Here is a 57,671-nt window from a genome sequence, read left to right as displayed (position 1 = left end):
AAAGGCGGCTATGCGATTATTACCGCAGACCACGGCAACTCGGACGAAGTGGTTACGCCAGACGGTAAACCAATGACCGCACATACAACCAACCCGGTTCCTGTCATTATTACGAAAAAAGGCATTGAAGTGCGCGATGGCGGTATTCTTGCAGATTTGGCACCTACAATGCTTGACCTGCTGAACATTCCGCAGCCGAAAGAAATGACAGGTACTAGCTTGATTAAAAAATGAGAGTCCTAAATTTACGCATTAAAGGAGAGATTTGAATATGTCTTTGATTACTGATATTTACGCACGCGAAGTATTGGATTCCCGCGGTAATCCGACAGTTGAAGTAGAAGTTTACACAGAAGAAGGCGGTTTTGGCCGCGCATTGGTGCCAAGCGGCGCATCTACCGGCGAATACGAAGCAGTGGAACTTCGTGATAATGACAAAAACCGCTTCCTGGGCAAGGGCGTAGAAACGGCGGTTAAAAATGTAAATGAAACCATTGCAGAAGAAATCGTCGGCTATGATGTATTTAACCAAGTTGGCATTGATAAAGCGATGATCGAACTTGACGGCACACCAAACAAAGGCAAACTCGGCGCAAACGCGATCCTCGGCGTTTCCCTTGCAGTTGCCCGTGCTGCAGCTGATGAGCTTGGCGTTCCTTTGTATCAATATCTTGGCGGATTCAACGCAAAACAACTGCCGGTTCCAATGATGAACATCTTAAACGGCGGTGCGCATGCCGACAACAACGTTGATATCCAAGAATTCATGATCATGCCTGCAGGGGCTCCGAACTTTAAAGAAGCGCTCCGCATGGGTGCTGAAATTTTCCACAACTTGAAATCTGTATTAAAATCAAAAGGCTACAACACGGCTGTTGGTGACGAAGGCGGCTTTGCCCCGAACTTGAAATCGAACGAAGAAGCCCTTTCCACCATCATCGAAGCAATCGAAAAAGCAGGCTACAAACCGGGTGAACAAGTACTGCTTGCCATGGACGTTGCATCTTCCGAACTTTACAGCGATGAAGATGGCAAATACCATTTGGAAGGCGAAGGCAAAGTTTTGACTTCTGAAGAAATGGTAAACTGGTATGAAGAATTAATTTCTAAATACCCAATCATCTCGATCGAAGACGGTTTGGATGAAAACGACTGGGAAGGCCACAAAATGTTGACGGAACGCCTTGGCAAAAAAGTTCAGCTTGTTGGGGACGACTTGTTCGTAACAAACACTGAAAAACTTGCCCGCGGTATTCAAGAAGGCGTTGGTAACGCGATCCTGATCAAAGTTAACCAAATTGGTACTTTGACTGAAACCTTCAATGCGATTGAAATGGCAAAACGCGCAGGCTACACTGCGATCGTTTCCCACCGCTCAGGTGAAACGGAAGACAGCACAATCGCTGACATCGCTGTAGCGACAAACGCAGGCCAAATTAAAACAGGTGCTCCTTCACGTACTGACCGCGTAGCAAAATACAACCAATTGCTCCGCATTGAAGACGAATTAGGCGACACTGCCGAATTCCTGGGCAAAAATACTTTCTACAACTTGAAAAAATAATGTCATTACCGTTATGCGGGCTGCCCGGTTTTGAACCGGGCAGTTTTTCTTTTTTAGATTGAATATTTTTGCCGGCGCTCGAAAAGGTTAAAGGCTTGCACAGCACAGCCAAACTGTCTAATTAGAGCAGCCAACAAGACAAAAAAAGAGATCCGCGCATGCGAACTGTCTAATTAGAGCAGCCAACAAGACAAAAGGAGAGTGTCGCACGTCCGAATTGTCTAATTGGAACAGCCAAAAAGACAAAAGAAGAGCTCCGCGCGACCAAACTGTCTAATTAGAACAGCCAACAAGACAAAAGGAGAGAGCTGCACGTCCGAACTGTCTAATTAGCAGCCAAAAAGACACAAAAGGCGAACATCAGCCGCTCGAAATGCTCATACCGTTTACTGCTTTTCCTATCTCATCGTTGCATGCCAAACCTCTGATCGTTTTAACCCCTTTATTGATCCAAACTATGCTTTATGATAAACTATGAAATAAGGTATTGTCCGTTTCGGGAGGTGTGTGTCCATGCATACATTATTGCTTACGCTATTGGTTATAGATGCTGTCCTTTTAATTGCTGTGATCCTGTTGCAGCCGGGGAAAAGTACGGGATTATCCGGGGCGATTTCCGGCGGGGCCGAGCAGCTTTTCGGAAAACAAAAAGTGCGCGGGATTGATTTGATTTTGCACCGGATTACGATTGTGCTGGCGGTGTTGTTTTTCTTGCTGGCGATCGGACTTGCATATTTGGATTTATAAAATGTGCTGATCCTGGCCCGGACATGACGGACCAGGTTTTTTTGTGCGGAATGCTGGAATTTCCTGCTATGGTTTGTTACAAATAAAATTGAACAAAGGGCGACAGTGAATTTTCAGCAGGAAAAGAGGAGTTTTTTACGGATGATGAGAATTGTGATGCCTAAACCTTTTTTATTTGAAGGCGGCAAAAGGGCCGTCCTTCTTTTGCACGGATTTACGGGAAATTCAGCCGATGTTAGGATGCTCGGCCGGTTCCTTGAAAAGAAAGGGTACACCTGCCATGCACCGCAATACAAAGGGCATGGGGTGCCGCCGGAAAACCTGGTGCATACCGGGCCTGAAGATTGGTGGCAGGATGTCATGGCAGGATACCATTTATTAAAACAAAAAGGGTACGACGAAATTGCGGTGGCCGGATTGTCTTTGGGCGGGGTATTTTCTTTAAAATTGGGTTACACTGTACCTGTAAAGGGAATTATCACCATGTGCGCGCCGATGTACATAAAAAGCGAACAGACGATGTACGAAGGCGTCGTCCAGTACGCCCGTAAATACAAACAATTTGAAGGGAAAAGCGAAGAGCAGATTGAAAAGGAAATCCGGGAATTTAAAAAGACACCGATGAACACATTGAAATTGCTGCAAAGCTTAATCCAAGATGTACGCAATCATGTGGACCATATTTATGCGCCTGTTTTTGTCGTGCAGGCGCGCCATGATGAAATGATTAAGCCGGAAAGCGCGAATATTATTTATTCCGAAGTGGAATCGGACCATAAACAAATCAAATGGTATGAACAATCCGGCCATGTCATTACGCTCGATAAGGAAAAAGAACAGCTCCATGAAGATGTTTACCAATTCCTTGAATCGCTTGACTGGCAGGAATAAACTTTCCCGCAAAGGAGGGAAAAAGATGGATCAACTCCGGCAAGATGTTGACAGAATTTTATCGTATATGAAAGAAGAAACGTACAAGCCGCTTACGGTCCAGGAACTGGAAAAAGCGTTCGGCATCCAGGATTCTTCCGAGTTTAAAGAATTTGTCAAAGTGCTTGTCTATATGGAAGAAAAAGGGCTTGTCATCCGCACGCGCAGCAACCGTTACGGCCTGCCGGAAAAAATGAATCTTGTGCGCGGAAAGCTGATCGGCCACCCGAAAGGCTTTGCTTTTGTGGCGCCGGATGAACCGGGGATTGATGATATTTTTATCCCGCCGCATGAAACAAACCATGCTTTAAACGGCGACACGGTCATCGTGCGCGTGTCAAGCAAAAGCTCCGGGCAGCGGCAGGAAGGAACCGTTGTGCGGATTTTGGAGCGCGGCCAGAAAGAAATCGTCGGCACGTATGTGGAAAGCCAGCACTTCGGCTTTGTTGTGCCGGATGATAAACGGTTCGGGAGCGATATCTTTATTCCGAAAACGGCAAACGGTGGCGCTGTCGAAGGCCATAAAGTGATCGTGCGCATTACTTCATATCCGGAAGGCACAAAAAATGCGGAAGGAGAAGTCATTCAAATTCTTGGCCATAAAAATGACCCGGGCGTTGATATTTTGTCGATAATCCATAAGTACGGGCTGCCGCAGGCTTTTCCGGACGAAGTGCTCGAACAGGCAAACGGGGTGCCGGATGAAATTGATGAACATGATATCGGCAACCGCCGCGATTTGCGGGATGAAGTAATTGTCACCATTGACGGGGCCGATGCGAAAGATTTGGATGATGCCGTCACCGTGCAAAAACTGCCGAACGGCCATTACAAGCTCGGTGTCCATATTGCCGATGTCAGCCATTATGTGCGCGAGGGCACGCCGATTGACCGCGAAGCCTTTGAACGTGGGACAAGCGTTTACCTCGTCGACCGCGTGATTCCAATGATCCCGCATCGGCTGTCAAACGGCATATGTTCACTCAATCCAAGGGTGAATCGTTTCACGCTGTCGTGCGAAATGGAAATTGATGAAAACGGCACGGTTGTGGATCATGAAATTTTCGAAAGTATCATCAAAACGACAGAGCGGATGACATACGGGGATGTCAATAAAATCCTTGTCGACCATGACGAAGCGTTGCGGAAACGGTACGAACCGCTTGTTCCGATGTTTGAAACGATGGCCGAGCTGGCGGACATTTTACGAAAAAAAAGGATGCAGCGCGGCGCTATCGACTTTGATTTTAAAGAAGCAAAAGTGCTTGTGGATGAAAACGGCAAGCCGCGTGACGTCGTGCTGCGTGAACGGTCGGTTGCGGAAAAACTGATCGAAGAATTTATGCTTGCGGCGAATGAAACAGTTGCCGAGCATTTTTACTGGCTGGACGTGCCGTTTATTTACCGGATCCACGAAGAGCCGAAAGCGGATAAACTGCAGCGTTTTTTTGAATTTATTACGAATTTCGGCCTGATTGTGCGGGGCACCGCGAATTCGGTCCATCCACGGGCGCTTCAGGAAATTCTCGATACGGTAGAAGGCCGGCCGGAAGAAATGGTTGTTTCGACAGTCATGCTGCGCTCGATGCAGCAGGCAAAATACGACCCGGAATGCATCGGGCACTTCGGTTTGTCCACGAAATTTTACACGCATTTCACTTCGCCGATCCGCCGTTATCCGGACTTGATCGTACACCGGCTGATCCGGACTTATTTAATTGACGGGAGAATGGACGAAGAAACGAAGGAAAAATGGAAAGAGATATTACTTGAAATTGCCGACCATTCTTCGAAAATGGAACGCCGGGCTGTTGATGCCGAACGCGATACCGATGAACTGAAGAAAGCCGAATTTATGGAAGATAAAATTGGCGAGGAGTTCGACGGGATCATCAGTTCGGTCACGAATTTCGGGATGTTTGTCGAATTGCCGAATACGATTGAAGGGCTTGTCCATGTCAGCTATATGACCGATGACTATTACCATTACAATGAACGGCAATATGCGATGATCGGCGAGCGGACCGGGAATGTGTTCCGGATCGGGGACGAAATCCGCGTCCGGGTGCTGAATGTTAACAAAGAAGAACGCAACATCGATTTTGAAATTGTCGGCATGAAAAACAACCGGCGGGCAAGAATAGAAGAACGGCCGAAAAAAATCGTGAAAGTCCGTGCTGCCAATTCTTCCCGGCCGCACAAGCACAATGCCGCCCATGAAGAGTGGTCCACGAGGCCGCCGAAAAAGAAAAAGAAAAAAGCAAAACGGAGGTAACCGGGCTCGCCCGGCTGCCTTCTTCGGAGGGGAAACAAGATGCCAAAAGGTGAAGGGAAAGTGCTGGCGCAAAACAAGAAAGCAAGCCATGACTATTTTATCGAAGAAACATATGAAGCCGGTCTTGTCCTGCAGGGGACGGAAATCAAATCGATCCGCGCAGGGCGTGTGAATTTGCGCGATTCGTTTGCACGGGTGGAAAAAGGGGAAGTATATGTATACGGCATGCACATCAGTCCGTATGAACAGGGAAACCGATACAACCACGACCCGCTCCGTCCGAGGAAAATTTTGCTCCACCGCAGGGAAATCGACAAACTGGCCGGCGTTGTAAAAGAGCAGGGTTATTCTTTAATCCCGCTGAAAATTTACATTAAAAACGGTTATGCAAAAGTTTTGATCGGCCTGGCGCGCGGGAAAAAGAATTACGATAAGCGCGAAGCTTTGAAAAAGAAAGAAGCGGCCCGCGAGATCGAACGCGCCTTTAAAGCAAGACAGCATTAGGCAAAAACTAACAATTGCATCATAAGGAATTCATGTTATAATATTATCTGTAAGCCAGTTAGATGTGACAGCTCAAATCATCCAAGACTCCCTTTTTATACCGGGGACGTTACGGATTCGACAGGGATAGATCGAGCTTGAGCTGCGAGCCGGGGGGACGTCCCCGTAAAAACGCAAGCCTAAATATAACTGGCAAATCTAATCAAAACCTCGCTTTAGCTGCCTAATAAGCGCTAAGCGGATCCTCCCTCCATCGCCCATGTGGTAGGGTAAGGGTCTCAACTTGAGTGGGATACGCCGGCTGTCCTCCGCCTGGGGACGAAGGAAGAGACCAATCAGGCTAGCGCGCTGGATGCCCGCCGATAGGCAAAAGGCCGCGCGAAACGCGAATATATCGGCTACGCTCGTAGATGCTTGAGTGGCGATATTTCTGGACGTGGGTTCGACTCCCACCGTCTCCATAAAACGAAATCAATGGATTTCAAACTGATCCAAAGCCCTTGTATATCAAGGGTTTTTTTATTTTTACCATTTCATTTGATTTTATTGAATATCAAACATCCGTAGTCAAAAACGTATTCAAGAAATCATTAGATGTTAGATTAAATTAGATTGATGGGCAGCAAAATTGGTGTGGTAAAATTGAGAAAGACAATGATATTTTACTCTAATATTTTGGGGCCTTGGAGGTATTGAGAAATATGGAAGAAACAGTTAGCTATCAAGTGAAAAGCCATTCATTCGATGATATTATCTCCAATTTAGAACGGGAAGACATGGCACAACGTGATCGTGGAACCCTTTTTGAGCTATTGGTTACAGCATATCTGAAGAAAGAACCAATGTATGCACGGTTATTTGATGAAGTATGGATGTTATCGGATGTTCCTGAAGAATATGGAATTCCGAAGAAAGATACAGGTGTAGACTTAGTTGCCCGAAAAAGGGAAACAGGTGAGTTGGTTGCTGTTCAGTGTAAATATTATTCGAAAAATATGACAATCCAAAAGTCGCATATTGATTCTTTCTTAAATGAAGTGGGGAAGAGCTATTATGCAGAAGGGATTATTGTAACTTCAACGGACAAGTGGAGCAGTAATGCGAACAACGCTTTATTAGACCGTGACAAAAACATTGCTCGTATTGGTTTGTCGCAATTGCGTGAGAGTGAGATTGATTGGTCACAGTTCTCCTTTGATAATCCGCAGAAAATTGCGTTGAAGTCACCTAAGAAACCACGTTCTCACCAGATTCCTGCTATTGAGGCAGTAGTAAATGGTTTTGAAACGGCTGACCGTGGAAAGTTGATTATGGCTCCCGGTACAGGAAAAACATATACTTCTATGGTAATTGCCGAAAGGATGGCAGAGAAGAAAAATGGTACATTCAGGGTATTATATCTTGTACCTAGTATTCAGTTGCTTTCCCAATCTTTAAGAGGCTGGACTGCCGATTCTAAGTATCGTGAGGATATGGAAACTTTTGCGGTTTGTTCGGATAGAAAAGTTACAAAAAAGGCAAAAGGTGAAAACGAGATTGAGGATATAGCGGCAGCAGATTTAGGTTATCCGGCTACGACTGATTATCGCAAGTTACTGGAGCATCAGAAGCTTATTGATTCGGCGGATCACCAAAGCAAATTCTTAGTCGTGTTCTCAACATATCAGTCCATTGACGTAATTATTGAGGCTCAGAAAAATGGCTTTTATGAGTTCGATTTGGTTGTCTGTGATGAAGCTCATCGTACAACCGGAGCAACCGAAGTGGGAAAAGAAGCTAGTGCTTTTGTGAAAGTACATAGCAATGACAATATTAAAGCTAAAAAACGTCTGTATCAAACGGCTACTCCTCGTATTTATGGTGATGATGCAAAGAAGAAAGCTGATGAATTGTCTGTTGTTATTGCAGATATGAATGATAAAGAAATTTATGGTGAAGAGTTTTACCGAATTGGATTTGGAGATGCCGTAAATAAAGGGATTTTAACGGACTATAAAGTTATGGTTCTGGCTGTTGATGAAGAAGTAATTGCCCGTCGTTTTCAAAAGATGCTGGCGAATAAGCGTGATACAGAACTTGAATTTGATGATGTAACGAAAATTATCGGCTGTTGGAATGGGTTGATCAAACGTAAGAGTAATTCTAATGTGATTTCTGCTAATCCAATGAAGCGGGCTATTGCTTTTGCTGGAACGATTCGTGAGTCGAAGTTGATTAAGGAAATGTTTACAGAAGTTGTTGATATGTATATCAATGAATCAGGAGGCCAAACAGAGCCGGTTCGAATTGAAATAGACCATGCGGACGGTTCGATGAATGCCCTGCAGAAGAATGAGAAAATTTCTTGGCTGAAGGCAGAAGTTCCACCAAATACTTGTCGTATCCTTACTAATGCACGCTTCCTTACAGAGGGTGTAGACGTTCCGGATTTGGACGCAGTTATGTTTTTAAAACCTCGTAAATCACGTATTGACATTGCACAAGCAGTAGGACGAGTTATGCGTAAAGCAGAAGGAAAAGATTATGGTTATGTCATCCTTCCTATCGGTATTCCTGCAGGTGTTGATGAAAATACGGTCTTAGATAAAAATGAGAAGTATCAAGTAGTTTGGGACGTTCTAAATGCGTTGCGTTCGTTAGACGAACGTTTTGATGCAATGATCAATAAATTGGAATTGAACAAAAAGAAACCTGACCAGTTGCAAGTTATTGGGGTTGGTTCCGCACCTGATGAAAGCGAAGGTGGATTTATTGTTGCTGAACCAGTATCTGAACAGTTGGCTTTTAATCTTGATGAAGATGATTTCTCGGAAATTGAACGTGCGATTTATGGCAAAATTGTAAAGAAGGTTGGGAATGTACGTTATTGGGAAGATTGGTCAAAAGATGTTGCTGAAATTGCACAACAACACATGATGCGTATTCGAGTAATGTTGGAAGATACCAACAGCGAAACGTATATGGCATTTCAAAAGTTTCTTTCTGGGTTACGTCATAACATCAATAATTCTATATCAGAAAAACAAGCGATTGAAATGTTGGCACAACACCTGATTACAAAACCAGTTTTTGAAGCACTGTTTGATTCATATAGCTTTGTGAACAATAACCCCGTTTCACAAGCTATGGATGCTGTGTTGAAGGTTATGGATGAACAAGGGCTTGTAAAAGAACAGGAACGTTTGAAAGACTTCTATGAAAGTGTGCGTGTGCGTGCTGAGGGGATAGATAATCTAAAAGCGAAACAGGACATAATCGTCCAGTTGTACGATAAGTTCTTTAAAGTTGGGTTTAAAGAAACAACCGAACGTTTGGGAATTGTGTTTACCCCTGTTGAAGTGGTGGATTTCATTATTCACTCCGTTAATGATGTATTGAAAAAGTACTTTGGTAAGTCAATTAGCGATGAAGGAGTTCACATCCTTGATCCATTTACGGGTACTGGTACGTTTATCGTGAGGTTGCTGCAAAGTGGATTAATTTCAAAAGAGGATTTGTTGCGCAAGTACACTCAAGAACTTCATGCGAATGAGATTGTACTGTTGAGTTACTATATCGCTGCTATCAATATTGAAGAAACCTTCCATTCCATAATGGAGGGCGATTATAAACCATTTGAGGGCATTGTTTTAACGGATACGTTTGAAAGTACCGAGAAAGAGGATTCATTTGAGGACGAGTTGTTTGGGGAAAATAATGAGCGACTTGAAAAGCAACGAAGGAAGCCTATTTTTGCTATAATTGGGAATCCTCCATATTCAATAGGGCAAACGAATGCGAACGACAACAATCAAAATCAATCATATCCTAAATTAGATGAACGCATAGATTCAACCTATGCCCGCTATTCATCAGCTAGCTTAAAGAAGAGCTTGTATGATTCCTATATTAAAGCGTTTCGCTGGGCAAGCGATCGTATCGGGAGTAAAGGCGTAATTGGTTTTGTTACTAACGGTTCATTTATTGATAGTAATAGCACGGATGGTTTGCGGAAGTGTTGGTACAATGAATTTAACTATGTTTATATTTTTAATTTACGTGGCGATCAAAGAACATTGGGTGAAAAATCTCGCCAAGAAGGCGGAAAGATTTTCGGCTCAGGAAGTAGAACCCCGATTGCGATCACAGTTCTTGTGAAGGACGGGACAGATAACCATAAAATTTATTATCATGATATTGGCGACTATCTTTCTCGTGAACAAAAATTGTCAATCATTTCCGATTTCGCTTCTGTAGATGGCATAAAGTGGACCGAAATCAAACCTGACGCAAATAATGATTGGATAAATCAACGTGATCAAAATTACGATAAATATGACGCAATGGATGGCGGAGTGTTCATAAATAAAGCAATTGGTGTCAGCACAAACCGTGATGCTTGGGTATATGGATTCAGTCGAGATAATGTGATAAACAATACTAAACGAATGGTTGAAAATTTCAATTCAGAAGTTGTTCGTTTGAGTTATATAAAAGATGAAAAAAAGAGAATTAATCAAACCAATAATTCTGGTGACTTTATTAAATGGAGTACAGGACTCAAGCAGAAACTAGCTAAAGGTACAAGAATTCAATTGGATGATAAGTCACTAATAAGAAGCATGTATCGCCCTTTCACAAAGAAATATTTGTTTTATCAAACGGATGTGATTGAACGTCCTAGTAAATACAAGGATGTTTTCGGATCAGAGAACAAAGTTATTTATATTACTGGTGCCGGGTCTAGTAGAGATTTCTCCTGTTTGATTGTAGACAAAATTCCAAACTTGGATTTATTGGAAAAGGGACAAGGATTTTATCGGTATGATAATAGCGTAACACATGATTTATTACTAGATACGAGCAACATAAACGATTCATTCAAGAAAAAATTAAATCTCTCAGATGATGATGTATTTTATTATGTTTATGGTGTTTTACACTCAAAAGAGTATCGTGAAAAGTACGCTAATAATTTGAAGAAAGAATTGCCACGTATCCCTGTTTTAAAAAATAAAGAAAAGTTTGTTGATATAGGTCGAAAATTAGCTGACTTACACCTTAACTACGAAATGGTTGAACCATATTCAGACGTTGTAATTGAAGCTAAAGCAAATCCTTCGTACAAGGTTAAAAAGATGAAACACCCTAAGAAAGATGTATTGGACAAAATTGTGTTCAATACTGACATTACGATTTCGAATATTCCTGAGAAGGCATATGAGTACGTGGTAAATGGTCGTCCTGCAATTGAATGGATTATTGACCAGTATCAAGTGAAGACGGATAAGAATTCTGGTATCGTTGATGATCCTAACTTGTACTCTGATGATGAACGTTATGTTTTTGATTTGCTACTACGCATCATTAATGTATCTGTTCAAACAGTGGATTTGGTAAACAGTTTGCCGCCGCTGGAAATTGTTGATGTAAGAAAATAAAGGCATAAGCATTATTCGTCTGCAAAAGTTTCTTGCAGTCCCACTTGACGTTTAGATAAACGGAATGGATTTATGTGAAAATGTTCAAGATCACTCTTATTGCTTAAGTATCCTACCCGAAGGATGAATTACTCACGGGCAATAAATAGAGGCGGGAGTTTGAAAGCCCAGGGACTGGTGGAATCTTTCATGGTTATAGAAATGGATATAGTTACCAATCTCTTTTCTTGCTTCTCTTGGAGAATTGTAGTCTTTTAAATACACTTCTTCATACTTGATCGTTCGCCAAAACCTCTCGGTGATGATATTATCAAGGGCTCTCTTTTTGCCGTCCATACTGATTTTAATCTTATTTTGAAGCACGAGATCAGTGTATTTTGGACTGGTAAAATGGCTGCCTTGATCACTATTTAAAATCTCTAGCCTGGCGACTGAGAATGCCCGTTTTACTGCTTTCAGCACGAAGTCGATCTTAAGGGTCTGGTCCATTATACTCCACCTGGATAAGGGGCAATCCCAACATCCTATAAAAGCTGAGAATATAAATGATTGCTAATTTCTGAGACTCCTGCGGGAAAAGCGAGCAAGAAGAGACCCAGTGTGTTTGAGGGACGAGCGGTGAGGCTCGCGTCGCGTGTGGAAAGCGAGTAATTTCGCGATCATCAAAAAGGGGTGCCCCATGTGCCCGGTTGAACGGCTTTTGGAATTTCCCCTTATCTAGGGAAGCAAGCAAAGTGCAACAGCCAAAAGCGTACAAAAAGAATGTCTGGAAATCACTGACTTTTAAACAATGTCGAGAAAAACTTGACACATACCAGGCTATATAATCATTTTACTTCTATGTAAATTTATGTTATAAAGAGTGTGTCAGGAAAAATTGTTTCTTATTTGGCTACTTTTTGAGAATGTAAAATGAATATACAACAAAAATACATGCGGGAGTTCATGACAGTGGGAACGACAACAGACAAAAAACCTTATGGCACCGTTTTAATTCGGGCAAAAGACATATTGGATTATTTGGAACACAGGGTTGACCCGGTTAATCTGCAGGAAATTTGCACAGCTTTAAATACAAGCAAATCTACCGTATTGAAGATTTTAAATACGCTCTGCTCCATAGATTTTGTCAAACGCGATGAAGAAACGAAAAAATATACGCTCGGCACCGCACTGATCCGCTACGGGGAAACCGCCCGTAAATCATTCAACATTGTAAATGTTGCGGAGCCTGAATTGGTAGAGCTGAATGAAAAAATTGGGGAAACGATTCATTTGGGCGTATATGACCGCGATCATATTGTGTATGTTAAAAAATTGAATGGAAAAGGGCAAATTATTTTAAGCTCACAAGTAGGGCATACATTGCCGTTGTACTGTTCCGCAATGGGGAAAGCGTATTTGGCTGAACAAAGCGAAGAAGACATACGGGGTTATTTGGCGCGGACAAAATTGGAAAAAAGGACCGAAAATACGATTACAGATCCTGAAGAGCTGTTAAAAAATTTGAAGGAAATAAAGCAACTCGGCTACGCGATTGATAACCAGGAAAATGAAGACGAAATTTTTTGCATCAGCACGGTCATCAAGCGGAATGGCAAAATTGAAGGGATCATGAGTGTCAGTTCCCCGATTTTCCGGATGAGTGAGGAAAAGAAAAACGAAATTATTGACCTGGTGAAACAGGCACGGCGAAAAATTGAAAATAAAATGAATGGTTGATTTACGGAAAAACTTGTTCCTAAAACAGGAGCAAGTTTTTTTATTTTATTTTTCATGAAATGGTTTACACAAAGTTGCCGTTAATGTAAAATAAAATTGTGTTTATTATATATAAATAAAGTTTATTATAAAGAAACAAAAGGAGTGTGGCATCATGAAAAAAATTGAAATATTACAGGCTTTAGAAAAAAACGGTATTGTCGCTGTTTTGCGGGCGGATTCTGTTGAGAAAGCTTTGGACATCACAGATGCCTTAATTGCCGGGGGCATTAAAAGTATTGAACTGACTTTTACAGTTCCAAATGCTGATGTTGCGATCCGAAAAATTACAAAACAATATACAGACCATCAGGATGTTTTGATTGGCGCCGGTACCGTCCTTGACGCCCCAACCGCCCAAATTGCGCTGATGTCAGGTGCCAAGTTCATTGTTGCGCCAACCTTCGATGCTGATACGGCTGCTTTGTGCAATCTTTATCAAGTCCCTTATATTCCGGGTTGCATGACCGTGAATGAAATGAAAACAGCAATGCAGGCAGGAGCGGAAGTGATTAAGCTGTTCCCAAGCAATATCGTTGGCCCTGCATTTGTAAAAGATGTAAAAGCGCCGTTGCCGCAATTGGAAATTATGCCTTCAGGCGGAATCAACCTGGATAATATGTGCGACTGGATAAATGCTGGCTGCAAAATCCTTGGCGTTGGCGGAAGTTTATTAAAGCACGCAGAAACCAATCAATTCGAAAAAGTTACCGAGACTGCCCAAGCATTCATGCAAAAATACAAACAGCTGCGTGAAGCGCAACAATTGAGGGGTCAATATGCCTAAAATTTTAACACTTGGGGAAATTTTGTTGCGACTTTCAACTTGTTCAGGGGATTTATTGTCTTGCAGCCAATCATTAAATGTGAATTACGGCGGGTCGGAAGCCAATGTCGCTTCAACATTGGCCCACTTCGGTCATGATGTTTCTTTTGCCAGCATGGTGCCGAATTCGCCTTTGGGGACGGCAGCCGTAAGAAATCTCCGCGCCAACGGGATTGATACTTCCCATCTCTTGTTTGGAGGAAAGCGTCTGGGCATTTATTTTTTGGAACAAGGGAGCACCCTGCGCAATTCAAAAGTGATTTACGACAGGGAACATTCAAGTTTTTGCCAAATGGATATCCATGAGTGGGATTTTGACCGGCTTTTTGAAAATGTTTCGCTCTTTCACATTTCCGGTATCACATTTGCTTTATCCGAATCTTGGAAAAAGAATGGGCAAATACTGGTAAAAGCGGCATATGACCGCGGCATCCCGGTCAGTTTCGACATCAATTTCCGGCAGGCCATGTGGACGCTTGAAGAAGCGAAAGAGGCCATTATCCCGATTTTGCCGATGGTCAGCTATTGCTGTGCGAACTATATGGATGCCCGTAACTTCTTTGAGATTGACGCATCTGTTGCGGTGCCCGGCAATATGGAGGAATGCTACCGGAAGATCAGCCAAATTTACCCTAACATCCGTGCGCTTTACGCAACGGATCGGTATGTCATCTCCCCGTCCTGTAATGAATTGCAGGGAATGTTATGGATTAAAGGGGAGTTTAAAAAATCTGAGCGGTATCACCTTTTTCCGATCGTAGACCGGATCGGCGGCGGCGATGCATATGTTGCAGGAATCCTCCACGGGATATTAACAGGAATGGAAGCGGAACAAACCGTACAATTTGCTACCGCAGCGTCCGTCCTAAAACATTCCATCAATGGGGATATGCTGCCGCTGACAGAAAGGGATGTCAAATCATGGCTCGATACTCCCGGCCGGGAAGTCGTCCGCTGATTATTGTTTGTCTATTTGTTGAATAAGGAAAAAAATAATAAAAAGCTATTGAATAAATTTGTAAGCGCACTATAATAAAAAATGTAAGCATGAATGAGAAACATGGTTTCCAAATAATAAATATAGGAGGGATAAAGGTGATCAAGTTATCCAATTCATATTTTAAAGACTTGCCCCGTTATCCAACAAAAGCCATTCAATTTGGAGATGGAAATTTTCTCCGTGCTTTTGTCGATTGGCAGATACAGCAAATGAATAAAAAAGGTCTTTTTGAAGGTGGTGTAACGATTGTTCAATCATTACCAACCGGCAGAGTCGGGCAATTAGCAGAACAGGATTATTTATTTACTGTATTGCTTGAAGGAAAATCCCATGGAGAAAATATACAAACCCATGAAATTATTTCTTCCGTCAATACCGGAATCAATCCTTATGAAAATTATGATGCCTATTTACGCTTGGCGGAAGATGAAAATGTCCGGTTTATTTTCTCCAATACAACGGAAGCCGGCATTGCCTATCATGAAGGAGATGCATTATCCGACCGGCCGCCGGTAAGCTTTCCGGCAAAACTGACAGCTTTGCTTTATGAGAGGTTTAAAGCTGGCAAAAAGGGATTTTATATTATCCCATGTGAACTGATTGAAGATAACGGAAAACATTTAAAAAATATTGTACTTCGTTACGCAGATGAGTGGAAACTTGGTGAAGCATTTACCGGCTGGCTAGAATCGGAAAATACTTTCTGCTCCAGCTTGGTCGATAGGATCGTCCCCGGTTATCCAAAAGAACGGGCAGAGGCGCTCTGGAAAGAATGGGGCTATGAAGATACAATGATTGCGAAAGCGGAACCATTTTTAATTTGGGTCATTGAAGGGCCGCGGGAATTGGAAGAGGAGCTACCGCTAAAAAAAGCGGGACTGAATGTGGTTGTCACAGACCATTTAAAACCGTACCGCGATCGCAAGGTTTACTTATTAAACGGACCGCATACGACAATGGCTTGTCTGGCACGCTTAGCCGGCATCAAAACCGTCGGGGAATTAATGGATGATCCGGATTTTTACCGGTTTATTGACCGGGAAATGTACGAGGAGATAATACCGTCCCTGGATCTTCCGAAAGAAGAGTTAACAAGTTATGCAGCTGAAATTCAGGAACGTTTCAAAAATCCATTTATGGAGCATGAGTTGGATTCCATTGCTTTGAACAGTGTTTCCAAATTTCAAGCCCGACTTCTTCCAACGTTGAAAAAATATATTGAGCGCTTTCATAAAATTCCAATGAGAATTTCATTAGCTCTATCCGGGTTGCTTGTAATTTATGGAAAACAAGACCATACACTTGCACGAGCAATTGATCTTCCAGATGTATTAACAACTTTTGAGAATGCTTACAAAACTGATCACTATGTGAAAGCAATATTAGCAAATGAATCTTTGTGGGGCGAAGATTTGACAAAAATAGATGGCCTGTTGGAACAAGTACACAAAGGAATAAAATTGATCAAAAACGAAGGCGCTCGTAAAGCAGTCCAAATGGCCAACGAGGAGGAATTGTCTTTTGAAAAATAAAACGATTCAGCTTCATCCGAGAGACAATGTAATTGTTGCCCTGCAAGATTTGCAGCCCGGTGAAACCGTAGTATTGGGGAACAAAACCTTGATGGTGAATGAGGTTGTAAAAAGAGGACATAAAATCGCAACAGAAGATATTTCTGAAAATACAAACATTATTAAATACGGATCGCCGATTGGATATGCGACGCAATCCATTTCAAAGGGCAGCTGGGTCCATACCCATAATGTCAGTACAAATCTATCAGGAAAAATAGAATATGAATACAATCTGGAACTAAACCCAAATATTTATCCGAAAGAAAGCCGCACATTTAAAGGGTATTTGCGAAAAAACGGCAAAGCCGGGATCCGCAATGATTTATATATCATTCCAACCGTGGGCTGTATCAATATGATCGGAGATTTGATCGTTGAACAATTTAAGCAAAATCACCCGGATAACGGTGCATTTGATGAGATTATTCTTTTTAAGCACCCATACGGCTGTTCACAGTTGGGAGATGATTTGGAGAATACCCAAAAAATTTTAATCGATGCAGCTAAACATCCAAATGCCGGCGGGGTTCTCGTGTTTGGACTTGGCTGCGAGAATAACCAGCTGGATGAGATGAAAAAACAAATGGGTGAATTTGATGAAGCGCGTGTAAAATTTATGATTTGCCAAAATGTTGAAGATGAAGTGGAAACAGGCGTCCGCTTATTGGAAGAATTGAATGATGCAGCGAAAAATGACCAAAGAGTCGACCTGCCTTTATCTGAGTTAAAAATCGGCTTAAAATGCGGCGGTTCGGACGGCTTTTCGGGCATTACTGGCAATCCTTTGCTGGGACGGTTTTCCGATTACATCGTCTCTCAAGGCGGATCTACTGTTCTAACAGAAGTGCCGGAAATGTTTGGCGCGGAAAAAGTGTTAATGGCACGCGCGAAAAATAAAGACGTTTTCAATAAAATCGTAACCCTTATCAATAATTTTAAAGATTATTTTGCATCGTACGGCCAGCCTATTTATGAGAATCCTTCTCCTGGAAATAAAGCAGGCGGGATTACAACACTGGAGGACAAATCTCTCGGCTGTACCCAAAAAGCAGGTACGTCGGCTGTGGTGGATGTATTGGAATACGGAGAAAAAATTAAAGAAAAAGGTTTGTCCTTGCTTCAGGCACCTGGAAATGACCTTGTATCTTCCACAGCACTTGCTGCGGCAGACTGCCAAATGGTTTTGTTTACAACAGGGAGAGGTACACCTTTTGGAACTTTTGTACCAACGGTGAAAGTATCTACGAATACCCAGCTCTATGAAACTAAAAAGCAGTGGATAGATTTTAACGCCGGGCAGCTGCTGGATAAAACGATGGATGAGGTGGCTGAGCAATTTATCCAATTTATTATCGAGGTTGCGAGCGGCAAAAAGACAAAAAATGAACTCCGCCATATCCATGATATTGCGATTTTCAAAAACGGTGTTACAGAATGATGAATTCAATAAACATTTTATTAAAGAAGGGATCCAATATGTTTTTAGATAAAGATTTCTTATTAACGACAGATTTTTCTCGGAAGCTATTCCATAACCATGCGGAAAAAATGCCGATTATTGATTACCATTGCCATTTAAATCCTAAAGAAATCTATGAAAATCAAAATTTTCGCGATCTTGCCCAAGTTTGGATTAATGAGGGTAATTACGGAGACCATTATAAATGGAGACTGATGCGTGCAAACGGTGTTCCGGAAAAATATATTACGGGTGATGCAGAACCTTACGAGAAATTTTTGAAATGGGCAGAAACCATTGAAAAATCAGTGGGCAATCCGCTTTATGAATGGACCCATTTGGAATTAAGGCGCTTTTTTGGAATTGAAACGATATTGAATCGTCAAACCGCCCCGGAAATTTGGGAAAAAGCGAATCAGTTGCTGGCAACGGAAGATTTTAAACCTAGAAATCTTATAAAAAATAGCAATGTCAAAGTCGTCTGTACAACAGATGATCCGGTGGATGATCTTCATTATCACAAATTGCTTAAAGAATCAGAAACGGAAAATGGTTTTAAAGTATTACCGGCTTTCCGCCCGGACAAAGTATTAAATATTCAAAAGGAAGAATACGCAGACTATATTCATCGATTGTCAAAAGTATCCGGCGTTTCGATTCAAAACTTTGATGATATAGTTGATGCAATCCAGCACAGAGTTGAATATTTCCATGAATTAGGGAGCCGATTGTCTGACCATGCTTTGGATACTTTTACGTATGCTGAGGCAACACCGGAAGAATTAAACCATATTGTAAGGAAATCTTTGTCAAAAGAAACGTTAACCGAACTTGAAATCAGCCAGTACCGAACTGCTTTATTAAAAGAATTGATGCGTATTTATCATGAAAAGAACTGGGTGATGCAATATCATATCCATGCATACCGGAACTTGAATGAACTGATGTTTAACAAACTTGGTCCGGATACAGGTTATGATGCTTTGATAGATGAGAATATTGCAGAATCAATTGCAAAACTATTTGCAAGCGCGGAAAATGAAAACATTATACCAAAGACGATCCTGTACTCGCTCAATCCAAATGACTGGTTTCCGCTTGTCACCATCATGGGATGCTTCCAAAAAGACACCGTACAAAAATTACAGCTCGGGTGTGCATGGTGGTTTAATGATACGAGAAGCGGAATGCGCAGGCAATTGGAAATCTTTGCTGAAGAGAGCCTGCTGCCTAATTTTGTCGGCATGCTGACGGATTCGCGCAGCTTCCTATCTTATCCGCGCCACGAATATTTCCGCAGGGTGCTATGCGAATTATTCGGCGAATGGGCGGAACGCGGCCAGATTCCGGATGACGAGGAACAAATCGGAAAAATAGTAGAAGATATTGCTTATAATAATGCTTACCGCTATTTCGGATTTTTTGATTAGAGTTAAGAAACTTCTTAAATCATAAAGCTTCTGCTGGTTTAAATATGAAATATATATTTTAAAAAGGTGGTGGCTAACCATGGCTGAAAATGTTGTAAACAGTGCAGCAGAAAAAAATATTGATCCTCAACATGCATCAAATCGAATATCTATAAAAGAAAAAGTGAGTTATGGTTTTGGTGACTTTGGAAACGGATTCATGTTTGACTTAGGGCAAGCATATTTAACCAATTTTTATACAGATATTGCTGGAATCAGTGCAGCAGCTGCTGCTGGCATCTTTTCCATAACCAAAATATTTGATGCATTTATGGATCCTTTAGCAGGGTCAATCATTGATGCGAGAAAACCGGGGAAACGCGGGAAGTTTCGGCCTGTAATGATGATATCTTCCATCTTATTGGCCATTATGACAGTCATTACATTCACGATGCCGTCCGGTTTATCACCGACGGAAAAAATTATTTATGCTTATGCCACTTATATGGCATGGGGTATTTTGTATTCGTTTACAAATGTACCGTATGGCTCTTTGGCCTCTGTTATGACACGAAATGTAGAAGATAGATCATTTATGGCTTCGACTCGGCAGGCTGGATCAATTGGCGCGCAATTGGTAACAGGCGTTGCCTTTGTTCCGATCATGCTGATGTTTCCAAGTACAAAAATCGGTTATGCTATTACTGCGGCTATTATGGCTTTCATTGGAATATGTGGTTTCTTTATCTGTTATATCAATACAAAAGAGCATATCAAAGCTGAAAATTCAAGAAGTAAGGAACGGGAAACGTTAAAAGATTATCTGCGCGTGGTATTTACGAATCGGCCGTTATGGAGCCTGATTTTAATGACTCTATTTACAATTTCTGCAATGAATACAAATAATCAAATGATGATTTATTTTTGCAAATATAATCTCGGCAATATCGGATTACAGCCAATTATTAACTTTGTTATGATGGGTTGTTCTGTTGCAGGGATTACGTTAATTCCTTTTTTGGTGCGCCGCTTTGGAAAGAAAAGAACAGCTATTGGCGGACTTCTTATTGGTGTAGTTGCTGATGGGTTGAACTTTATTATCCCTACCAATATTTATACATTTATCATTTTAGTTACGATCGGTTATGTGGCTCTGGCAATTCCAAATGGCATTACTTGGGCTTTCGTTTCAGATACGATAGACTACGGGCATTGGCACACTGGAGTGCGCAAAGAAGGTATTACCTATGCGGCATTTAATTTTTCACGAAAAATTGCCCAGTCAATTGCAGCATTAGTTTCTGCGGGCATTCTTGCTGCAACAGGTTATGTTGCGAATGCTCACCAAACTTCAACTACTCTACTTGGAATTAAAGGTGCTATGACAATTTATCCTGCAATTGCCTTACTGCTTGCAGCGGTCATTATTACATTTTTATATAATCTACCTGATGACAAATTTAAACGTATTGCAAGTGATTTGGAAAATGGGCGCTGGGAAAATGGAACCTTTATTCAAGGTTAATAGAATAAGTTGAAAAGGCCTAAAACGGGAGATTATGATTAATCTCTCGTTTTTTAAATTGAAATTGCTGATATCAGCTTTTAGTTTCTTTTTTTGAATTACCTTGATGAACGCTTTCCATCTTTTATAATACAACAAATGATAGTTTTAGGAGTGAAGTTTATGGATTTAGACGATTTCACCATGGATTTTTTCAGTTTAAAAGGAAAAGTTGCGGTTGTGACCGGAGCAGCGACAGGGCTTGGTCAGGCGTATGCCGTCGCTTTGGCGAAAGCGGGTGCGGATTTGTATTTGCCGGTCAACCGGTCAAGCGGCGAGGAAACGAAAGCTTTGATCAAAAAACAAGGTAGGAAAGCGGTGCTTGTAAAAGCGGATTTAAGCGGGAAAGAAGCTGCGAAGCAAGTCATTAAAGGTTGCATCGAAACCTTTGGCCGAATTGATATTTTAGTGAACAATGCCGGCATCATCAAGCGGGCGCCGCTTTTGGAGTATAAAGATGAAGACTGGGAAAGCGTCCTGAATGTGAACTTAAATGCTGTTTACTATTTAAGCCAGGCTGCCGCTAAGGAAATGGCCAAACTGAGAAGCGGAAAAATTATTAATGTTGCTTCCATGCTTTCCTTTCAGGGCGGGAAATTTGTCCCTTCCTATACGGCCAGCAAGCATGGTGTTGCAGGGCTGACAAAAGCGTTCGCAAATGAATTAAGCGCGTACAATATCCAAGTCAATGCGATCGCCCCGGGTTATATCAAAACTGCCAATACAGCCCCGATTCGGCAGGATGAAAACCGGAACCGGGAAATTTTAAGCAGAATTCCGGCCGGACGATGGGGTGTCCCTTCTGACTTGATGGGCGCTGTTATCTTTTTATCAAGCGCTGCATCCGACTATGTAACAGGCCATATTCTCGCGGTAGATGGAGGCTGGCTGGTGCGGTAAGCCCCCTGTTTAGAAATATTCAAATGAAGGAGTGGTTAAAATGGCTCAAACAATGGAAACAAGGTATACACACAGCCCAGAGGACATCCGGCATTATTCGACTGAACAATTGCGGAAAGAATTTTTAGTCGAAAAGGTTTTTGTACCGGGAGATATTGTGCTTACGTATACCCATAGTGATCGGCAAATCTTCGGAGGGGTGACCCCGATAAATGAGCCTTTAAGCATTCAGCTTTCGAAAGAGCTAGGTGTTGACTATTTTCTCGAGCGAAGGGAACTGGGCGTCATCAACATCGGAGGGCCGGGGAGCATCGCCATTGAAGGCAAGGAAGAGCCGATGAAAAAACAGGACGGCTATTACATAGGGAAAGGGACAAAAGACGTAGTGTTTAAATCGGATGATCCCGAAAACCCGGCAAAATTTTATTGTGTGTCGGTGCCGGCCCATCATAAATATCCGAACGTCAAAATCAGCATTGATCAGATTTCGCCGAGGGAAACGGGTGAAGATGTGTCGATGAATAAACGGAAAATTTACCAATACATCATCCGAATATTTGTGAAAGCTGTCAGCTGCAAATGGGATATACGGTGCTGGAGCCGGGAAACGCCTGGAACACGATGCCGTGCCACACGCATGAACGGAGAATGGAAACATATTTATACTTTGATATGGAACCGGATACAAGGGTATTCCACTTTATGGGAAAACCGGATGAAACAAAGCATCTTGTTTTATCTTCGGAGCAGGCAGTCATCTCCCCAAGCTGGTCAATCCACTGTGGGGTTGCGACAAGCAATTATACCTTTATCTGGGCGATGTGCGGGGAAAACATCACATATGACGATATGGATTTTGTGCCGATGGAAAATCTAAAATAAGATACTCTCATTCCACATCAGAAAGCCTCATATTCATACAATAAATGATAGGGGCTTTCTTTTTTTACAAAACCGGAACACTGCGGTGTTTCCGCTTTTTGAATCTTGTATTTCTTGACAGTCCAATTGAACAGGTTATAATAAAAATATATACAAATAATAAATAATGTTTCTTTATAAGAAATAAAGACTAAAATCCAGGAGGCGAATCAAATGAGTGAATTAATAACTGCCGGGGAGCCCCTGATACTGTTTATTGCAGATGAAAAAGGGCCTTTAAGTAGTGTCAGGCATTATACCCGCTATATGGCCGGGGCAGAAGTGAATGTATCTGTCGGGGTTTCCCGGTTGGGGCATTCGGTATCTTTTTTAACACAGATTGGGGAAGATCCTTTTGGCGTATATGTGAAAAATTTCTTAAATAAAGAAAACATTGGTACCCAATATGTATTTTCAACCCCGAAATATCCAACGGGTTTTATGTTAAAAGGGTTATCAGACATTGGTGATCCCGAGACGTTTTATTTTAGAAAAGGCAGTGCCGCATCAAAGCTTACGAGAGCGTATGTTGATCAAGTTGATTTTTCAGGAGCAAAGATTCTTCATCTCGGCGGCATTTTGGCGGGTTTGAGCGAAAGTAGTTACGAGGCAACATTGGCGCTGATCGAAAAAGCACGCGAGTACGGTTTAACGATTACATTTGATCCGAATTTACGCCCGGTCATTTGGGATTCTGAAGAGCAAATGATAAAACGGACAAATGAAATCGCTTGCCTTTGCGATGTGGTTATCCCGAATGCAAAAGAAGGAAGAATTTTAACAGGCGAGAATGAGAAAGAAAAAGTAGCAGCTTTCTACTTATCTAAAGGTGTTCATCAGGTCATCATCAATTTAGTAGAGGAAGGATCGTATACAAAGAAAAGAACGGCAGACGGATCATTTTCAGAGACGGCTGCCCCAAAATATGAAGTGAAAAATTTGATTGACCGCGTCGGCGCCGGTGATGGATTTGTATCCGGCATTTTATCCGGTATGCTAGAAAATTTGGATGATCAAGCCACGTTGATGCGAGGCAACGCAATTTGTTCGATCCAAATGCAGAGCCTTGGAGATAACGATGGCCTTCCGACACGTGAAGAACTGGATGCCTTTATGAAATCCGCCGTGTTGGAAGCGGCAAAATAAAGTAGAAAACAGAAAGCTTGGCTCCCTGCCAGGCTTTTTAATTTGGAAAAATCATCCAGAAACTTCTTCTTTCCTCCAAAAATTACAATTTTATTCCGCTTCCCTAGGACTTTTCTATCATTTAGTAGGGATTTTTCTGATGTGTTACCATTTTGAAATCATTTTGCAACTTATAAGGGTTTATAATAGTGTTTGTTTAATAGAACAAAAAGGAGAGGTGCATATTGCGAAGATTTGTTTTTTGGGTGGTTGCGGGTTTCGTATTGTTCTCTCTTGGTCATACGAAGACTGCTTCCGCCGCGTCCGGCACAATGTATACTTGGACACCGTCAAAGCTGTATAAATCCTCAACCGGAACCGCTTATTACAAGAAAATAAACAGCGGGACTGCGGTAGCCGCGTATGGAAAATCGAACAGCCGGTATAAAGTAAAAGTTGGCGGAAAAACAGGGTACATTCAAGCATATAACTTAACCGCCGCGTTGACGAAAAAGACCGTCTATTTATCTTCCAAATTGTATACAACTTCCTCCCACACAAAGTATACAAGTGTCATAGCGGTTAATCAGAAAGTTTATGTAAAAGAAAGCGCAAATGGGATGTACCATGTCCATGTCATCGGGACAAATAAAAACGGCTGGATATATAAGAGCCATTTTACAAAACCGTCCGCTACTTCCAACAGCGGAACAACAAGCCAAATGTATACTTGGACACCGTCAAAGCTGTATAAATCCTCAACCGGAACCGCTTATTACAAGAAAATAAACAGCGGGACTGCGGTAGCCGCGTATGGAAAATCGAACAGCCGGTATAAAGTAAAAGTTGGCGGAAAAACAGGGTACATTCAAGCATATAACTTAACCGCCGCGTTGACGAAAAAGACCGTCTATTTATCTTCCAAATTGTATACAACTTCCTCCCACACAAAGTATACAAGTGTCATAGCGGTTAATCAGAAAGTTTATGTAAAAGAAAGCGCAAATGGGATGTACCATGTCCATGTCATTGGGACAAATAAAAACGGCTGGATATATAAGAGCCATTTTACAAAACCGTCCGCTACTTCCAACAGCGGAACAACAAGCCAAACGCAGCCATTGTCATCGGAAACGACAAGCACGCAGACAACCACAACTGGTGGAACAACCAGTGAAACTCAGACAGTATCCACGTCCAGCACCTCATCAGCAACGTTAAAAGGATTAGACGTCAGCCACTACCAGTCGCTCACACAGTCGAGTTTTAATAAAATGAAGAGTGAGGGTTACAGCTTTGTCATCATCAAAGCAACCGAAGGCACGACATATACGGATCCTGAATTCTATACATACTATAAGTATGCAAGAAACGCAGGATTATCTGTCCATGCCTACCATATGATCGGCAATTCCACGACGACAGCGTCACAGCATATTGCCGAAGCAAAGCATTTTTATAATGTGCTGAGCCAAACAAAAGCAAAAACCGGTTATGTATTTACGGGTTATGCGTTTGAAGATGTAGAAGAAACCACTTCAAACGGTATTACTGCAACCTGGTGGAAAAATAGTGCCCCGGTTTGTATCGGTTATTTTTTAAATGAAATGAAAACGCTGGGGCAGACGAAAGTCGGGTTGTACGCCGATTATTATGACTGGACGACTTATTTGGAAAACAATACCGGATTTTGGCCAAGCGATACAAAAATTTGGCTGGCGCGCTATAATGTAACGCTTGGGACGGAGGCGGATGTTTGGCAATATACCAGTACCGGCACAATCGACGGCATTGACGGATATGTGGATCTGGATATCAGCTATGACAGCGATTTTTAATAAGGGTCCGCAAATTAAATAAAAACCCCCGGCCTGCGGTTTAAGACCGGGGGTTTTATCATGCATCCGCAACTTTCCGGATTTTTTTCGAAGATATTTTGCTTTCTTCTGCAGGCAGGACGCTAAAGCAGTAGACGGCGAGCATGAGGGCGGCGCTGGCAAACAGCAAATCATATACGCGGCGGCTTATGTACGGGCCGATGATTTCCTTTGAGACACTAAACGTTAGGTCAGTTTTCGGGACCGGTTTGCCGTTTTGGTAAAATTGGCCATCTTTATACACATCCATCAGTTCAAAGGAGCCGCCTGCCCCGTTCACATAAATCGACAGCCGGGCGTGCGGGTTTCCGGAAAGCTGCCGGATCTCCATCGTATATTGCCTGTTCCCGCCTGGCAATTCCTTTTTCAGAAGAAACGCATCATGGCCGTTTACCGGTTTTTTATGGTTTGTAAATGTCCGTTCAAAAACAAGTTTTTGTTGGCTGCCGGCTCCTTGTGACAAAGAAATCCGGTATTTTGCCTTGCCATGGAAATGGACCGGCGTGAAAGTAATCCGGTCGAATGGCTTATCTGCAGTAAATGTTTGCGCTGCATTGTGGTGCGCATCCACAAGTGCAAAATGTTTGCCTTTCTGTACCAGTTGGTTCACCACATAATCCTGGTATTTTCCCTTTGTTTCTGTCAAAGTTTTCGCATTGAGGCCGGCACACGCAAGCAGCATCATGAGCAGGCAGAAAGCCACCGCCAGCTGTCCGGCCGTTTGCAGCTTCCATCTGTGCGGTTCAGGCAGCAGTTTTTTCGCTTCCAAAAAATGATGCAGTTCTTGCAGGCCGTAGACAGAACCGAAAATCATATACGGTGTGAACAAGAGCGAATAACGAGGCTCCGCTTCCCATAAAATGGCGAAAAACAGGTAACTTCCAAACAGGCAGATTTGCATCAGCAAATGGATGTCGTACCGTTTTTCCCGGAAGAACCGCAAACCTGAAATGGTCAGCAAAAACAGCGCTGCAGCATGGAAAAACTGGATGATAAAGTACATCATCTGTTTTTGGCTTCCGTAAATATAGCGGTAAGCGGCAGAGTAATGGTCCGGATGGTTGTTATAATTTGCATAAGCCTGGTCGCCTTGCGAAAAGGTGCGGGCGGCTTTGACAGCCCAAAGTTTGATTAATCCGGCTGGCCCCCTGTCTTCGATTCTTTTTTGAATGAGGGCCATATCCGCCTGTTTCTTTGTCTGCTGTGTATGGAGGCTTTCGGACAATTTTGTATCAGGGACATTATATTTGCCTTCATGAGAAAGGCCGAGCACAACCCAGTGGGTCATGGGGGCCTTGATGCTCAAGTCTTCCCGGTAGCCGAGCTGCCCGTAATAAGCCTTTGCTGCGAATGTGGCAGGCAAAAACGTGAGCAGAATGGCGGCGCAGCAAAGGAGCACTTTTTTCGGGCGGAGCACATAAAACATATAAATGAGCAGGGCAGGAATGAATAAAACCATATTTTCCCTTAATTGGCATCCAATTGCAAGCGCCAGACCGAGCAAAAGAAGGTAAACCGGCCGCCATGTCCGGCTGTATCGGTACCACAAATACACCACCATGGACGGAAATGCCAGAGCCAGGCTTTCCGTATAAAAATACGGTATGTAAAGAAATAACGGCAGCCATGTAATCGTCATGACAAGCAGTATATTCCCCATTTTATGGTTGGAGACTTTTACCATTAACAGCCAGAGGAAAAAGATTCCAATATCGAGGAATACTGCTGCTGCCAGTTTATCAACGATCAGGAACCAAGCAGGATTGCCGAACGCCACGTAACGATAGAGCAAATAGCGGGCAACCGTAATCGGCAGGTTGTTTGGATACAACTGCAGATAATACTGGTTCCCGGCCAGTGTACCGTGTTTGAGCATATAAAGGGCTTCAAGATAAATATGGCCGCCGTCCACTTCAGGCGGCTGCATCCCGCGGAACAGGATGATGATGGCTGCTTCCAAGACCAAAATGGCCGCAAATAAAATGGCTGCAATCCGCTTCAGCCATTTTTCAGCCAACCGTGAAAAAATTCTGTACAACCCGAGATAAAACAGAACGGCCACCGCAGCAAAAAGAAGCAGGGCCGATGCCTGCCCGATCGAGATATTCAAATTTCCGTCCGGTAATACGAAATGTTTGTAGTAGTTTTTTGCCCAAAGCGGCGGGATACAAAAGCTCACTGCCGTTATGAACGCACAGAATGCAGTGAATATGATGCTAAAAAGGCCAATGGATATTTTTTTCACACTCATTGAGGAAGACCACCTCATTGCTTGATTTTGTCATGGCTTTCCTGCTTTATTTTAGAAACATCGCAGGAAAATAGGTTCTTTTCTATAATGTACCGTGGCCTGTGTTTCGTTTCCTTAAAGATTTTTCCAATATATTCGCCGATCACACCGATGGCGGTCAGCTGCATGCCGCCCAGCAGCCAAATGGAGAGGATGAGGGATGACCAGCCCGTCACTGCATGCCCCAAAAAGTACTGGACAAGCGTATATATGATCATCACACATGCCATGATTACAAAAGTGGCCCCTAAATAAGTTGCCGCGCGGATCGGTGCGACGCTGAAAGAAGTGATCCCTTCCAGGGCAAATTGGACCATTTTCTTTAACGGGTATTTGGATTCTCCGGCAAAGCGCTCCTTACGGTCATAATATACTTTCGCGCTCTTGAACCCGAGCTGTGGAATAATGCCGCGGATAAAAACATTTTCCTCCTGGTATTTGGCGAATTCATCAAGGGCCTTCCTGCTGAGCAAGCGGAAATCAGCATGGTTCGGCACGAGGCGGACACCAAGTTTTTCCATCATTTTATAAAATGCCAGCGCCGTATTTCGTTTGAAAAAAGTATCCGTATCCCGTTTACCGCGCACTCCGTAAACGATATCATATCCTTCATGGAATTTTACCAAGAATTGCTGGATCGCATGGACATCATCCTGCAGGTCGGCATCAATCGTTATCACACAATCGGACTGTTCCTTTGCCGTTTCCATGCCTGCGATGAGCGCCAGCTGGTGGCCGAAGTTGCGGCTTAATTTCAATCCGGTAACTTGTCCGTTTTCCTCTGAAAAGCGGGTGATCAAATCCCACGTGCGGTCGCGGCTCCCGTCATCGACGTACAGCACGCGGCTGCGGCTTGAGATTAAATTGGCCTCCACTGCCTCGTGCAACACTTCCAATAACTGCCTGTTCGTTTCGGGCAGGACTTCTTCTTCGTTATAACATGGAACAACAATGGTTAAAACAGTTTCCGTCATCACAATACCTCCATGACTTTGCTTTCGCAACAATTCAGTGTACTTTTTCAATTTTAATAAATCATCAATAGACTGTGAGAAATACATTAAAATTCTTTAATGTTTCTTAATCAATTCTCATCGCTGGAGTCCTTGCATGCTTTTATAATAAAATTGAACGAAAAAAATACATCGTATGATAGAAGGTGTGCGAAATTGCCTGAGAGCCAAATCCTGCTTGTTGAAAATGAAGAAAGTGTTGCTTCTTTCATTTACACCGAGCTTTCGTTTGAAGGATATACGGTTGAGGTGGCGTATGACGGGGAAGAAGCGCTCCGAAAATTCAGCGCCGATGAGAACAATTGGGACTTAATTCTTTTGGACTGGATGCTGCCGAAGCTGGACGGCCTGGAAGTTTGCCGAAGGATCCGGAAAAAAAGCCATGTCCCGATAATCATTTTGACGGCGAGGGACCAGATTGGGGATAAGGTTGCAGGCCTTGACGGCGGAGCCGACGATTATATGACGAAACCGTTTGAAATTGAGGAACTGCTTGCCCGGGTACGCGTTGGTTTGCGCCATAAGAAAAATCTTGAAAAACAATCGGACAGGATGGTATTTCACTTTGAGGATTTGACGGTGAACCTTGAAAAACGGAGCGTAGAGCGCGCTGGGAAAATATTTTATCTCACACAAAGGGAATTTGATTTGCTTACCGTTCTTATCAAACACCAGCGGAAAGTGATGACAAGGGAGCAGCTCCTTTCGGAAGTGTGGGGCTATGATTTTATGGGCCAGACGAATATTGTTGATGTGTATATCCGGTATTTGCGCAACAAAATTGACCGCGGCCAAGAACACCCGCTCATTCAGACCGTGCGCGGCGTCGGTTATTCGCTTGACTTGATGAAGGATGAGGACGAATGAAGCATACGGCGGCATCCAAAAACCGGTTTAATACAATGGTGTTCCGGATGAATGTTTCGTACATCCTGATTTTGCTTGCTACCGTTCTGTTTATCGGAATCATCGTCAGTACCATTGTCAGTTATCAGCTTTATAAAAACACAAAAACCGAGGTGCGGCATATTGAGAATTTGCTGGTTTTAACAGCAAAGAAAAAACATCCGGACTGGGACAGTGCGATTAATAATGTGATTTATGAAAACCATCCGAATGTTTACGTGCATATTGAAACACCGGACGGAAAAACCATTTATTCCGATGGCAGCGAGAGTATCCGGGATAAAGAACACAGCATGGCGCAGGCGAAAGGGTTTTTCCCGTTTTTATTGAAGAGCGATACGATGCCGGTTTACTATGATCGTATTTCTTACCGGCATTATACGTTTAAAATTTATGCCAAGATGGCGGCCGTCCATGAGTTTATGGAATCCATGGTCCGGGTGCTTTTTTTCAGCCTGCTTGCCGGTGCTTTGATCGGCTCATTTGTGATCTATAAGCTGTCCCGCCGGCTTAGCAAACCGCTTACCGACCTGACAAGCATGATCAAAAGCCTGACGGCGGAGAACCTCCAGTTCAACGTTGCTGTCCCGAAAGGTCCTGCGGAAGTGAAGGACTTGGCGATCGCGTTTAATCATTTAATGGACCGGCTCAACCAGCAGGTCCAGCGCGAGAAAGACTTTGTTTCGGATGCCTCCCATGAACTGCGGACGCCGCTAGCAGCCATTCATGGGCACGTCAATTTGATCCTGAGACGCGGGAAAGACCATCCGGAAGTGATTGAACGGTCCGCCCGCTTTATTAATGAAGAATCGAAGCGGATGCAGCGGCTGATTGACCAGCTTTTAATGGCGGCAAAACTCGATCAGCCGGCGGCGGCCGGTGAAACGGCAAACCTCTCGATCATTGCGAAAAATATTTCGGAAGATTTCAAGCCGGTCATCCGGCAAAAATTCACTTCCGAAATTGAAGAAGATGTGGTTGCAGCTATTTCAGAAGACCATTTTCATAGCATCATTGTTTCTTTGCTCGACAATGCCGGAAAATATACACCGAAAGACGGGTGGGTCCGCCTCGAGGTGCGCAGGAAGGGGGAGGCGTGCATCGTGTCTGTCCAAAATTCGGGACCGGCCATCCCCGATGAGGAAAAGGAAAAAATCTTTGAACGTTTTTACAGGATCGATAAATCTAGGAACAGCAAAATTGGCGGGACTGGGCTCGGCCTTGCAATCGTGAAACAATTGGTAGAAATCAACGGGGGTGAAATCCGGGTGAGCGACCTTGAACCTTCCGGATGTTCGTTTACGGTGAAACTGAAAGCTGCAGTCCGGCAGGGAAAGGATTAATTCATCCTTTCTTTGTATCTAGTAATCTCTGTTCTTGCCCGGTTTTTCTGACATAGTAGAGGTGCCGGGTTTTTCTTTTGAATATTAAATGCCGGTTACAATAAAGGAGGGCCTATGTCTAAAAATTTTTTTAAAATCATTTCTGTCTTTCTGATTGCCATGATATTCACGCTTGCTTTTGATATGAAAAGTTTTATCCCTGTAGCGAATGCATCAAGCATTACGGTCAAACATGCTTTCAAAGCCATTAACATTCACGCGAAAGCGTCCGGTTCAAGTAAAGTGATCGGCACGCTGCCGAAAAATGCCCCTGTCTTTGTGTCCGGTACTACAGGCAGTTATTACAAGATCGTTTATAAAAACAAGACGGCTTACACGTATAAAAAAATGTAGCAAGCGGAAAGCCGAAAGTATGGTACACCGGTTATGCTGCCGACACGGTCTATTTGCATGACATGAATACAGGGAAAACCATGAAGAACACGCTTTATCTGTCGATCAAAGTGTACGCAAAGCGGCCATTGGCTGACGATCGGCTATGCAAACGGCTATTACGGCTATGCGCAAACGTATGATACCCACGTCGTCCGCTATGCGAAACGGGGGATTGATTTATCATATTTGCAGTCGTCTGGAACAGGCGGCACTGATTTTACAAAAGTGAAAGCGGCCGGTTTCAGTTTTGCGATTATTAAGGCAAGCGAAGGTGTGGACCTGCCGAAATCAGGGACTGCAGATTATTTTAAGCAAGATGCTTATAACACCTATAATGCGGGCTTAAAAGTGCATGCCTACCATATGTTTGATGCAACCTCTACGGCCAAAAAGGAGGCTGACCATTTTGCAGCAAGGGTGGATCCTGTGAAACCCAAGATTTGCTCTGTTTTTGTCGACGTGGAATATGAAAATTTATCAAAAAACAAAGATACGCTGACAAATTTTGTAAAAACGTTTATTACGGAGCTGAATAGAAAAGGCTATAAGAACGTCGGCATCTATACGTATTACAATTTTTACAAAACCCGCCTGAATGGATCGAAACTAACAGGTAATCTGCTGTGGATTGCCCGCTACAATGCGACGCTCGGGATGAAGGCGGATGTGTGGCAGCATAGGGATACAAAACGCACAATTAAAGGCGTCAACGGAAGCTTCAACTTCGATTTAACCTATAACAAAGCGATAGGCGGCTGATGATTTCGGCCGTTGTTTTGTTACTGGATGATTGTATGGTGCAAAAGGCCATACATAAAATTGCAAAACAAATTACATAAGGTATGACCCACGTTTTTACATGGAGAGGTGGGCATGATAGCCTTTGCTGACGGAGCCAGATTCCTTGTGACATCTGGCTTTTAAGGCTCGTAATCATGCCCTTGGAGGCTCCTTGTCAAATCGATTTGATTATGTATTTTTCGTTGCAATTCACTGTATTCAATTTTGCAATTTTATGTACAGCTTTTTCGCAAAATACAATGATGTTGATTTTCGTGAAATCCGTCGAGTTTCTGCGGGAAAAGCCCAGGTGAGGTCAAGTCCATATTATTGTGTAAAAGAGTTGGTCATCATCATATCCTTCGTAAAATTTTTTTGTTAAAAACATTTTAACTCGTATCATGATGATGCCCCCTTTTTACACAATTATTTGGAATCTATTGCCAGATGATTGAAGCGAATTTCACAATATCCATTGCAGAAAAATAAATCGAATGAACTTCTGATGTTTTGCGGCAGTCTATTTAATGTAAAGAAGAATGGGCTTCCGGAAGGAGGAGGGAGACTGCTTGAACAAAATCTTAATTTTGCCTTTGTTGAAAATGCCTTCTGGCCATCACCAAGTCGCAGAGGCTTTAATCAATAAATTGGAAAAGATGGACAGACAGCTTGAAATTAAGAAGATCGACTTGATTTCCTATACGAGCGAAAGACTTGAAAAAATTGTCACAAAGACGTATTTGAAATGGATTTCAAAAGCGCCGCGGACATACCAATGGCTGTACAAACATTTTATCAACGCGGATTCTGACCAGACGGCGCTGTTAAAATTATACCAGCAGCTCTTTATCAAGAAGATGGAAAAACTGGTGGCGGAGGAAAATCCTGATCTTGTCATTTGCACGCACAGTTTTCCGTCGATGCTGCTCAGTAAATTAAAGTCAAAAGGAAAAATCAACATCCCAGTCATCAATGCCTACACCGATTTTTTCGTCAACGGTTTGTGGGGGAAAAAGGAAATTGATGTCCATTTTGTCCCGAACCGGCATGTAAAATCAATGCTGATCCAATGTGGAGTGCCTGCACGGAATATTTACGTGACCGGCATCCCGATCCATGAAGATTTTAAGGAAGAAATGATCCGCCGCCATACTTCAAGAAAAAAAATCTTAATCTCCGGGGGTAGCAGCGGTCTGGGGGATTTAACTCGCCTGTTGAAAGGATTAAAAACATCCGGAGGGGCGGATTATTACGTGCTTTGCGGCAAAAATGAAGCGCTTTTCAACAAATTGCGCGGCTGGGGGCGGAAAAATATCATACCGATTTCGTATATCCAGTCAAGAAAGGAAATGAGCCGGCTGTACGATGAAGCCGACGCGATTATTACGAAGCCTGGAGGTGTCACGATCAGCGAAGTCATCCAAAAAAAGCTCCCGATTTTTATCCATTCCGTGCTTCCCGGCCAGGAAAAAGTGAACCTTGCTTTTTTGAAGGAGCGGGGGCTTGTATTTGAACTTGATTATGAAAAACCGGTCGAGAAGCAAATTATGGAGATTTTGATGGATGAAAAGCAAATGGCCGAATTTTACCGGCAGCTGCGCGCATACGGTAGTGAAATCGAGGTGCGGGACAAGGAATTTATGATGCTGATCAACGGCCTGCTTGGGCGCAAAGCCAACCAAAAACTGAAAACTGCTTTAAAGGACAAACTGTATGTTTCAACATCTTATTGATTTTCTGCAGAGGATAGGCATTTTCGGTGTGTATTTTGTCATGTTTCTCGAAGGGGCTTCCGTTCCGTTTCCGGGCATTTTCATTATCATTTCGTACGGGTATATTTTGAAACTGTCGATGACCGAAACCGCTTTTCAGGCGGGCATCATGGCGGTCATATATACTGCGGCAAGTTTTATCCCGTATTTTCTCGCCCTCAAGCTCCATGGCCGCATACCGCCAAAGCTCCAAAAAGGCATCCATATGGGCCGGCAAATGTTCAACCGGTTCGGCGCCTGGAGCATTGCGATTACAAGGCCGTTTGGCATCGGCAATTATATTTCGTATGTGGCCGGGTTCAGCAATGTGCCGAAATTAAAATACGGCATTCTCACCTTTATCGGTATTTATCCTTGGGCGTTTGCCGTCTTGTTTCTTGGTAAATCATATGAACTGTTTTTGAAAAAGATCGGCAACATGTTTCAAACTGACCCAAAGCTTATGACGGCTACCGGGTTGGGGATTTTACTGCTCATCTGTTTGGCGGTTATCGGCAGGTTTCTGGTCGGAAAAGTTAAAATGGGGCGCAAGGCAAACCATTAAACAAAAAAGGGAGGAATCCGGCAGCATACCCGATGATATAAAGAGAGAAATAAGCCATAATAAATAAGAAATAAACCGGGGATGTGCGCCAGTCTGCAATGTTCTTTCCGCTTTGCACATGCCTGGGATCGCGGCAAAAAACCTCGTTGTTTTTATAGGGAGTTGAACATGGTGGAGCAGGATTTGACAAGGTTAATCCAGCAGGCCAAAAGCGGGGATATAGATGCGTTTGCCGCACTTGTCACCCGGTTTAAAGGGGAAGTATTCCGGCATGCATATGCAATGGTCAACGATAGGATGGAAGCGGAAGATATTGCCCAGGAAGCTTTTGTAAAAGCCTATTACTCTTTAGATAAGCTTGAGCATGCCTATGCATTTGCATCCTGGATGGCGAGGATCGTATCGAATTTGTGTTACGACAGGCTGAAAAAACTGAAGAAAAAGGCGGCGCTCCAAACGGAAATGGACGAAGAAACGCTGTCCAGGCCTGCTTCCAATATCGAACGCGCCAATCTAAGGTTTGATATCCGGGATGCGATGGAAAAATTATCGCCGGAACACCGGACGGCCCTGGTTCTTCGCGATATAGAAGGCTATTCGTATGATGAGATTGCAAAAATCATGAGGATTCCCCTCGGCACGGTAAAATCGCGCATCAACACCGCGAGAAAAGCCTTAAAAAACGAACTTTCAAGAGGGTGATGAAATGGAAGAACATGTCCAGGATCTGCTGTCGGCTTTCATGGATGACGAATTAAATAACGAAGAACGCAAAATGGTGGAATCCCATCTTTCCGTTTGCCCGCTCTGCAGGCAGGAACTCGAAGAACTGCAGGCGGTACAGGCGAAAATCAAGCAGTTTTACGATTCGGTTGAACTGCCTGGCTTTCAATTTGAAAAAGCGGTCATGTCAAAAATTTACGCAGAGGAAAATTTGGTGATGAATTACCGCGTATTTATCTGGTTCTTTGCCGTTTGCATCCTTGTTGCAGGGTTTGCGATGTATCCTGTTTTAAGAAAGCCGTTTTATGTCGGCATGGACATTGCATCCGGGCTGGCTAATATCGTTTCAAGCGGTTTCCATATTGCATTGTCGATTCTTTCCGCCCTTCCAAATCTGTCTGCGGCCATTATGATTGCCACTTCCGTAATTTTGGCCGTTTGTTTATGGCTGGTCATAAGCCTTTTGAAAATGAAGCCGGTGAAGGAGTAGGGGAAGGAGAAGATTATGAAAGCCCAAAAAATACTGATCAGCTTTTTGGCTTTGCTTTTGCTTTTTCTATACATGGGGGCGACGGTCCACCCTGTACTTGCAAAAGAGAAAAGAATTATTATCCATGATCGGCAGACGGTGGTCCCGGAAAACGAGAAAGTGGAAAATGTAATTGTGCTCGGGGATGACGCAACTGTCAGCGGATATGTAAGGACGGCGGTAATTGTCATTAACGGCAATTTGGACATCAAAAAATCGGCCGATATCCACGGCTCTGTGTTTGTACTCGGGGGGAACATCAGGCAGGAACCGGGTGCAAAAGTAACAGAGCACGTTATTTCCGTAAATATGAATAACAAAACACTTGACAGCATGATTTTCGCCGGAATGATCCTTCTTGCCCTGTGGTTTTTCAGGCTTGCCGCCAGCCTGGTTTTCATTATTTTAACGGCACTGTTTGGCGTCTTTACACGAAAGAAAATCTTCAGCGGGATGGACCCGCTTTACATGCGGCCCGGGAGATTGATCATTACCGGATTTTTGATGATGTTGGCGCTCACCGCGCTCAGCCTGCTTTTGACAATTACGGTCATCGGAATCCCGCTTGTCGTGCTGATCTTGCTGGCTATTTTTGTTTCATTTATCGCCGGTATGGCGTTTCTCAGCCGGGAAGTTGGCAGCGAATTTTCCGTTTTAAAAGGGCGGTCGGAATGGCTTGTTCTCTTAACGGGAGCCACGATCCTGATCGCGCTGTGCAGCATTCCATTAATCGGTGAGGTCATTTTTCTACTCCTGTCCTGGTACTCACTTGGATTAACGGTGACATGGCTTTATCAGAAATGGAAAAACAGAAAAAACATACGGGCGTAAATAGGCGGACGCGAAAATTTATCCGTGGGCAAAATATTGTAATGAACTTTTTATTTCAGCAGGAAGTCTATTTTATTGTATCAAAAGTCCGGGCCCCGGGGCTTGCGGATTTTGAAGCCAAACCGCACATTCATAGATGCGCAGCCGGCTTTTTGATTGAATAGACGGAAAAGTAGAGGGGAAAGAGAATGGCCAACAAGAAAAAAGATAAAGTATTAATTTTGACAGGCGCTTTCGGGGAAGGGCATTTGCAGGCAGCCCGTGCAATTGAGCAGGCGATGAAAATCCGTTCCCCGGAAGCCGACCCGGTTGTCATTGATTTTATGGAATGGGTGCATCCCGCTCTGTATCCGGTCAGCCACTATGTATATATGAAAGGCATTAAAAAGTTTCCGAATCTCTATGGCTATATGTACTACAAAACCTATCAATTTAACACATTTTCGAAAACATTAAATGCCTTTTTTTCATTGGGAATGAAAAAAACGTTACGTATGCTGAAAATGGTACGTCCTTCTGTCATTGTCAGCACGTACCCGTTTGCGTCAAGCATGATTTCCAAATTAAAGGAATACGGGCTGACCGACATTCCGCTTGTGACGGTCATTACCGACCACACACACCACAGCTCATGGCTGCATCCGTATACAGACCATTATTTAGTCGGCTCTTACAAGGTACGCCAGCAGTTGATCCGGCTTGGCATTCCGGGACGGAAAATCTCGTATACCGGGATTCCGATCAAACCGAGCTTCTTAAAACCTGTAAATAAAAATGCTTTGTGTGAAAAATACCATCTTGATCCGGATTTGCCGACCGTGCTTGTGATGGGCGGCGGCGAAGGATTATTCGGAAATGGGCTATTCACGGCCGAAAAATTGGACGCCGTGCCTTTCCGCATGCAGCTGCTGATTGTCTGCGGGCATAATGAAAAGCTCCGCGTCCGGCTGATGAACGATTTGGAAGGGACAAGGCATGCTGTGTACGTACACGGCTATATTGATTATGTGCGTGATTTAATGGCCGTTTCGGATGTGATGATTACAAAACCGGGCGGGGTGACAACGGCGGAAGCATTGGCAATGGAACTTCCGATGATTTTGTATAAGGCGCTGCCAGGCCAGGAAGAAGATAATGCAGCGTTTTTAACCCAGGCGGGCGCAGCGGTGGAGGCTGCGGACGGGCACGATTTAATTCGCCGCTTAATCAGCTTGATCCAAAACAAGGAACAGCTTGAAAAAATGAAAAGAAATACGCTGAATATCCAAAACAGGGAAGCGGCTTTCAGGGCGCTTTCCGTCATCTATCAATCTAAAGTTTCACGGCTTTTGAATGCTCCGGACCCGCAAATGCCGTTTGTGGCGGAAGGAAAATATGCGCGTATGCGGAAAAAAGCATTGCTGATGAATCCGCCGCATTAACGTTTCATACGGGGAACAGCTTTTGAAAGGGGTGATTTCATTGTTGGTCCATGTGATGATGTTCTTGTTTGCACTGCTTTTCATTTACGCTATTATTCCATATATTTTATCCACATGGTTCAGCACCGGGGTGTACCGCAAAGGGAAGAAAAACGGGGAGATTGCTTTGACTTTTGATGACGGCCCGGATCCTAACTATACGCCGGAACTGCTTGATCTATTAAGGCGTGAAGGCGTCAAGGCCACTTTCTTTCTTGTCGGGGAAAGGGCGGAACGGTATCCGGAACTGGTTTTGCGCATACATCGTGAAGGGCATTGTATCGGCATCCACAATTATGTGCACCATTGCAACTGGCTGATGGCGCCGTGGAAAAATGCGCGCGCGCTTGAACATTCGGCGCGGATCATTGAAAAGATCACCGGCGAAAAACCGGCTTATTACCGCCCGCCATGGGGGATGATCCAGCTGTTTGATTTTTTCCTGCACAGGCAGTTTAAAATGGTGCTCTGGTCGAGGATGTTCAGGGACTGGCGCAAAAAAGGCGGATCGGAAAAAATTTCGCAGGGGCTCCCCACCCGTGTAAAAAGCGGAGATGTAATTTTGCTGCATGATTGCGGCGTAACCTGGGGCGCGGATGAAGATGCCCCGCATTATACCATTAAAGGGCTGCGGCATGCGATTCCGCAATTGAAAAAACGCGGCTTCCGGTTTGTCCGCATTGACGAGATGTTTAACACCGAACCGTCATCTGCCGAAATGGGCCGTATCAGAAAGGATAGAGAATTGATTCATGAATGAGAATGCCGAATTGTTTTTTATGATCCACAATTTATCCGGGCATGACCGTTTAATAGACCAATTGATGATATTTTTTACACAGGATGCTCTTCCGCTTTTTGCCGCCGTTTTATTGTTGGTATGGCTTTTAGGTAATAACAAGATGAAAAAAATGGTGCTTTATGCGGGGATAACAGGTATCGCCGCTTTGATGATCAATTATTTCATCACGCTCGTTTACTATGAACCTCGGCCATTTGTTACTTATCATATCCGGATCCTGATTCCGCATGCAGCAGACGATTCGTTCCCGAGCGACCATGCATCGGGCACCTTTGCGATCGCTTTTGCTTTATGGATGCGGAACCGGAAACTAGGCTCGGTCATGATTGTCTGTGCCATTTTAACCGGCATTTCCCGGGTATGGGTCGGCCACCATTATCCGCTGGACGTCGCGGCAAGTATTGTTGTTGCATTGGTAGCGGCATATGGCATCCATAAATTGGAGCATTTCTTTAATCCGGCTTTTGAAAAATTGATCCAGTTGTATCATGAAGTGCTCGCGAAATTTACAAAAAAAGTATATAAATGAAAAAGCCCCGCATTGCGGGGCTTTTTCATTACAGACGTACGTGGGCTGTCCGGCTGAACAGGCATGCCCGTTTGTTTGCTAAGTCATTATTTTCCTGCCACAGCGGCTTCGACTTCGCTCATAGCGATGCCGATTGCTTTCGCCACGCCCTCGCCGTATGCAGGATCCGCTTTGTAGCAGTTTGTAATATGGCGGAGTTGGACTTCTTTTGTCGTTCCCTGCATGCTCCGGGCCGTGTTTTCGAACAATCTTTGCTGTTCATCCGGCGTCATGAGCCTGAAAAGTTTTCCCGGCTGTTCATAATAAAGGTCATCATCTTCCCGGAAATTATGGTAGTCAGCCGTACCGAAAATATCCAGTGCCGGTTCCTGATGTTCTTTGCTGTCTTCCCATTCGCCGTAGCTGTTTGGGCTGTAAGAAATAGAGCCTCCTTCAGCCGGGTTGAAAATTCTCATCGCGCCGTCACGGTGGTATGGATGGAAGTTTTTCGCGTTTTTCGGATAGTTGACTGGAATTTGCCAATGGTTCACGCCTAAACGGTAACGCTGCGTATCGCCATAGGAGAAGAGGCGGCCCTGCAGCATTTTATCCGGCGAGAACCCGATTCCCGGAACAATATTGGTCGGGGCAAATGCGGCCTGTTCCACTTCCGCAAAGTAGTTATCAGGATTGCGGTTCAGTTCAACAACACCGACTTCAATCAGCGGAAAATCTTTATGGTACCAGACTTTTGTTAAATCAAACGGATTGTATGGGAGATGCCTCGCTTGCTCTTCCGTCATCACCTGGATGTACATCGTCCATCTTGGATAATCCCCGCGCTCGATGGCTTCAAACAAATCCCTTTGGTGGCTGTCGCGGTCTCGTCCGATCAGTTCCTGCGCTTCCTTGTCTGTTAGGTTTTTAATCCCCTGCTGTGTTTTAAAGTGGAATTTCACCCAGACGCGTTCATTATTTGCGTTGAACATGCTGTACGTGTGGCTGCCGAACATATGCATATGCCGGTAACTGGCCGGTATACCGCGGTCGCTCATCGTAATCGTGACCTGATGGAGCGCTTCAGGAAGCAGCGTCCAAAAATCCCAATTTGCCTGCGCACTGTGCATGTTTGTGCGCGGGTCGCGTTTGACGACATGGTTCAAATCAGGAAAACGCTTCGGATCCCTCAAGAAGAAGACCGGCGTGTTGTTGCCGACAAGGTCCCAGTTGCCTTCTTCCGTGTAAAATTTCATTGCGGTCCCGCGGATATCGCGTTCGGCATCCGCCGCGCCGCGTTCACCGGCAACAGTGGAAAAGCGGATGAACATATCAGTTTTCTTGCCGACTTCAGAAAAAAGCTTTGCTTTCGTATATTTTGTAATATCGTTCGTCACTGTAAATGTTCCGTAAGCGCCGGAACCTTTTGCGTGCATCCGCCGTTCCGGAATGACTTCGCGGTCGAAGTGGGCCAGTTTTTCAACGAACCAGTAGTCCTCCATCAATAACGGGCCTCTTTTGCCTGCCGTTTTGGAATCTGTATCGTTCGGAACCGGTGCACCAAACGCGGTAGTCATTTTCTTATTTCTGTCTTTTTGGTTGCTCATCAATCTTCCACCCTCTTTAGAATAATGATATCTATATAATAACATATTTATTTTAAAAATCAACTCTTATTTAAAATAATTTTAAATAAGGATTTGAAGCCACGATATTATCAATAAAAACGAGAAAAAATGAATATAAATTTTTCATTTAGATGGATACGGCAATTGAGAACAAGCAACCACTGTCTTTAACAAGATATAGTAGAAGAAGGTGAAGATATGGAGAAACGAATGTTTGCCCTGTTAGGCATCGGATATATGCTCATTGCTTTTCTTCCGGGATACGGGACAAAAGAAAAATCGTATCCGGAAGAAAAAACGGAGTACCGGAACGTGGAAAAATTGAAAACCGGTGACTCATCCGGCCCGGGAGAGCAAGAGGAGAAGAAAATCTTGGATGTGCCGCTCATCTGGCAAAATCCCGAGTTGAAATACGGCTGTGAAGTGACGAGCCTGGCGATGGTTCTCCGGTATGCCGGCATAAAGGCCGATAAAACAGCGCTTGCCAAACAAATCAAGAAAGATTCGGATCCGCTCAAAAAGACAAAAAGCGGGGACATTGTCAGCTGGGGTGATCCGGAAGATGGCTTTGTCGGGGATGTTTCCGGGAAAAAACCGGGCTATGCGGTATATGATCGTGAAATTGCGGCGCTACTTGACCGCTATATGCCGCACAGGGCGTATAATTTAACCGGCGCGCCGTTCGAAAAAGTGCTGCAGCAGGTGGAAGACGGGCGCCCTGTTGTCGTTTGGACAACCGGGGATTACCGGCTGCCGGACAGATGGGAAAAGTGGCAGCATAAGGATGAGGTGGTCAAAACGCCGCTTGATTTGCATGCGGTCGTGCTCGTCGGCTATGACGCCGGCCATGTCTATATAATAAATGACCCGCTTTCCGGGAAAAAACCGCATAAAGTGATAAAAAGCAATTTACCGCTTCATGGAATGCATTGGGAAAAAGGGCGGTCACCTATCTGCCGTGAAAAATTTCACATTTTCGATTGATTTAGTGGCAATGTCAAGAATATTTTGATATAACTAAGTTAAAACACCGGATAGAGGATGGATTAATATGCCAAATGAGAAGTTGAAACTGCAGAACGATGCATCATTCCATATTCCGGAAAGCGGATGTTTATATATACAAAAAACTCCTGCTGTGATTGAGTACTTTATGCAAAATTTCCGCATAGAAGAAGTACATTCCGATCATTTGGTTATCCCGTATTCGACAAAAGCGGCTTTATTTGACATGCTAAATGATATACCTGAAACGGCCGAACTATTCACCAATGTCCAGCCATACGGACGGAGCGGCATGCCACTAAGCTTGCCGCTGCCCTATTTGAAAGAACGGATTAAACATGAATTGCTTGTGAAAGTGATCATTTCCGGAAGCCTTACAAGTTATTTCCAGCCTATTATCCGGATGAAAGACAACAAAATTTACGGTTATGAATCGCTGCTCCGCACCAACTTTCCGAAACGGAATATCCCGCCCGGCCTTTTATTTGACGTGGCCCACAAAACGGGGCTGCATTCCCTTTTGGATCTGCGCGCAAGGGAAGCGGCGCTCGAAGCCCGGGCCGGGAAACTGCCCGGCGGCGTGAAAAGCTTTATTAATTTTTTGCCAGCATCGATTTACGATTATAAGGTTTGTTTACGCCAAACGTTCACTATGATCGAACAGCACGACATTTCCCCGCAGGATCTTGTTTTTGAAGTCGTGGAGACTGAAAAAATTTCCAATGTCCATTTTTTGAAAAGCATCCTCGACGTGTACCGGGAACTCGAGGTGGAGGTGGCGCTCGATGATCTTGGTTCGGGTTATGCCACGCTGGAAACTTTAAAAATCTTAAATCCAAACTATGTCAAAATTGACCGCTTCTTCATCTCACATTGTGATCAAAATAAAGTAAAGCAGCGGTTCCTGCAGGAAGTCATGAATATTGCGAATGCAACCGGCATTTTTGTACTTGCGGAAGGCATCGAACGGAAAGAAGAGCTCGAATACTGCAAATCTATCGGCATGCACTATGCGCAAGGCTATTTTATCGGTAAACCGTCCCCGGAACCGGAATTGGCACTGGCTGCGAAAATGTAAAAGGCTTTCATGTATGATGACCGCTTTTCTTGAAATCAATATTGCCCTGCGTAAAAAAGGGGTGCCTCAGGTTAGTGAATGGCTTGTGGGGCAGTTCCTTTTTCGTTGGGGCATGATAAAAATCCAACAAGTGGGTTTCGGCAGCAAGACGGTCGCAATTTGTTTTGCGAAATTGGCGGAAGATATAGGAAAATCGGCGGACATTCCGGAAAAATCAGCGGAAGTGCCGAAAATATCGGCGGAAAGGTACGAAGAATCAGCGAAGCGAATGAATGGGTGACGCTTTTTCCTTCACAAAGCCGGTGAAGGAATATCATTTTCCAGCTAAAAAGGGGGCGCCCCCTTTTTAGCCGGAATGCTGTTCTTATGCTTCTTTTATTTTTTTACCTTTTTTCCTGAATTTCATTAAAAATTCGTAAACAACCGGTACGATTAAAAGCGTGAGCAGGGTGGAGCTTGTTAATCCCCCGATAACGGTAATGCCGAGCCCTTTTGAAATGAGCCCGCCGCCGCCGTATCCCAATGCGAGCGGAACGAGCGCAAAGATGGTAGCAAAAGCGGTCATTAAAATCGGGCGCAGCCTTGTAGCCCCTGCTTCCAGCAACGCTTCCCTTGTTGACAGCCCTTCCCGCTCTTTATGGACAACCCGGTCGATGAGCACGATCGCGTTCGTAACGACAATCCCGATCAGCATCAGCGCCCCGATCATGGCAGTGACGCTGATTGTTTCATTCGCCCAAAACAGCGCAACCAATGCGCCGATCACTGCAAACGGCAGCGAGAATAAAATTGTAAATGGTGCGAGCGCCCCGCCGAATGTAATGACAAGCACAAGGTATACAATTGCAACTGCGGCCGCCATCGCATAACCGAGTTTTGTAAACGAGTCATTGATGTCTGTTGTAACGCCGCCCGTTTCCACATGGATATATTTCGGGATATCAAGTTTGTCCACTTTCTTTTGAACATCCTGCGTGACCTTCGAGACATCTGCCGTTTTAATTGTCCCCGTTACACTGGCATAAATTTTCCCGTCACGTTTTTGGACCGCATTCGGGGTTTCCCCTTTTTTCACCGTGACCACATCTTTTAATGGAACTTTTGTACCGAGGGAAGTGGTTATTTGTTTCTTTGTCAGGTCATTGATGTCCTTATAATCGGAATCCGCCGCTTTCACATATACATCCAGTTCTTTGCCGTTTTTTTCAACGGTAGTAAGGATGGACTGGTTGCCTGTTTGCGCCAGCCCTGTGCCGAGCTGCCCGGCCGTTAGTCCGAGCCGGCTCAACTTGTCCTGGTCCGCCACGAGTGTATATTGGCTATACGTTTTTGAAAGGCTTGTTTCGACATTCTTTAAGTCATGATTGTTTTTCATAACGTTTTCGATTTTGTTGACCACAGGCTTGATTTCTTCCATATCGTTGCCGTATACATACATCGTTAAATCTTTGCTTGACCCGGCGTTAAAATCCTGTGCTTTCCAAGTCCCCTGGTCAGACAGTTTTTGGATCGCTTTTATGACTTTTTCCGGTTCTTTATCAAAATTCTTCGTGTTTTCTTTGTACTCTATGACAAAAACCGCGGAGTTGCTGCTCGTGCTGTAAGTTGTATTGCCGATCGAGTACTGCACATTTTTTACGCCTTCACGTTTCAATAAAAAGTCTTCCGCTTTTGCAGTAACTTTCTTTATATCAGACAGCGTTTCGCCCGGATCCGGCGTATACGTGGCATAAACCACTTTCTGTCCTTCGTTTTCGATAAAGCTGACGCCGATCAGCGGGGTTAAAAACAAGCTTCCGATTAAAAGTAGGCATGCTGTACCGAAAGTAACCAGCTTATGGTTGAGCGACCAGTCCAGCACTTTTTTATATAAAGAAGCAAGCGTGCCGTGCTCTTTCTGCAGTGCCCCGCTTTTTTTCTTCACCCCGTTTTGAAACAGCGAGTGCGCAAACATCGGGACGACGGTGATTGCGACCAGAAGCGATGCCAAAAGCGCAAAAATAAGCGTCAAAGCAAATGGCATAAACAGCTCGCCGACCATGCCTTTTACTAACGCCAGTGGCAAAAATACAACAACGGTAACGATTGTGGAGGCCATAATCGGCTTAAATACTTCGGTTGTCGCTTCACGGATCAGCGCCTTGCCTTTCAGTTTTTCACTTGGGGAGTTCAGGCGCCTGTATATATTTTCTATGACAACAATCGAGTCATCGATGACACGCCCGATTGCGACCGTCATGGCCCCAAGCGTCATGATGTTTAAGGTGATGCCGAGCTGCTTCAAAATGATAAAAGAAATCAGTAGCGAGAGAGGAATGGAGACAACCGCGATAATCGTGGAACGCACATTCCGCAAAAACAACAGAATGATCAAAATTGCAAAAATTGCCCCGATAACCGCTTTTTCAAGCATCGTTTTCACTGAGTCTTTGATCGGGGTGGCCTGGTCCAAAATTGTGGAGACCTGCATACCCGGATAGTTGACTTTAAATTTTTTCACTTTTTCATTTACAGCGTCGGCCACATCTACCGTGTTGGCATCCGGCGCTTTTGTAATTTGAATGCCAATGGAGTCATTTCCGTTCGTTTTCGAAATCGACTCATGTTTGCCGACAACTTTAATGTCCGCAATATCTTTTAATGCAACAGTCGGGATTCCGGCCTGCGCCGCACTTTGGGTGCCGGAAGCGGCAGATGCGGAATAGCTGCCGGTTGTGCCGGATGTTGGGGTATACGGGATTTTCATGTTTTCAAAAGATTTAAGGGATTTTACATTCCCGTCGATTTCAACCGATTTGTCCTGTTTCCCGAAGTTAATTAAACCGAGCGGAACTGTAATATTTGAGTTTTGGATCACCTGCTTTACAGTATCTTCAGTAAGCCCCAGTGCATTCAGCTTATTTTGGTCAAAGGTCAATTGGACTTCCTGGACATACTGCCCCGAAGTCTGAACATCAGATACACCGTCAATGCTTTGGAGTTCTGGAACAAGATCTTCTTCGACTATTTTTGTTAAATCTTGAAAAGACTTATGCTGATTTGAAACACTTAAAGAAAGGATCGGGAAATCGTTGATGCTGATCCTTTGTACTGCAGGAGCGTCGACATTATCCGGCAGATCCACTTTTTCGAGCGCATCCTGGATATCTTTTTTCGCTTGGTCCATATCCTGCCCGTATTTATACTCGAGCTGGATCTGGGAGCTGCCCTCGGTTGATGAAGTGGTCACGGTTTGGACACCGGTAAGGTCTTTCACTTTTTCTTCGATTGGCGTGGTGATTTTATCTTCCACTTCCTGCGGTGTTGCTCCGGTATCGGTTGTCGTGATCATCATAATCGGGGCATTGATATTCGGAATGGTTTCCATTTTCATATTCATTCCGGCGTAAATGCCTGCGCCTGTAACAATCAGTGTCATGAGCCAAATGGCAAACTTGTTGCTAAGGCAGAACTGGATAATATGTTTCACGGTAGTTGCGACACTCCTTTGAAAATGATTGATGACCAGTCAGAATGATTTGACTGACTGGTCATATTCCAGTTATAATATAACTGACTTTATTTTTGATTTCAACCTTTTTTAGATAAAATTTGTGAAAATAATGTAGAAGGCAGGGTAATATTTATGGAGATGATATTTTGCCCACTTTCCTAACAAAGCAAGGGCAAAACAAAATTTCCCTAGGTTACAGGGCTGAAATTGATGGATGTCATTTGTTTCGGTTGATTATTCTATGCGGTGATGAAGATGAAGCAGAAAAAAGAGGAATTAATCCGGGCGGCAATCAAATTATTTGCGGAGAAAGGCTACCAAACGGCAACGGTCCAGGACATTGTGAATGTTTGCGGGATTTCCAAAGGGGCTTTTTATACGTACTTTTCTTCAAAAGATGAGTTATTAATAGAAATTTTCCAATACTATTTTGATGAACTTTCAAAAATATTGAAGGAAATCGAGAAACAAAAAGCCACGCCGAGGGAAAAGGAAAAAAGGCAGCTGGTTTCCCTGTTTCAATTTTGCATCCGGCACCGCGATTTTATCGTCATGCTGCAGCGGGAACAAAACCATTCTATAAACGAGGGCTTAAGGGTATTTTTCGAGAAAAAGAATTACGCTATACAAAAGTACTATAAAGAACTGATGCTTTCAATATATGGGGAAGCATTTGAACCATATGTGCTGGACGCTATTCTCGTGTACGGGGGCATTGTTCATGCATACATGAAAATCACGGTCATTGATGGCGTAGAGGTGGATCTGGAACAGCTCGCAGAATTTATTATGGATCAATTGGATTACGCTGCTGAAGGCTTTTTGAAAGAACGGCGGCCGCCCCTTGTCCGTCGCAAAATTGAAGACCTTTATCCGGTGAATGATGAAACCGGCGAAATATGCAGCCTGCTTGCGGAAATGAAGAGGAAGATTGCGGAGCTTGATCTGCCACTTGAGGAGAAGCAGGATCTGCAAAATGCTGTCCTGATGTTAAAAGAGGAATTGTACCAGGAAAAGAAAAGAAAATACGTTTTTCAAGGCATGCTGTCCCTTTTTTACGGGATCGCGGAATTGAGACGGTACGGTGAAAAAATTGCAGAAGCATTGGGAATTAAGCTTTTACCTTAAAAAGGAAGGCCTAAAGCCGTTGATGCAAGTGGCTGGCATTCGAATATCGCTTTTCTCGTAAAAGGGTCGATCGTAAGCGATGTACTGAAATCGGAGCAGTCGGCTTCCGATATGTCGGACGGGCCAAAACTACCTGCGTATAAGGGGAAAAAGGAGGAAAAAGGCGATATTGCTGTACAGCTGTTAACCGAGGGGAAAGTGTACAGCCGATTAATGAAGGAACTGAACGCCACGAAAAAAGGTGATACAATTTCAATGGCGATGTTTTATCTGGCGGACAGGAGAGTGGTCGATGCGCTTGAGGAGGCATCGGCACGCGGGGTTTCCATCCGGCTCATTTTGGACCCGAACTTAAATGCGTTCGGCCATAAAAAAATCGGGCTGCCGAACCAGCCTGTAGCGCAGGAGCTGGCGCAAAAAACGGACGGGAAAATCAAAATTCGCTGGTACAATACTGGGCTCGAGCAATTCCACCCAAAACTCATATGGATCGAAAAGCCCGGACAATCGCTGTTTTTCGGCGGGTCGACCAATTTGACGCTAAGGAATTTGGATGATTACAACCTAGAGACGGATTTGTTTGTAAAAGCCCCTAATAACGCAACCGTCACAAAAGACATCAGCCGCTATTTCGGGCGGCTATGGACAAATAAGGATGGTGCCTTCACCGTTCCGTACGAAAAACATAAAGGCTTCACCACCTATTTTTTAAAAGGCATTTACCGGCTCCAGGAAATGTTGAAATTGACAACATATTAATAAAAGGTTATGTTCGTAATCAATGTTGATGATCGCGAAATCCGCTTCGCTCCCTGCGTCTGCGGGCCACGTTCGATATCTCAGCACGAGGGGTTTCTTCTTGCCGCTATCCCGCAGGAATCAACAATATAATGTAACAGAGCCAATAAAAAACGGAGGGGCCTCGGCCAGGGGGATGGATTTCACTGTCTTCGGCTAAGATAAAGGAAACAAGGCGCGGGACGGGCTATTACCCGCCTTGCATAGGACAGAACCGTCGGCCGATAGCGCCCGCAGCTGTACAAAGCGGGAGATGCCCCTCAGCAAAAAAATCGGCACGCGGCCGATTTTTTTTATAATGCAACGGAATCCAAAAATTCGCGGACCTGTTCGGGTGTTTTTGCGTTCGCGCTGTGCAGGTGCGCTTTTTTCTCGCCGTTTTGAAACACGAGCAGGCTCGGGATGCCCATTACTTGGTTTTCATCCGCAATGCTGCGGAACTCGTCGCTGTTGATTTCGTACCATTTGTATTGCGGGTAATCCTTGATGATATCCCCGATAAACATATTCATTACTTTGCAATCCGGGCACCAATCCGCATAAAATTTTACGATGACCGGATCGCTTCCCCTGGTAATTTTTTTAAACGCTTCTGTGCTTTTGATCGGTTCCATAAATCATAACCATCTCCATCGATATTTTTTCGCTTTCCTACTATTTTAATCGGCAGAACAGGAGGATTCAATTTTTTTTAACTGATGCCGGCCTCCTCAAAAATATTTCCAAAAGGAAAATGATTGTGCTTATGCCGGTATGATGTATAATAAAGTTTGTATGAAAAAAACGATGAGTGTTTCCGTTTTGCGCGCCTGCCTTATGCATTAAAAAATAGATTTTACAGGCCGGCTGCTTTCTTTTGCTATGACATTAAAGCACGCAGATAGGTGATATTTGAATGGCTTCACACGATAATAATTCCAGAATTGACTACGGCCTTGTCCTGACGCTGATGTTGTTCTGCATTGTCAGCCTTGTGTCGATATACACTGCCAATCACAGCTTTGTATTAAAACAAGCGCTTTTCTATATGATTGGCGTCGGCCTGATTGCGCTTGTCATCAGACTGGATTCAGAACAGCTGAAAAAAATTTCCTGGTACGGCTACGGGCTTGGCATTCTTCTATTGGTTTTGCTGATGATTGCGCCGGCCTCCATTGCCCCTGTGATTAAAGGGGCAAAAAACTGGTTCGTGTTTCCGGTCATCGGTTCGTTCCAACCGTCGGAATTCATGAAGCCGTTTTTGATCTTGGCAATGGCCCGGCTCATATCGGACCATAACCAAAAAGTGCTGAACCGGACAGTAAAATCCGATTTTTGGCTGTTTATCAAGCTCGGCTTATGTCTTTTTGTGCCGCTGATGCTGACTATTTCCCAGGATTTGGGAACCACTTTGGTGTTTATTGCCATCTTTTTCGGGCTCGTTTTTGTGTCGGGGATCACGTGGAAACTGCTCCTTCCGATTTTCGGCGGCGGTGCGGCACTTGTTGCGGTCATTTTTTATTTTGTCCTCTGGAACCCGAAGATACTTGAAACCTACCTCGGCGTCCGCCAATACCAGTTCGGCCGGATTTATGCCTGGCTTGATCCGTACAACTATTCTACGACGGACGGTTACCATTTGATCAAGTCTTTAATGGCGATCGGGTCGGGGCAGACATTTGGGAAAGGGCTCGGCACGACGGAAGTCAATCTTCCGGAAAACCAGACGGACTTTATTTTCAGCGTCATCGGGGAACAGTTCGGCTTCATTGGCGGAAGCATCGTCATCGGCTTGTTTTTTATGTTAATTTACCATATTATCAAAGCTGGGCTTGAAACGAAAAATGATTTTTACACGTACATTTGCGCGGGCGTCATTTCAATGATTACGTTCCACGTATTCGAAAACATCGGCATGACGATCCAGGTATTGCCGATCACCGGGATTCCGCTTCCGTTTATCAGCTACGGGGGCAGCTCGCTGATGGGCAATATGCTCTCGGTTGGGTTTATTTTTTCCATCCGTTACCATTATAAAAAATATATGTTTTCGAGCGAGAATTAAAAAGCAGGCGGGGCTTATGGCCCCGCCTGCTTTTGATCACTGCACCTGGCCTCCGTACGGGAACTGCGACGCGTAGCCCTGATGCTGCTGGTAAGATTGCTGCAGTTTCTGCTGCTCCGCCGCTTCAAGACTATACCATCCTCTTTTGAACATCAATTCGTACAGTTTGCGCTGCTGGTTTTGTGTTTCCGTGAAAATGGAAAGGAGATCGCGGTACAGCGCTTCGTGACTCGCTTCATTCATTGCCGTATTATAGGAAGCCGTCATGTATTTTTCCATGGAAAGCAGGTCATAAGCGAGGTCGCGGTCGTTCATCTCCGGCGTTTCGGGGACCTGCGTTTTCGGGTTTTGAATTTTTTGCTGGTTGTCCATCTTCATGCCTCCTCATCTAGTGGATTAAGGGCCGCCTGTTACTGCTGCAGGTGGTTGTTCAAATGCCCCATGATCTGCAGGTAATGGCGCTGGTGCATTTGCCCGCACGCTTCAAAAACCGTTTTTAATTCAATGTCCCGGCAGCGCATGGCGGCATCATGCGCTTTTTTCATTGCAAGCAGATTCCATGCCAGCATATCATTCACATATGCCAAATCTTTTGTCGACATTACCTGTGGTGGAGCGCTGTAATTCATTTGCGCGTTTTGCTGCTGTGAAAAAGGCTGCTGTTGCATGATTGTTCCTCCTTTATTACATGTCTTTTCCTATTGTTTGAAAGAGTAGCGCATCTTATGCAGGGCAGGGCTGCTATTTTTTGTACTGGTTGTTCTGGCTGTTCACTTTACCACCGCCGTCCGCTTCGATTGTCGGTCCGGCGTTGCCTTTTACGCTTGCTGCACTGACGCCTGCTTTAGATGGGTTTTTCTTTAATTTTGCCATGTTTCCACCTCCTCATCGGCTTGCGGGTTTATCTTGTCCAAATCGGCGCGGAACATAAAAAATTTTAAAAAATGGTCATTTTTTGAGAATAAGTGATTGATAGGACGGAAAAATTCGTATATATTATTATTAGAAAAGCTGAAAGCGTTATTTTTTTAAAAAGTATAATGAATGAGTATTCATTCAAAAGATTGTCGAAAGGGGATGCATTATGCGGTATAACATTAAAAAAGCGGCCGTTCTCGGTTCCGGCGTAATGGGATCTGGAATTGCCGCACATCTGGCAAACATCGGGATCCCAACACTTTTGCTGGATATCGTCCCGAACGGTCTGACAGAAGAGGAGAAAACAAAGGGGTTAACATTGGAAGACAAAGATGTCAGGAACCGCTTCAGCCTAACCGCGCTCAAAAAACTGCTGAAGCAGAAACCGGCCCCGCTCACTTCAAAAAAAAGCCTGTCTTTGATCGAAGCGGGGAATTTGGAAGATGATATCGGCCGTTTAAAAGAAGCGGATTGGATCATCGAAGTGGTTGTGGAACGTTTGGACATTAAAAAATCCGTGTTTGAAAAAGTCGACCAATACCGCCGGCCGGGCACGATCGTGAGCTCGAACACGTCCGGAATTTCGATCGAAGCAATGGCGGAAGGGAGGAGCGAAGATTTTAAAAAGCATTTCCTCGGCACCCACTTTTTCAACCCGCCGCGCTATTTGAAACTGCTGGAAGTGATTCCGACGGCCGATACCGATCCGGAAGTCGTTGCTTTTATGAAACAGTTTGGTGAAGACGTGCTCGGAAAAGGCGTCGTCATCGCAAAGGATACGCCAAACTTTATCGGCAACCGCATCGGCACATATGGCCTGCTTGTCACTGTCCGCGAAATGATAAAAGGTGGTTATACGATCGGGGAAGTCGATTCCATTACGGGCCCGGTTATCGGGCGCCCGAAAAGCGCGACGTTCAGGACGCTTGATGTCGTCGGCATCGATACGTTTGTCCATGTTGCAAAAAACGTATATGAAAAAGTCGGCGGTGAAGAAAAAGAAATCTTTAAAGTACCGGATTTTATGCACAAACTCGTTGAAAAAGGATGGCTCGGCAGCAAAACCGGTCAGGGCTTTTATGTGAAAAAAGGCAAAGACATTTATGAACTGGATCCTGAAACAATGGAATACGGAGAGCGCACAAAAATGAAAGCGGCTTCTTTAAAAGCGGCCCAGCAGGTAAAAGGCGCTGCCAATAAAATAAAAACCATCATCTACGCAGATGACCGCGCCGGCCGGCTGCTCTGGAACATCCTCGCCCCGTGTCTCGCTTATACGGCGGAACTGACCGGCACCATTGCCGATGATATCGTTTCGATCGACCGGGCGATGAAATGGGGGTTCGGCTGGAGCTACGGGCCGTTTGAAACATGGGATGCGATTGGCGTTGGAAAATCCGTGCAGAAAATGGAGCTGGACGGCATCCGGGTGCCGGGCTGGGTAAAAGAAATGCTCGATAAAGGCTTTACCTCTTTTTACAAAGAAGAAAACGGCGTTGTTTTCTATTACGATAACGGCGAATACAAAGCCGTGGAAACGAACCCGAAAGAAATCAGCCTGAAAGCTTTGAAAAAACAAGGTAAAACCATCAAAGAAAATGCCGGCGCCAGCCTGATTGATATCGGCGACGGGGTGCTCCTGCTTGAATTCCATTCGAAAAGCAATGCCATCGGGCTCGATATTTTGCAAATGATCAATTTTGCGATAGATGAAGTGGAGAAAAATTACAAAGGGCTTGTCATCGGCAACCAGGGCAAAAACTTCTGCGTCGGGGCGAACCTGGCGTTAATGCTTATGGAAGCGCAGGATGACAACATTTTTGAACTCGATATGGTCGTCCGCCAGTTCCAAAATACGATGATGAAAATCAAATACAGCTGGAAGCCGGTTGTCGCCGCGCCGTTCCAGATGGCGCTCGGCGGGGGTGCTGAAGTTTGTCTGCACACGGCGCACATCCAGGCGGCAAGTGAAACGTATATGGGCCTTGTGGAAACCGGGGTCGGGCTGCTTCCGGGCGGAGGCGGCAATAAAGAGCTGTACATGAAGCACTTGAAAAATATCCCGAAAGGTGTGCAGTTTGACCTGCAAAATGTTGCCAACAGAGTCTTTGAAACGATCGCGACGGCAAAAGTGTCCACATCCGCCGAAGAAGCGCGCGAAAACGGCTTCCTCGATCAGACGGACGGCATCAGTTCCAATCCGGACCACCTGATCTACGATGCAAAACGGGCGGTGCTGCATTTGGTTGAATCCGGTTACAGACCGCCTGTCCGCGAAAAAATCCCGGTCGTCGGGGAAACAGGTTATGCGGCGCTTTTGCTTGGGGCGCAGCAGATGTATCTGTCCGGTTATATTTCTGAATACGATTTGGAGATCGCGAAAAAGATTGCATACGTGCTTTCGGGCGGGAAAGTGCCATTTGGGACAAAAGTAGATGAACAATACTTGCTGGATTTGGAAAGGGAAGCCTTCTTAAGCTTGATCGCCCAGCCGAAAACACAGCAGCGGATGCAGCACATGCTGCTAAAAGGAAAACCGTTAAGAAACTAATTTTAACTAATTTTTTGGCAAAAACACGGAAAGAGGGGAAATCGATGAGGGAAGCTGTCATTGTGGCAGGTGCGAGAACGCCGGTCGGCAAAGCAAAAAAAGGGACGCTGGCAACAGTCAGGCCGGACGATTTGGGCGCGTTGGTCGTAAAAGAAACGTTAAAACGCGCCGGCAACTATGAAGGGAATATTGATGATTTGATTATCGGCTGCGCCATGCCGGAAGCGGAGCAAGGCATGAACATGGCGCGCAATATCGGGGTTTTGGCGGGGCTCGCGGAAACGGTGCCGGCAATCACGATTAACCGCTACTGCTCATCCGGGCTGCAGGCGATCGCTTACGGCGCGGAAAGGATTATGCTCGGCCATTCCGATACGGTTATCGCCGGCGGGGCGGAATCGATGAGCCTTGTCCCGATGATGGGGCATGTTGTCCGCCCGAATGTGAGGCTCGCGGAAACGGCGCCGGAATATTATATGAGTATGGGGCATACGGCTGAAGAAGTCGCGAAACGATTCGGCGTCAGCCGCGAAGACCAGGATGCGTTCAGCGTGCGTAGCCACCAAAAAGCGGCGAGAGCCATTGCGGAAGGCAAATTTAATGAGGAAATCGTCCCGGTCGATGTCACGATCCGTACGGTGAACGACGATAACGAACTCATTGAAAAAAAGGTTGTATTTTCGCAGGATGAAGGCGTCCGTCCGGATACAAACTTGGAAACGCTCGCAAAACTGCGTCCGGCATTTTCGGTAAACGGCACCGTTACGGCCGGCAACTCGTCGCAAACAAGCGACGGCGCCGCCGCGGTCATGCTAATGGATAAAGAAAAAGCCGAATCCCTTGGCCTGAAGCCACTTCTGAAATTTCGCTCATTTGCGGTTGCAGGTGTCCGCCCTGAAATCATGGGAATCGGCCCGGTGGAAGCCGTACCGAAAGCTTTGAAACTGGCAGGTTTAAACCTTGAGGATATCGGGCTGTTTGAATTAAACGAAGCATTCGCTTCACAGTCGATCCAGGTCATCCGCCAGCTCGGCCTTGACGAAGATATTGTCAATGTCAACGGCGGCGCTATTGCCCTTGGCCACCCGCTCGGCTGCACAGGCGCAAAATTAACCCTCTCACTTGCGCATGAAATGAAGCGGAGAAATGTGCAGTTCGGCGTCGTCACGATGTGTATTGGCGGCGGCATGGGCGCAGCCGGCGTGTTTGAACTCGTTTCATAAAAGGGGCGGTCCGGAAACTTTCGGCAAGTTTGATCCCTTGAAGGGGCCGGAGCCGCATCCCGCATTCGAATTTGAAATACGAAAAGGGAGGAATTTGAAATGGCAAACCAAACTGAAGAATTTGTAAAAGGCGGCAGTTTCTTAATCGACGACATTACACCGGAACAAGTGTTTACGCTCGAAGAACTTTCCGAAGAACAAAAAATGATTGCCAAAACGGCGGAAGACTACACGAACAATGAAGTCATACCGCAAGTGGAATACTTGGAAAACCATGAATTCGACCGTTCCGTCAAATTATTGAAAAAAGCCGGCGAACTCGGGCTTTTAAGCGCCGATGTCCCGGAAGAATACGGCGGCCTTGCCCTTGATAAAGTGAGCTCCGCTTTGATTTCCGAAAAAATCGCCAAGGCCGGCGGATTTGCAATTTCCCACGGCGCCCATGTCGGCATCGGGTCGCTTCCGATCGTTTTATTTGGAAACGAAGAACAAAAGAAAAAATATTTGCCGAAACTGGCAACGGGAGAATGGATTGCCGCCTATGCCTTAACTGAGCCAAGCTCCGGATCGGATGCACGCAGCGCCAAAACGACGGCGAGATTAAACGAAGCCGGTACCCACTATATTTTAAATGGGGAAAAACAATGGATCACGAACGCGGGATTTGCAGATGTCTTCACCGTTTATGCGCAGGTGGACGGCGACAAATTCACGGCCTTTATCGTGGAACGCACTTTCCCGGGCGTTTCGACCGGTGCGGAAGAAAAGAAAATGGGGATCAAATCGTCTTCCACGAGAACCCTTATTCTTGAGGACGTGCAGGTTCCGGTGGAAAATGTGCTCGGCGAAATCGGCAAAGGGCATAAGATCGCGTTCAACATTTTAAATATCGGCCGTTATAAATTAGGGCTCGGCGCAGTCGGATCCAGCAAATATGTATTGGAAATTGCCGTAAAATATGCGAACGGCCGCCAGCAGTTCAAAACGCCGATTTCCCAGTTTAACCTGACGAAAGAAAAATTCGGCACGATGGCTTCGAAATTGTATGCAGCCGAAAGCTCTGTATACCGCACAGTCGGATTGTTCGATGAAAGAATGAGCCACTTTACGCCGGAAGAAGAAAAAGACGGGCGCGCGGTGGCCAATGCGATCGCAGAATACGCGATTGAATGCTCGCTGAACAAATTCTTTGCATCCGAAGTGCTTGACTATATTGTCGACGAAGCAGTGCAAATCCACGGCGGATACGGATTCATGGATGAATACGAAGTATCGAGGGCTTATCGCGACTCCCGCATCAACCGGATTTTTGAAGGAACGAACGAAATCAACCGCCTGATCGTGCCGGGTACGTATGTGAAAAAAGCTTTCAGAGGGGAACTGCCACTTCTCGAGAAAGCGCAAAGCCTGCAGGAAGAATTGATGATGATGATGCCGGACCAGGTGGGCGATGAGCCGCTTGAACAGGAAAAATATTTGGTCAGGAACATGAAAAAAATTGCGCTGCTTGTGGCAGGAACGGCGCTGCAAACTTTCGGTAAGAAATTCGAAAACGAACAGGAACTGCTCGCCAATGTGGCCGACCTCGTTTCGAATGTATATGCAGCCGAGTCCTGCGTGCTCCGGACAGAAAAAGCGATCAACAAAGAAGGCGTAGACAAACATCAACAAAAACTGTTGTACACGCAAATTTTCACACAAGAAGCGTTCAACCAGTCAGAACAAATTGCAAAAGAATCGCTTGCAGCCTGCCTGGAGGGCGACCAATTGCAAATGACGCTGTCCGCGCTCCGCAAATTAACGCGCCACACGCCGATAAACGTCATTTCGAAAAAACGCGAAGCCGCCGACAAAATCATCGAAGCCGAACGTTATGTGCTGTAATATGAAAGAAAAAGGGCTGTCCCCAAAGTCAGTGAGCTGACCCGGGGGCACCCCTTTTTTAATGCAAAGCAATGTTATCAGAGACTGTTGGAATAATAACCATTTTTTATAATTTATTGGCATCAGTTATTA

The 57,671-nt window shown here is 44.5% G+C and carries 46 protein-coding genes, 1 other RNA gene and 2 pseudogenes (1 of these 49 running past the window's edge); 40 read left to right on the top strand and 9 right to left on the bottom strand.

The window, feature by feature from the left end; translation table 11 throughout:
• From gpmI to BpJC4_RS02005, 8 genes are all read left to right on the top strand, one after another.
• Positions 1 to 234, top strand: the final stretch of a protein-coding gene (gene gpmI, locus BpJC4_RS02040) for a 2,3-bisphosphoglycerate-independent phosphoglycerate mutase (protein ID WP_151681307.1). The gene continues 1,302 nt to the left of window position 1, outside the view; the window shows 234 of its 1,536 coding nt (coding positions 1,303-1,536); its start codon lies off the left edge, out of view; it ends in the stop codon at positions 232 to 234.
• Between the two features lie 37 nt (positions 235 to 271).
• Positions 272 to 1,564 (top strand): phosphopyruvate hydratase, encoded by a 1,293-nt coding sequence (gene eno / locus BpJC4_RS02035; protein WP_151681306.1) that lies wholly within the window; start codon positions 272 to 274, stop codon positions 1,562 to 1,564.
• Between the two features lie 513 nt (positions 1,565 to 2,077).
• The gene (gene secG / locus BpJC4_RS02030) at positions 2,078 to 2,311 is read left to right on the top strand and encodes a preprotein translocase subunit SecG (RefSeq protein WP_151681305.1); all 234 of its coding nucleotides are present in this window, start codon (positions 2,078 to 2,080) and stop codon (positions 2,309 to 2,311) included.
• Positions 2,312 to 2,452: 141 nt separating this feature from the next.
• Positions 2,453 to 3,202 (top strand): alpha/beta hydrolase, encoded by a 750-nt coding sequence (locus BpJC4_RS02025; protein WP_269467549.1) that lies wholly within the window; start codon positions 2,453 to 2,455, stop codon positions 3,200 to 3,202.
• A 25-nt stretch (positions 3,203 to 3,227) separates the two neighbouring features.
• Positions 3,228 to 5,516: a ribonuclease R gene (gene rnr / locus BpJC4_RS02020; protein WP_151697473.1), complete on the top strand. Its 2,289-nt coding sequence runs from the start codon at positions 3,228 to 3,230 to the stop codon at positions 5,514 to 5,516.
• 39 nt (positions 5,517 to 5,555) lie between these two features.
• Positions 5,556 to 6,020, top strand: coding sequence for an SsrA-binding protein SmpB (smpB, locus tag BpJC4_RS02015; protein WP_151681303.1), 465 nt, complete (start codon positions 5,556 to 5,558; stop codon positions 6,018 to 6,020).
• A 102-nt stretch (positions 6,021 to 6,122) separates the two neighbouring features.
• Positions 6,123 to 6,484: a transfer-messenger RNA gene (gene ssrA, locus BpJC4_RS02010) on the top strand.
• A gap of 237 nt (positions 6,485 to 6,721) precedes the next feature.
• A complete protein-coding gene (locus BpJC4_RS02005; RefSeq protein ID WP_151697472.1) occupies positions 6,722 to 11,440 on the top strand; it encodes a DEAD/DEAH box helicase in 4,719 nt (1,572 codons plus the stop codon).
• 132 nt (positions 11,441 to 11,572) lie between these two features.
• Here BpJC4_RS02005 and BpJC4_RS02000 read toward each other — a convergent pair.
• Positions 11,573 to 11,929 (bottom strand): annotated as a pseudogene (locus tag BpJC4_RS02000) (transposase); the annotation flags it as partial.
• 462 nt (positions 11,930 to 12,391) lie between these two features.
• On the opposite strand from BpJC4_RS02000, the gene BpJC4_RS01995 reads away from it, so the two are divergent.
• The 11 genes and pseudogenes from BpJC4_RS01995 (at position 12,392) to BpJC4_RS01945 (ending at position 25,817) form a co-directional block, all read left to right on the top strand.
• Complete coding sequence (locus BpJC4_RS01995) at positions 12,392 to 13,162, top strand: IclR family transcriptional regulator (protein WP_151681300.1); 771 nt, start codon at positions 12,392 to 12,394, stop codon at positions 13,160 to 13,162.
• A 154-nt stretch (positions 13,163 to 13,316) separates the two neighbouring features.
• Positions 13,317 to 13,988 (top strand): bifunctional 4-hydroxy-2-oxoglutarate aldolase/2-dehydro-3-deoxy-phosphogluconate aldolase, encoded by a 672-nt coding sequence (locus BpJC4_RS01990; protein WP_151681299.1) that lies wholly within the window; start codon positions 13,317 to 13,319, stop codon positions 13,986 to 13,988.
• Positions 13,981 to 14,985 (top strand): sugar kinase, encoded by a 1,005-nt coding sequence (locus BpJC4_RS01985; protein ID WP_151681298.1) that lies wholly within the window; start codon positions 13,981 to 13,983, stop codon positions 14,983 to 14,985. Before BpJC4_RS01990 ends, BpJC4_RS01985 begins: the two co-directional genes overlap by 8 nt.
• A 137-nt stretch (positions 14,986 to 15,122) precedes the next feature.
• Complete coding sequence (locus BpJC4_RS01980; protein ID WP_151697470.1) at positions 15,123 to 16,559, top strand: tagaturonate reductase; 1,437 nt, start codon at positions 15,123 to 15,125, stop codon at positions 16,557 to 16,559.
• Positions 16,549 to 18,039, top strand: coding sequence for a UxaA family hydrolase (locus BpJC4_RS01975; RefSeq protein WP_253724282.1), 1,491 nt, complete (start codon positions 16,549 to 16,551; stop codon positions 18,037 to 18,039). The genes BpJC4_RS01980 and BpJC4_RS01975 overlap by 11 nt, the downstream gene beginning before the upstream one ends.
• Positions 18,040 to 18,077: 38 nt before the next feature.
• Positions 18,078 to 19,490 (top strand): glucuronate isomerase, encoded by a 1,413-nt coding sequence (uxaC, locus tag BpJC4_RS01970; RefSeq protein WP_151697469.1) that lies wholly within the window; start codon positions 18,078 to 18,080, stop codon positions 19,488 to 19,490.
• 79 nt (positions 19,491 to 19,569) lie between these two features.
• Positions 19,570 to 20,994 (top strand): glycoside-pentoside-hexuronide (GPH):cation symporter, encoded by a 1,425-nt coding sequence (locus BpJC4_RS01965; protein ID WP_151680266.1) that lies wholly within the window; start codon positions 19,570 to 19,572, stop codon positions 20,992 to 20,994.
• A 162-nt stretch (positions 20,995 to 21,156) separates the two neighbouring features.
• Positions 21,157 to 21,933, top strand: a complete 777-nt coding sequence (gene kduD, locus BpJC4_RS01960; RefSeq protein WP_151680265.1) for a 2-dehydro-3-deoxy-D-gluconate 5-dehydrogenase KduD — start codon at positions 21,157 to 21,159, stop codon at positions 21,931 to 21,933.
• A gap of 52 nt (positions 21,934 to 21,985) precedes the next feature.
• Positions 21,986 to 22,815, top strand: a pseudogene (kduI, locus tag BpJC4_RS01955) (5-dehydro-4-deoxy-D-glucuronate isomerase).
• 213 nt (positions 22,816 to 23,028) lie between these two features.
• Positions 23,029 to 24,000, top strand: a complete 972-nt coding sequence (locus BpJC4_RS01950; protein WP_151697468.1) for a sugar kinase — start codon at positions 23,029 to 23,031, stop codon at positions 23,998 to 24,000.
• A 224-nt stretch (positions 24,001 to 24,224) separates the two neighbouring features.
• Positions 24,225 to 25,817 carry a glycoside hydrolase family 25 protein gene (locus BpJC4_RS01945; RefSeq protein ID WP_151697467.1) on the top strand — a complete coding sequence of 531 codons (1,593 nt, stop codon included), beginning with the start codon at positions 24,225 to 24,227 and terminating at the stop codon, positions 25,815 to 25,817.
• Positions 25,818 to 25,875: 58 nt separating this feature from the next.
• Here the strand turns inward: BpJC4_RS01945 and BpJC4_RS01940 are convergent, their stop codons facing one another.
• Positions 25,876 to 28,107, bottom strand: coding sequence for a glycosyltransferase-like membrane protein (locus BpJC4_RS01940; protein ID WP_151680262.1), 2,232 nt, complete (start codon positions 28,105 to 28,107; stop codon positions 25,876 to 25,878).
• Positions 28,108 to 28,121: 14 nt separating this feature from the next.
• A complete protein-coding gene (locus BpJC4_RS01935) occupies positions 28,122 to 29,120 on the bottom strand; it encodes a glycosyltransferase family 2 protein (RefSeq protein ID WP_151680261.1) in 999 nt (332 codons plus the stop codon).
• Between the two features lie 195 nt (positions 29,121 to 29,315).
• Here BpJC4_RS01935 and BpJC4_RS01930 point away from each other — a divergent pair, with 195 nt between their 5' ends.
• The 12 genes from BpJC4_RS01930 (at position 29,316) to BpJC4_RS01880 (ending at position 39,813) form a co-directional block, all read left to right on the top strand.
• Positions 29,316 to 30,026, top strand: a complete 711-nt coding sequence (locus tag BpJC4_RS01930) for a response regulator transcription factor (protein ID WP_151697466.1) — start codon at positions 29,316 to 29,318, stop codon at positions 30,024 to 30,026.
• A complete protein-coding gene (locus tag BpJC4_RS01925; protein ID WP_151680259.1) occupies positions 30,023 to 31,408 on the top strand; it encodes a sensor histidine kinase in 1,386 nt (461 codons plus the stop codon). Before BpJC4_RS01930 ends, BpJC4_RS01925 begins: the two co-directional genes overlap by 4 nt.
• Before the next feature lie 114 nt (positions 31,409 to 31,522).
• Complete coding sequence (locus BpJC4_RS16450) at positions 31,523 to 31,801, top strand: SH3 domain-containing protein (RefSeq protein WP_253718600.1); 279 nt, start codon at positions 31,523 to 31,525, stop codon at positions 31,799 to 31,801.
• Between the two features lie 228 nt (positions 31,802 to 32,029).
• Positions 32,030 to 32,602 carry a glycoside hydrolase family 25 protein gene (locus BpJC4_RS16445; RefSeq protein WP_253718601.1) on the top strand — a complete coding sequence of 191 codons (573 nt, stop codon included), beginning with the start codon at positions 32,030 to 32,032 and terminating at the stop codon, positions 32,600 to 32,602.
• A gap of 590 nt (positions 32,603 to 33,192) precedes the next feature.
• A complete protein-coding gene (locus BpJC4_RS01915; RefSeq protein ID WP_151680258.1) occupies positions 33,193 to 34,356 on the top strand; it encodes an MGDG synthase family glycosyltransferase in 1,164 nt (387 codons plus the stop codon).
• Positions 34,337 to 34,939: a DedA family protein gene (locus BpJC4_RS01910; RefSeq protein ID WP_151697465.1), complete on the top strand. Its 603-nt coding sequence runs from the start codon at positions 34,337 to 34,339 to the stop codon at positions 34,937 to 34,939. The genes BpJC4_RS01915 and BpJC4_RS01910 overlap by 20 nt, the downstream gene beginning before the upstream one ends.
• Positions 34,940 to 35,107: 168 nt before the next feature.
• Entirely contained in the window at positions 35,108 to 35,641 is a 534-nt protein-coding gene (locus tag BpJC4_RS01905) for an RNA polymerase sigma factor (RefSeq protein ID WP_151680256.1), read from the top strand.
• 4 nt (positions 35,642 to 35,645) lie between these two features.
• A complete protein-coding gene (locus tag BpJC4_RS01900) occupies positions 35,646 to 36,152 on the top strand; it encodes an anti-sigma factor family protein (RefSeq protein ID WP_151680255.1) in 507 nt (168 codons plus the stop codon).
• A gap of 15 nt (positions 36,153 to 36,167) precedes the next feature.
• Positions 36,168 to 37,022 carry a hypothetical protein gene (locus tag BpJC4_RS01895; protein ID WP_151697464.1) on the top strand — a complete coding sequence of 285 codons (855 nt, stop codon included), beginning with the start codon at positions 36,168 to 36,170 and terminating at the stop codon, positions 37,020 to 37,022.
• Positions 37,023 to 37,210: 188 nt separating this feature from the next.
• The gene (locus tag BpJC4_RS01890) at positions 37,211 to 38,443 is read left to right on the top strand and encodes an MGDG synthase family glycosyltransferase (RefSeq protein ID WP_151697463.1); all 1,233 of its coding nucleotides are present in this window, start codon (positions 37,211 to 37,213) and stop codon (positions 38,441 to 38,443) included.
• A 55-nt stretch (positions 38,444 to 38,498) separates the two neighbouring features.
• Positions 38,499 to 39,242 (top strand): polysaccharide deacetylase family protein, encoded by a 744-nt coding sequence (locus BpJC4_RS01885; RefSeq protein ID WP_151697495.1) that lies wholly within the window; start codon positions 38,499 to 38,501, stop codon positions 39,240 to 39,242.
• On the top strand, positions 39,235 to 39,813 hold the full coding sequence (locus tag BpJC4_RS01880) for an undecaprenyl-diphosphatase (protein ID WP_151680252.1): 579 nt from the start codon (positions 39,235 to 39,237) through the stop codon (positions 39,811 to 39,813). Before BpJC4_RS01885 ends, BpJC4_RS01880 begins: the two co-directional genes overlap by 8 nt.
• 86 nt (positions 39,814 to 39,899) lie before the next feature.
• On the opposite strand, the gene BpJC4_RS01875 is transcribed toward BpJC4_RS01880, so the two are convergent.
• Positions 39,900 to 41,396 carry a catalase gene (locus tag BpJC4_RS01875; RefSeq protein ID WP_151697462.1) on the bottom strand — a complete coding sequence of 499 codons (1,497 nt, stop codon included), beginning with the start codon at positions 41,394 to 41,396 and terminating at the stop codon, positions 39,900 to 39,902.
• Positions 41,397 to 41,615: 219 nt separating this feature from the next.
• On the opposite strand from BpJC4_RS01875, the gene BpJC4_RS01870 reads away from it, so the two are divergent.
• The 3 genes from BpJC4_RS01870 (at position 41,616) to BpJC4_RS01860 (ending at position 43,780) form a co-directional block, all read left to right on the top strand.
• Positions 41,616 to 42,401 carry a C39 family peptidase gene (locus tag BpJC4_RS01870; RefSeq protein ID WP_371862295.1) on the top strand — a complete coding sequence of 262 codons (786 nt, stop codon included), beginning with the start codon at positions 41,616 to 41,618 and terminating at the stop codon, positions 42,399 to 42,401.
• 67 nt (positions 42,402 to 42,468) lie between these two features.
• Entirely contained in the window at positions 42,469 to 43,500 is a 1,032-nt protein-coding gene (locus BpJC4_RS01865; RefSeq protein WP_151680249.1) for an EAL domain-containing protein, read from the top strand.
• Positions 43,501 to 43,513: 13 nt separating this feature from the next.
• Positions 43,514 to 43,780, top strand: coding sequence for a hypothetical protein (locus tag BpJC4_RS01860; protein ID WP_151680248.1), 267 nt, complete (start codon positions 43,514 to 43,516; stop codon positions 43,778 to 43,780).
• A gap of 84 nt (positions 43,781 to 43,864) precedes the next feature.
• On the opposite strand, the gene BpJC4_RS01855 is transcribed toward BpJC4_RS01860, so the two are convergent.
• Positions 43,865 to 46,969: an efflux RND transporter permease subunit gene (locus tag BpJC4_RS01855; RefSeq protein WP_151680247.1), complete on the bottom strand. Its 3,105-nt coding sequence runs from the start codon at positions 46,967 to 46,969 to the stop codon at positions 43,865 to 43,867.
• A gap of 279 nt (positions 46,970 to 47,248) precedes the next feature.
• Here BpJC4_RS01855 and BpJC4_RS01850 point away from each other — a divergent pair, with 279 nt between their 5' ends.
• Both BpJC4_RS01850 and BpJC4_RS01845 read left to right on the top strand, forming a co-directional pair.
• Positions 47,249 to 48,121 (top strand): TetR/AcrR family transcriptional regulator, encoded by an 873-nt coding sequence (locus BpJC4_RS01850; RefSeq protein ID WP_172967511.1) that lies wholly within the window; start codon positions 47,249 to 47,251, stop codon positions 48,119 to 48,121.
• 111 nt (positions 48,122 to 48,232) lie between these two features.
• Positions 48,233 to 48,880 (top strand): phospholipase D-like domain-containing protein, encoded by a 648-nt coding sequence (locus BpJC4_RS01845; RefSeq protein ID WP_253724281.1) that lies wholly within the window; start codon positions 48,233 to 48,235, stop codon positions 48,878 to 48,880.
• A 332-nt stretch (positions 48,881 to 49,212) separates the two neighbouring features.
• On the opposite strand, the gene BpJC4_RS01840 is transcribed toward BpJC4_RS01845, so the two are convergent.
• A complete protein-coding gene (locus BpJC4_RS01840; RefSeq protein ID WP_151680245.1) occupies positions 49,213 to 49,533 on the bottom strand; it encodes a thioredoxin family protein in 321 nt (106 codons plus the stop codon).
• Positions 49,534 to 49,814: 281 nt separating this feature from the next.
• On the opposite strand from BpJC4_RS01840, the gene BpJC4_RS01835 reads away from it, so the two are divergent.
• Entirely contained in the window at positions 49,815 to 50,963 is a 1,149-nt protein-coding gene (locus BpJC4_RS01835; RefSeq protein ID WP_151680244.1) for an FtsW/RodA/SpoVE family cell cycle protein, read from the top strand.
• Between the two features lie 36 nt (positions 50,964 to 50,999).
• Here BpJC4_RS01835 and BpJC4_RS01830 read toward each other — a convergent pair whose 3' ends face one another.
• From BpJC4_RS01830 to BpJC4_RS01820, 3 genes are all read right to left on the bottom strand, one after another.
• The gene (locus BpJC4_RS01830) at positions 51,000 to 51,335 is read right to left on the bottom strand and encodes a spore coat protein (protein ID WP_151697461.1); all 336 of its coding nucleotides are present in this window, start codon (positions 51,333 to 51,335) and stop codon (positions 51,000 to 51,002) included.
• A 38-nt stretch (positions 51,336 to 51,373) separates the two neighbouring features.
• On the bottom strand, positions 51,374 to 51,631 hold the full coding sequence (locus BpJC4_RS01825) for a hypothetical protein (protein WP_151680242.1): 258 nt from the start codon (positions 51,629 to 51,631) through the stop codon (positions 51,374 to 51,376).
• A gap of 73 nt (positions 51,632 to 51,704) precedes the next feature.
• Positions 51,705 to 51,836: a YuzL family protein gene (locus BpJC4_RS01820; protein ID WP_151697460.1), complete on the bottom strand. Its 132-nt coding sequence runs from the start codon at positions 51,834 to 51,836 to the stop codon at positions 51,705 to 51,707.
• A 211-nt stretch (positions 51,837 to 52,047) separates the two neighbouring features.
• Here BpJC4_RS01820 and BpJC4_RS01815 point away from each other — a divergent pair, with 211 nt between their 5' ends.
• The 3 genes from BpJC4_RS01815 to BpJC4_RS01805 all read left to right on the top strand — a co-directional run bounded on the left by BpJC4_RS01815 (position 52,048) and on the right by BpJC4_RS01805 (position 57,539).
• A complete protein-coding gene (locus BpJC4_RS01815; RefSeq protein WP_151697459.1) occupies positions 52,048 to 54,432 on the top strand; it encodes a 3-hydroxyacyl-CoA dehydrogenase/enoyl-CoA hydratase family protein in 2,385 nt (794 codons plus the stop codon).
• Positions 54,433 to 54,476: 44 nt separating this feature from the next.
• On the top strand, positions 54,477 to 55,655 hold the full coding sequence (locus BpJC4_RS01810; protein ID WP_151680239.1) for an acetyl-CoA C-acetyltransferase: 1,179 nt from the start codon (positions 54,477 to 54,479) through the stop codon (positions 55,653 to 55,655).
• Between the two features lie 99 nt (positions 55,656 to 55,754).
• Entirely contained in the window at positions 55,755 to 57,539 is a 1,785-nt protein-coding gene (locus BpJC4_RS01805) for an acyl-CoA dehydrogenase FadE (protein WP_151680238.1), read from the top strand.
• The last annotated feature ends 132 nt before the right edge of the window (positions 57,540 to 57,671 follow it).

The sequence above is a fragment of the Weizmannia acidilactici genome (genome assembly GCF_008974185.1).
In the GTDB taxonomy this organism is placed as follows: domain Bacteria; phylum Bacillota; class Bacilli; order Bacillales; family Bacillaceae_C; genus Weizmannia; species Weizmannia acidilactici.
The sequence above is the reverse complement of the archived record's forward strand: the minus strand, read 5'-3'. Positions and strand labels throughout refer to the sequence as shown.

What these genes read in the sequence shown, in the direction of transcription:
- eno (WP_151681306.1), top strand. Translation starts at nt 272, where the DNA reads ATGTCTTTGATTACTGATATTTACGCACGCGAAGTATTGGATTCCCGC.
- secG (WP_151681305.1), top strand. Translation starts at nt 2,078, where the DNA reads ATGCATACATTATTGCTTACGCTATTGGTTATAGATGCTGTCCTTTTA.
- BpJC4_RS02025 (WP_269467549.1), top strand. Translation starts at nt 2,453, where the DNA reads ATGATGAGAATTGTGATGCCTAAACCTTTTTTATTTGAAGGCGGCAAA.
- rnr (WP_151697473.1), top strand. Translation starts at nt 3,228, where the DNA reads ATGGATCAACTCCGGCAAGATGTTGACAGAATTTTATCGTATATGAAA.
- smpB (WP_151681303.1), top strand. Translation starts at nt 5,556, where the DNA reads ATGCCAAAAGGTGAAGGGAAAGTGCTGGCGCAAAACAAGAAAGCAAGC.
- BpJC4_RS02005 (WP_151697472.1), top strand. Translation starts at nt 6,722, where the DNA reads ATGGAAGAAACAGTTAGCTATCAAGTGAAAAGCCATTCATTCGATGAT.
- BpJC4_RS01990 (WP_151681299.1), top strand. Translation starts at nt 13,317, where the DNA reads ATGAAAAAAATTGAAATATTACAGGCTTTAGAAAAAAACGGTATTGTC.
- BpJC4_RS01985 (WP_151681298.1), top strand. Translation starts at nt 13,981, where the DNA reads ATGCCTAAAATTTTAACACTTGGGGAAATTTTGTTGCGACTTTCAACT.
- uxaC (WP_151697469.1), top strand. Translation starts at nt 18,078, where the DNA reads ATGTTTTTAGATAAAGATTTCTTATTAACGACAGATTTTTCTCGGAAG.
- BpJC4_RS01965 (WP_151680266.1), top strand. Translation starts at nt 19,570, where the DNA reads ATGGCTGAAAATGTTGTAAACAGTGCAGCAGAAAAAAATATTGATCCT.
- kduD (WP_151680265.1), top strand. Translation starts at nt 21,157, where the DNA reads ATGGATTTAGACGATTTCACCATGGATTTTTTCAGTTTAAAAGGAAAA.
- BpJC4_RS01950 (WP_151697468.1), top strand. Translation starts at nt 23,029, where the DNA reads ATGAGTGAATTAATAACTGCCGGGGAGCCCCTGATACTGTTTATTGCA.
- BpJC4_RS01940 (WP_151680262.1), bottom strand. Translation starts at nt 28,107, where the DNA reads ATGAGTGTGAAAAAAATATCCATTGGCCTTTTTAGCATCATATTCACT.
- BpJC4_RS01935 (WP_151680261.1), bottom strand. Translation starts at nt 29,120, where the DNA reads ATGACGGAAACTGTTTTAACCATTGTTGTTCCATGTTATAACGAAGAA.
- BpJC4_RS01925 (WP_151680259.1), top strand. Translation starts at nt 30,023, where the DNA reads ATGAAGCATACGGCGGCATCCAAAAACCGGTTTAATACAATGGTGTTC.
- BpJC4_RS16450 (WP_253718600.1), top strand. Translation starts at nt 31,523, where the DNA reads ATGTCTAAAAATTTTTTTAAAATCATTTCTGTCTTTCTGATTGCCATG.
- BpJC4_RS01910 (WP_151697465.1), top strand. Translation starts at nt 34,337, where the DNA reads ATGTTTCAACATCTTATTGATTTTCTGCAGAGGATAGGCATTTTCGGT.
- BpJC4_RS01905 (WP_151680256.1), top strand. Translation starts at nt 35,108, where the DNA reads ATGGTGGAGCAGGATTTGACAAGGTTAATCCAGCAGGCCAAAAGCGGG.
- BpJC4_RS01900 (WP_151680255.1), top strand. Translation starts at nt 35,646, where the DNA reads ATGGAAGAACATGTCCAGGATCTGCTGTCGGCTTTCATGGATGACGAA.
- BpJC4_RS01895 (WP_151697464.1), top strand. Translation starts at nt 36,168, where the DNA reads ATGAAAGCCCAAAAAATACTGATCAGCTTTTTGGCTTTGCTTTTGCTT.
- BpJC4_RS01890 (WP_151697463.1), top strand. Translation starts at nt 37,211, where the DNA reads ATGGCCAACAAGAAAAAAGATAAAGTATTAATTTTGACAGGCGCTTTC.
- BpJC4_RS01885 (WP_151697495.1), top strand. Translation starts at nt 38,499, where the DNA reads ATGATGTTCTTGTTTGCACTGCTTTTCATTTACGCTATTATTCCATAT.
- BpJC4_RS01880 (WP_151680252.1), top strand. Translation starts at nt 39,235, where the DNA reads ATGAATGAGAATGCCGAATTGTTTTTTATGATCCACAATTTATCCGGG.
- BpJC4_RS01875 (WP_151697462.1), bottom strand. Translation starts at nt 41,396, where the DNA reads ATGAGCAACCAAAAAGACAGAAATAAGAAAATGACTACCGCGTTTGGT.
- BpJC4_RS01870 (WP_371862295.1), top strand. Translation starts at nt 41,616, where the DNA reads ATGGAGAAACGAATGTTTGCCCTGTTAGGCATCGGATATATGCTCATT.
- BpJC4_RS01865 (WP_151680249.1), top strand. Translation starts at nt 42,469, where the DNA reads ATGCCAAATGAGAAGTTGAAACTGCAGAACGATGCATCATTCCATATT.
- BpJC4_RS01860 (WP_151680248.1), top strand. Translation starts at nt 43,514, where the DNA reads ATGATGACCGCTTTTCTTGAAATCAATATTGCCCTGCGTAAAAAAGGG.
- BpJC4_RS01850 (WP_172967511.1), top strand. Translation starts at nt 47,249, where the DNA reads ATGAAGCAGAAAAAAGAGGAATTAATCCGGGCGGCAATCAAATTATTT.
- BpJC4_RS01845 (WP_253724281.1), top strand. Translation starts at nt 48,233, where the DNA reads ATGTCGGACGGGCCAAAACTACCTGCGTATAAGGGGAAAAAGGAGGAA.
- BpJC4_RS01840 (WP_151680245.1), bottom strand. Translation starts at nt 49,533, where the DNA reads ATGGAACCGATCAAAAGCACAGAAGCGTTTAAAAAAATTACCAGGGGA.
- BpJC4_RS01835 (WP_151680244.1), top strand. Translation starts at nt 49,815, where the DNA reads ATGGCTTCACACGATAATAATTCCAGAATTGACTACGGCCTTGTCCTG.
- BpJC4_RS01830 (WP_151697461.1), bottom strand. Translation starts at nt 51,335, where the DNA reads ATGGACAACCAGCAAAAAATTCAAAACCCGAAAACGCAGGTCCCCGAA.
- BpJC4_RS01825 (WP_151680242.1), bottom strand. Translation starts at nt 51,631, where the DNA reads ATGCAACAGCAGCCTTTTTCACAGCAGCAAAACGCGCAAATGAATTAC.
- BpJC4_RS01820 (WP_151697460.1), bottom strand. Translation starts at nt 51,836, where the DNA reads ATGGCAAAATTAAAGAAAAACCCATCTAAAGCAGGCGTCAGTGCAGCA.
- BpJC4_RS01815 (WP_151697459.1), top strand. Translation starts at nt 52,048, where the DNA reads ATGCGGTATAACATTAAAAAAGCGGCCGTTCTCGGTTCCGGCGTAATG.
- BpJC4_RS01810 (WP_151680239.1), top strand. Translation starts at nt 54,477, where the DNA reads ATGAGGGAAGCTGTCATTGTGGCAGGTGCGAGAACGCCGGTCGGCAAA.
- BpJC4_RS01805 (WP_151680238.1), top strand. Translation starts at nt 55,755, where the DNA reads ATGGCAAACCAAACTGAAGAATTTGTAAAAGGCGGCAGTTTCTTAATC.